52 protein-coding genes (2 of these 52 cut by a window edge) are annotated in these 57,671 nt (G+C 43.9%); 11 read left to right on the top strand and 41 right to left on the bottom strand.

What is annotated here, in order from left to right:
• The 3 genes from NAF01_RS02035 to NAF01_RS02025 all read right to left on the bottom strand — a co-directional run.
• Positions 1 to 1,141: the 5' portion of a M28 family peptidase gene (locus NAF01_RS02035; RefSeq protein WP_250801621.1), read on the bottom strand. It extends 260 nt beyond the left edge of the window; only the first 1,141 of its 1,401 coding nucleotides appear in the window; it begins with the start codon at positions 1,139 to 1,141; the stop codon falls past the left edge of the window.
• Between the two features lie 194 nt (positions 1,142 to 1,335).
• Positions 1,336 to 1,896 carry an FAD-dependent oxidoreductase gene (locus NAF01_RS02030; RefSeq protein ID WP_076258255.1) on the bottom strand — a complete coding sequence of 187 codons (561 nt, stop codon included), beginning with the start codon at positions 1,894 to 1,896 and terminating at the stop codon, positions 1,336 to 1,338.
• 83 nt (positions 1,897 to 1,979) lie between these two features.
• Complete coding sequence (locus NAF01_RS02025; RefSeq protein WP_197212623.1) at positions 1,980 to 2,210, bottom strand: excisionase family DNA-binding protein; 231 nt, start codon at positions 2,208 to 2,210, stop codon at positions 1,980 to 1,982.
• A gap of 205 nt (positions 2,211 to 2,415) precedes the next feature.
• Here NAF01_RS02025 and NAF01_RS02020 point away from each other — a divergent pair, with 205 nt between their 5' ends.
• Positions 2,416 to 4,074, top strand: a complete 1,659-nt coding sequence (locus tag NAF01_RS02020) for a PAS domain-containing sensor histidine kinase (RefSeq protein ID WP_250801620.1) — start codon at positions 2,416 to 2,418, stop codon at positions 4,072 to 4,074.
• Positions 4,075 to 4,126: 52 nt separating this feature from the next.
• On the opposite strand, the gene NAF01_RS02015 is transcribed toward NAF01_RS02020, so the two are convergent.
• The 3 genes from NAF01_RS02015 to NAF01_RS02005 all read right to left on the bottom strand — a co-directional run bounded on the left by NAF01_RS02015 (position 4,127) and on the right by NAF01_RS02005 (position 7,308).
• Complete coding sequence (locus NAF01_RS02015; RefSeq protein WP_250801619.1) at positions 4,127 to 5,293, bottom strand: toxic anion resistance protein; 1,167 nt, start codon at positions 5,291 to 5,293, stop codon at positions 4,127 to 4,129.
• On the bottom strand, positions 5,290 to 5,946 hold the full coding sequence (locus NAF01_RS02010; protein ID WP_226620177.1) for a 5-bromo-4-chloroindolyl phosphate hydrolysis family protein: 657 nt from the start codon (positions 5,944 to 5,946) through the stop codon (positions 5,290 to 5,292). The genes NAF01_RS02015 and NAF01_RS02010 overlap by 4 nt, the downstream gene beginning before the upstream one ends.
• A 258-nt stretch (positions 5,947 to 6,204) precedes the next feature.
• Positions 6,205 to 7,308: an SH3 domain-containing protein gene (locus NAF01_RS02005; protein ID WP_250801618.1), complete on the bottom strand. Its 1,104-nt coding sequence runs from the start codon at positions 7,306 to 7,308 to the stop codon at positions 6,205 to 6,207.
• A 258-nt stretch (positions 7,309 to 7,566) separates the two neighbouring features.
• Between NAF01_RS02005 and NAF01_RS02000 the strand changes: the two genes are divergently transcribed.
• Complete coding sequence (locus tag NAF01_RS02000; protein WP_226620175.1) at positions 7,567 to 9,480, top strand: alkaline phosphatase family protein; 1,914 nt, start codon at positions 7,567 to 7,569, stop codon at positions 9,478 to 9,480.
• Between the two features lie 84 nt (positions 9,481 to 9,564).
• On the opposite strand, the gene NAF01_RS01995 is transcribed toward NAF01_RS02000, so the two are convergent.
• The 6 genes from NAF01_RS01995 to NAF01_RS01970 form a co-directional block, all read right to left on the bottom strand.
• On the bottom strand, positions 9,565 to 11,028 hold the full coding sequence (locus tag NAF01_RS01995; RefSeq protein ID WP_197212636.1) for a PAS domain-containing sensor histidine kinase: 1,464 nt from the start codon (positions 11,026 to 11,028) through the stop codon (positions 9,565 to 9,567).
• A 106-nt stretch (positions 11,029 to 11,134) separates the two neighbouring features.
• Complete coding sequence (rlmD, locus tag NAF01_RS01990) at positions 11,135 to 12,514, bottom strand: 23S rRNA (uracil(1939)-C(5))-methyltransferase RlmD (RefSeq protein WP_048009744.1); 1,380 nt, start codon at positions 12,512 to 12,514, stop codon at positions 11,135 to 11,137.
• Between the two features lie 300 nt (positions 12,515 to 12,814).
• Positions 12,815 to 13,750 carry a diacylglycerol kinase gene (locus NAF01_RS01985; protein ID WP_197212640.1) on the bottom strand — a complete coding sequence of 312 codons (936 nt, stop codon included), beginning with the start codon at positions 13,748 to 13,750 and terminating at the stop codon, positions 12,815 to 12,817.
• 251 nt (positions 13,751 to 14,001) lie between these two features.
• A complete protein-coding gene (locus NAF01_RS01980; protein WP_197212643.1) occupies positions 14,002 to 14,619 on the bottom strand; it encodes a TetR/AcrR family transcriptional regulator in 618 nt (205 codons plus the stop codon).
• 49 nt (positions 14,620 to 14,668) lie between these two features.
• Complete coding sequence (locus NAF01_RS01975) at positions 14,669 to 14,926, bottom strand: hypothetical protein (RefSeq protein WP_048009747.1); 258 nt, start codon at positions 14,924 to 14,926, stop codon at positions 14,669 to 14,671.
• 367 nt (positions 14,927 to 15,293) lie between these two features.
• Positions 15,294 to 15,653: an anti-sigma factor gene (locus NAF01_RS01970; protein ID WP_163144816.1), complete on the bottom strand. Its 360-nt coding sequence runs from the start codon at positions 15,651 to 15,653 to the stop codon at positions 15,294 to 15,296.
• Positions 15,654 to 16,016: 363 nt separating this feature from the next.
• Here NAF01_RS01970 and plsY point away from each other — a divergent pair, with 363 nt between their 5' ends.
• The 3 genes from plsY to NAF01_RS01955 all read left to right on the top strand — a co-directional run bounded on the left by plsY (position 16,017) and on the right by NAF01_RS01955 (position 18,536).
• Complete coding sequence (plsY, locus tag NAF01_RS01965) at positions 16,017 to 16,643, top strand: glycerol-3-phosphate 1-O-acyltransferase PlsY (RefSeq protein ID WP_250801617.1); 627 nt, start codon at positions 16,017 to 16,019, stop codon at positions 16,641 to 16,643.
• 99 nt (positions 16,644 to 16,742) lie between these two features.
• Positions 16,743 to 17,402: a DUF421 domain-containing protein gene (locus NAF01_RS01960; protein WP_226620171.1), complete on the top strand. Its 660-nt coding sequence runs from the start codon at positions 16,743 to 16,745 to the stop codon at positions 17,400 to 17,402.
• Between the two features lie 108 nt (positions 17,403 to 17,510).
• Complete coding sequence (locus tag NAF01_RS01955) at positions 17,511 to 18,536, top strand: STAS domain-containing protein (RefSeq protein WP_226620170.1); 1,026 nt, start codon at positions 17,511 to 17,513, stop codon at positions 18,534 to 18,536.
• A 138-nt stretch (positions 18,537 to 18,674) separates the two neighbouring features.
• Here NAF01_RS01955 and NAF01_RS01950 read toward each other — a convergent pair whose 3' ends face one another.
• Positions 18,675 to 19,439, bottom strand: coding sequence for a metallophosphoesterase family protein (locus NAF01_RS01950; protein ID WP_226620169.1), 765 nt, complete (start codon positions 19,437 to 19,439; stop codon positions 18,675 to 18,677).
• 165 nt (positions 19,440 to 19,604) lie between these two features.
• Here NAF01_RS01950 and NAF01_RS01945 point away from each other — a divergent pair, with 165 nt between their 5' ends.
• A complete protein-coding gene (locus tag NAF01_RS01945) occupies positions 19,605 to 20,537 on the top strand; it encodes a manganese-dependent inorganic pyrophosphatase (protein WP_226620168.1) in 933 nt (310 codons plus the stop codon).
• Positions 20,538 to 20,830: 293 nt separating this feature from the next.
• On the opposite strand, the gene NAF01_RS01940 is transcribed toward NAF01_RS01945, so the two are convergent.
• From NAF01_RS01940 to gatC, 6 genes are all read right to left on the bottom strand, one after another.
• Entirely contained in the window at positions 20,831 to 21,898 is a 1,068-nt protein-coding gene (locus tag NAF01_RS01940; RefSeq protein WP_250801616.1) for an NAD(P)H-dependent flavin oxidoreductase, read from the bottom strand.
• Between the two features lie 19 nt (positions 21,899 to 21,917).
• Positions 21,918 to 22,478, bottom strand: a complete 561-nt coding sequence (locus tag NAF01_RS01935; RefSeq protein WP_197212660.1) for a thioredoxin family protein — start codon at positions 22,476 to 22,478, stop codon at positions 21,918 to 21,920.
• Between the two features lie 33 nt (positions 22,479 to 22,511).
• Positions 22,512 to 22,646, bottom strand: a complete 135-nt coding sequence (locus NAF01_RS24925; RefSeq protein WP_284709494.1) for a hypothetical protein — start codon at positions 22,644 to 22,646, stop codon at positions 22,512 to 22,514.
• Positions 22,647 to 22,798: 152 nt separating this feature from the next.
• Positions 22,799 to 24,226, bottom strand: a complete 1,428-nt coding sequence (gene gatB / locus NAF01_RS01930; RefSeq protein ID WP_250801615.1) for an Asp-tRNA(Asn)/Glu-tRNA(Gln) amidotransferase subunit GatB — start codon at positions 24,224 to 24,226, stop codon at positions 22,799 to 22,801.
• Positions 24,227 to 24,238: 12 nt separating this feature from the next.
• Complete coding sequence (gene gatA, locus NAF01_RS01925; protein ID WP_197212677.1) at positions 24,239 to 25,696, bottom strand: Asp-tRNA(Asn)/Glu-tRNA(Gln) amidotransferase subunit GatA; 1,458 nt, start codon at positions 25,694 to 25,696, stop codon at positions 24,239 to 24,241.
• A gap of 13 nt (positions 25,697 to 25,709) precedes the next feature.
• Positions 25,710 to 26,000 (bottom strand): Asp-tRNA(Asn)/Glu-tRNA(Gln) amidotransferase subunit GatC, encoded by a 291-nt coding sequence (gene gatC, locus NAF01_RS01920; RefSeq protein WP_009335962.1) that lies wholly within the window; start codon positions 25,998 to 26,000, stop codon positions 25,710 to 25,712.
• 223 nt (positions 26,001 to 26,223) lie between these two features.
• On the opposite strand from gatC, the gene NAF01_RS01915 reads away from it, so the two are divergent.
• Entirely contained in the window at positions 26,224 to 26,580 is a 357-nt protein-coding gene (locus tag NAF01_RS01915) for a cupin domain-containing protein (RefSeq protein WP_197249215.1), read from the top strand.
• A 178-nt stretch (positions 26,581 to 26,758) separates the two neighbouring features.
• Here NAF01_RS01915 and NAF01_RS01910 read toward each other — a convergent pair whose 3' ends face one another.
• Both NAF01_RS01910 and aceA read right to left on the bottom strand, forming a co-directional pair.
• Positions 26,759 to 27,193, bottom strand: coding sequence for a YueI family protein (locus NAF01_RS01910; RefSeq protein ID WP_048010911.1), 435 nt, complete (start codon positions 27,191 to 27,193; stop codon positions 26,759 to 26,761).
• Positions 27,194 to 27,399: 206 nt separating this feature from the next.
• Positions 27,400 to 28,689: an isocitrate lyase gene (gene aceA, locus NAF01_RS01905; RefSeq protein ID WP_226620165.1), complete on the bottom strand. Its 1,290-nt coding sequence runs from the start codon at positions 28,687 to 28,689 to the stop codon at positions 27,400 to 27,402.
• A 304-nt stretch (positions 28,690 to 28,993) separates the two neighbouring features.
• Between aceA and NAF01_RS24920 the strand changes: the two genes are divergently transcribed.
• Both NAF01_RS24920 and putP read left to right on the top strand, forming a co-directional pair.
• A complete protein-coding gene (locus tag NAF01_RS24920) occupies positions 28,994 to 29,833 on the top strand; it encodes an STAS domain-containing protein (RefSeq protein WP_197212666.1) in 840 nt (279 codons plus the stop codon).
• 439 nt (positions 29,834 to 30,272) lie between these two features.
• Positions 30,273 to 31,742 (top strand): sodium/proline symporter PutP, encoded by a 1,470-nt coding sequence (putP, locus tag NAF01_RS01895; RefSeq protein ID WP_284709493.1) that lies wholly within the window; start codon positions 30,273 to 30,275, stop codon positions 31,740 to 31,742.
• A gap of 68 nt (positions 31,743 to 31,810) precedes the next feature.
• Here putP and NAF01_RS01890 read toward each other — a convergent pair whose 3' ends face one another.
• From NAF01_RS01890 to NAF01_RS01850, 9 genes are all read right to left on the bottom strand, one after another.
• A complete protein-coding gene (locus NAF01_RS01890; RefSeq protein WP_226620164.1) occupies positions 31,811 to 32,362 on the bottom strand; it encodes a cysteine hydrolase family protein in 552 nt (183 codons plus the stop codon).
• A 116-nt stretch (positions 32,363 to 32,478) separates the two neighbouring features.
• The gene (gene pruA / locus NAF01_RS01885) at positions 32,479 to 34,026 is read right to left on the bottom strand and encodes an L-glutamate gamma-semialdehyde dehydrogenase (protein WP_222499797.1); all 1,548 of its coding nucleotides are present in this window, start codon (positions 34,024 to 34,026) and stop codon (positions 32,479 to 32,481) included.
• Positions 34,027 to 34,530: 504 nt separating this feature from the next.
• Entirely contained in the window at positions 34,531 to 35,700 is a 1,170-nt protein-coding gene (locus tag NAF01_RS01880) for a CamS family sex pheromone protein (protein ID WP_222499795.1), read from the bottom strand.
• Positions 35,701 to 35,715: 15 nt separating this feature from the next.
• Positions 35,716 to 37,722, bottom strand: a complete 2,007-nt coding sequence (gene ligA, locus NAF01_RS01875; RefSeq protein WP_226620163.1) for an NAD-dependent DNA ligase LigA — start codon at positions 37,720 to 37,722, stop codon at positions 35,716 to 35,718.
• A 41-nt stretch (positions 37,723 to 37,763) separates the two neighbouring features.
• Positions 37,764 to 39,995 (bottom strand): DNA helicase PcrA, encoded by a 2,232-nt coding sequence (gene pcrA / locus NAF01_RS01870; RefSeq protein ID WP_226620162.1) that lies wholly within the window; start codon positions 39,993 to 39,995, stop codon positions 37,764 to 37,766.
• Between the two features lie 77 nt (positions 39,996 to 40,072).
• A complete protein-coding gene (locus NAF01_RS01865) occupies positions 40,073 to 40,759 on the bottom strand; it encodes a heptaprenylglyceryl phosphate synthase (protein WP_048010469.1) in 687 nt (228 codons plus the stop codon).
• Between the two features lie 364 nt (positions 40,760 to 41,123).
• Entirely contained in the window at positions 41,124 to 41,432 is a 309-nt protein-coding gene (locus NAF01_RS01860; RefSeq protein ID WP_048010470.1) for a YerC/YecD family TrpR-related protein, read from the bottom strand.
• A gap of 40 nt (positions 41,433 to 41,472) precedes the next feature.
• Positions 41,473 to 42,528, bottom strand: coding sequence for a DUF3048 domain-containing protein (locus NAF01_RS01855; protein WP_226620161.1), 1,056 nt, complete (start codon positions 42,526 to 42,528; stop codon positions 41,473 to 41,475).
• A 93-nt stretch (positions 42,529 to 42,621) separates the two neighbouring features.
• Complete coding sequence (locus NAF01_RS01850) at positions 42,622 to 44,364, bottom strand: adenine deaminase C-terminal domain-containing protein (RefSeq protein ID WP_197212443.1); 1,743 nt, start codon at positions 44,362 to 44,364, stop codon at positions 42,622 to 42,624.
• Positions 44,365 to 44,564: 200 nt separating this feature from the next.
• Between NAF01_RS01850 and NAF01_RS01845 the strand changes: the two genes are divergently transcribed.
• On the top strand, positions 44,565 to 44,849 hold the full coding sequence (locus tag NAF01_RS01845) for a YgaP family membrane protein (protein WP_197212445.1): 285 nt from the start codon (positions 44,565 to 44,567) through the stop codon (positions 44,847 to 44,849).
• A 209-nt stretch (positions 44,850 to 45,058) separates the two neighbouring features.
• A complete protein-coding gene (locus NAF01_RS25030) occupies positions 45,059 to 45,172 on the top strand; it encodes an EYxxD motif small membrane protein (protein ID WP_323805933.1) in 114 nt (37 codons plus the stop codon).
• Here NAF01_RS25030 and purD read toward each other — a convergent pair.
• The 11 genes from purD to purK form a co-directional block, all read right to left on the bottom strand.
• On the bottom strand, positions 45,150 to 46,418 hold the full coding sequence (gene purD / locus NAF01_RS01840; protein WP_250801614.1) for a phosphoribosylamine--glycine ligase: 1,269 nt from the start codon (positions 46,416 to 46,418) through the stop codon (positions 45,150 to 45,152). The genes NAF01_RS25030 and purD overlap by 23 nt on opposite strands.
• A 268-nt stretch (positions 46,419 to 46,686) precedes the next feature.
• Positions 46,687 to 48,222: a bifunctional phosphoribosylaminoimidazolecarboxamide formyltransferase/IMP cyclohydrolase gene (gene purH / locus NAF01_RS01835; RefSeq protein WP_048010475.1), complete on the bottom strand. Its 1,536-nt coding sequence runs from the start codon at positions 48,220 to 48,222 to the stop codon at positions 46,687 to 46,689.
• A 34-nt stretch (positions 48,223 to 48,256) separates the two neighbouring features.
• Positions 48,257 to 48,838, bottom strand: a complete 582-nt coding sequence (gene purN / locus NAF01_RS01830; RefSeq protein ID WP_250801613.1) for a phosphoribosylglycinamide formyltransferase — start codon at positions 48,836 to 48,838, stop codon at positions 48,257 to 48,259.
• 13 nt (positions 48,839 to 48,851) lie between these two features.
• Positions 48,852 to 49,877 carry a phosphoribosylformylglycinamidine cyclo-ligase gene (gene purM / locus NAF01_RS01825; protein WP_250801612.1) on the bottom strand — a complete coding sequence of 342 codons (1,026 nt, stop codon included), beginning with the start codon at positions 49,875 to 49,877 and terminating at the stop codon, positions 48,852 to 48,854.
• Positions 49,878 to 50,026: 149 nt separating this feature from the next.
• Entirely contained in the window at positions 50,027 to 51,424 is a 1,398-nt protein-coding gene (purF, locus tag NAF01_RS01820; RefSeq protein WP_250801611.1) for an amidophosphoribosyltransferase, read from the bottom strand.
• Positions 51,409 to 53,625: a phosphoribosylformylglycinamidine synthase subunit PurL gene (gene purL, locus NAF01_RS01815; RefSeq protein ID WP_250801610.1), complete on the bottom strand. Its 2,217-nt coding sequence runs from the start codon at positions 53,623 to 53,625 to the stop codon at positions 51,409 to 51,411. The genes purF and purL overlap by 16 nt, the downstream gene beginning before the upstream one ends.
• Complete coding sequence (gene purQ / locus NAF01_RS01810; protein ID WP_226620158.1) at positions 53,609 to 54,295, bottom strand: phosphoribosylformylglycinamidine synthase subunit PurQ; 687 nt, start codon at positions 54,293 to 54,295, stop codon at positions 53,609 to 53,611. Before purQ ends, purL begins: the two co-directional genes overlap by 17 nt.
• The gene (purS, locus tag NAF01_RS01805) at positions 54,292 to 54,546 is read right to left on the bottom strand and encodes a phosphoribosylformylglycinamidine synthase subunit PurS (protein WP_250801609.1); all 255 of its coding nucleotides are present in this window, start codon (positions 54,544 to 54,546) and stop codon (positions 54,292 to 54,294) included. The genes purQ and purS overlap by 4 nt, the downstream gene beginning before the upstream one ends.
• Complete coding sequence (gene purC / locus NAF01_RS01800; RefSeq protein ID WP_048010481.1) at positions 54,534 to 55,259, bottom strand: phosphoribosylaminoimidazolesuccinocarboxamide synthase; 726 nt, start codon at positions 55,257 to 55,259, stop codon at positions 54,534 to 54,536. Before purC ends, purS begins: the two co-directional genes overlap by 13 nt.
• Before the next feature lie 102 nt (positions 55,260 to 55,361).
• Complete coding sequence (gene purB, locus NAF01_RS01795) at positions 55,362 to 56,654, bottom strand: adenylosuccinate lyase (protein ID WP_048010482.1); 1,293 nt, start codon at positions 56,652 to 56,654, stop codon at positions 55,362 to 55,364.
• 3 nt (positions 56,655 to 56,657) lie between these two features.
• Positions 56,658 to 57,671, bottom strand: partial view of a 5-(carboxyamino)imidazole ribonucleotide synthase gene (purK, locus tag NAF01_RS01790; RefSeq protein WP_252220634.1) — the 3' portion only. Its footprint extends 141 nt past the window's final position; 1,014 of the gene's 1,155 nt are visible here — the last part of the coding sequence; its start codon lies beyond the right edge, outside the window — the gene reads right to left on this strand; it ends in the stop codon at positions 56,658 to 56,660.

Raw genomic sequence — 57,671 nt, 5'->3', positions numbered from 1 at the left:
CCTGATATACTGGTGTCGGCTCACCGTTCAGCCTTTCACTTGATGCTTGTGATAGCTCTGTTACCAGATTTTCTTTTCCATCCAATGTCATCATCACTAAATCGCCTGCATCCCTGCTTCCAACCATATCAAGATTAAAGTTCGCAATCGTCCTGCTAATTTCATCATCAGAAAGGCTGTCAACATAATGATAGGACCCAATTAATCCCAATTCTTCTGCCCCAAACGTCACAAAGCGGATTTCTGTATCAGTCGGAATGTTCTTGAATACTCGTGCAAGCTCTAATGTCATCGCTGTGCCGGAAGCATCGTCATTCGCCCCAGGTGCACCCGCTACAGAATCATGGTGTGAGCCGACTACAATAATGTCATCGTTCGCTTTCTTTTTGCTGGTCGGTTTCTTTGTGGCAATCACGTTATGTGAAACTTTTTCTCCTGCCTCCGCACCTTCAATGGTCAGGGAAGCTGTTAAGGTTTCACCTCTCTCCAGCAAAGCAAGAATGGCCTCACCTTCTGCTTTTGACAGAGCTAACGCCGGAACATATTCTTCACTATGAGCTCCAAGTGTTCCGCTTAATGGACCCTCTGCATTATTAAAAATAATCACACCGGCAGCACCTTTTTCTGCTGCGTTAAGAACTTTCTCTGCAAAAGAAATGGATCCTCGCTGAATTAGTGCAATTTTTCCAGTGAGATCAACACCTTCCAGTTCTTCCACTGTGCCCAGACCTGCAAATACCAGCTCCCCGCTCACATTCCCGTTGACTGAATAGGTAAAGGATCTTGGCTGCAGTTCTCCTTCATAGCCGTCAATGGTCACTTCCATACTGCTTGGAGGAGTATATCCATAAAACGTGAATGGCTGAATCTCTGTTTCATAGCCAAAGGTTTCGAATTGGCTTTTAATATACTGAACAGCGTTATACTCCGATTCCGTACCGGCTACACGCGGGGTTTGTGAAAGATAATCAATATTATTATAGATATTTTCTGCATTAATTTTATTGACTACCTTTTTATCGAATACATTTACCGGCTGGTTCTGTTTTACGCTGGCTGGCTGTGCAAAAGCTGCTTGTGCTCCCACTGCCCCAAAAACAAGAGTTGAAGCTAATGCCACTTTTAAAATTGGTTTTCTCATCTAGTACCTCCAATAGAATAATAGATTCCGCTCACTAAATTTTATAATGTTTCGAAAACTCTTATAAGGGTACAAGATACTAGAATATAATAGGCACAAAAATCTATATATTGGTTATTTTGTAAATTTTAGGTATTAATTAATAGGAAGATAGATAAAAAAAGAAGGCTGCTCCATGCAAGCCTTCTTCCAATCTATTTCATTAAATCATGGTCCACATAACGCTCGCCGTTCAATTCACTGATTACGTTAATCGCCACTTTCGCACCGTCTCCAGCTGTTATGATTGTATGGACGCTGACTCCTGCAATAGTTCCGGCTGCCCAAATGCCATCAACATTTGTCTTTCCGTCAGCATCAGCATCCAGAACCGTTTTAATGCGTGGCTCAGTCCCTGCTTTAGTCTTCAAACCGGCTTTTTCGGCTAAATCAGTTGAAAGCCCTGCTGCCACAATCACATGCTTCGCTGAATATGATTTTTCTCCCGCTGTTACAGTAAAACCACTTTCAGCTTTTTCAATGTTTTCTACAGTTCCTTCTGTGATCTCTGCCCCAAACTTAACAGCTTGCTTTTTGCCTGTTTCAATTAATTCCGGGCCAGTGATTTCCATAACGCCATAATGATTTTCAACCCATGCCCGTTTAGTCATGCTTTTATCATTATCCACAACCACTACCTTCTTGCCCGCTTTGGCGGCAAATAGCGCAGCACTTGCACCGGCAGGACCTGCACCCACAATTAAAATATCAAACATCCATACTTCCTCCTTTAACACATTATTTACTTATAGTTTATCCAAGCTAATAATAATTGTAAAATAATGTGATTTCAGGAAATTTAATCTTCATCTTTGATATCCCGGTCCTCCGGTATCGGCTCATTTAAAATTTCCTCCACCAGCTCCTTGTATTTTTCCACCTGCTTTAGATGGGCATTAAACTGTTCCTTGTATACTAAATACTGTTCCCCGTCATAAATAGCGCGTATTTTCTTTTGCTGTATCAGGCTTTCTACATATGACTCAGAGTAAGATAAATATTCTGCGGTTTCTTTAATGGTCAAGTACATGCTTGTCCTTCCCTTTCTTATTCCTTATAATATGATTTTACTAATTTCCAGACACTAGAAGACTCTGCTAAAATCATATAGAATAGAAGCTATAAATAATCTGTATAGGCAACCAGTATATTCTATTATTATACGCGAAAAATACTAATTTGACTGAATTCCAGCATATTTTCAGCCAAATAGAGAACAGGAGAAATATAAGCTAATGAATAAAAAAAAGGTATTGGGCTTATATGTGATCATCAGCCTTATTTGGGTATTCGGAACGAATTACCTTTTGCATATGCTTGAGCCTTCTTCTCTTGTCAATTTTCTATTCAGAGCAAAAGAATTTCTGTATATCATTGCTACAGGATGGCTGCTCTATTATTTTATAGGCAAAAGAGATGAGCTCAGTGCCTCAAGAGAAGAAGAAAAGCGCCTTTCCACTTTAATCAATTCCATGGTGGATTTCGTTAATTTCAAAGACGGTCACGGCCGCTGGATTGAGTCTAATGAATTTGGACTTAAGCTATTTAATCTAGAAAATGTCGATTACAAAGGCAAGAAGGACTCAGAACTTGCCGAGCACACTGATTTTTATGCAGACGCACTTCGCTACTGTGAAACATCAGATGAAGAAACCTGGGTAAACGGTAAAATTACCCGCATCGAGGAAGTAATTCCCTTGCCTGACGGAACAGAGAAAACGTTCGATACAATTAAAGTACCGCTCTTCCATACAGACGGCAGCCGAAAGGGACTAGTCATTATCGGCCGGGACATAACAGAAAGAAAGCATGTGGAGAAGCTCCTTGCCGAAAGCCAGCAGCAATATAAATCCCTGTTTGAATATAATACCGAGATCGTCTTTATGACAGACCTTCATGGCACGATTACGAAAGTAAATCCCCAATTTAAAGCCGTGACAGGATACAGCCCTGATGAAACATTGGGTAAAAACATCAATGAAATTATACCGGCTCCTTATAAAACGAAGGCAATCGAAGACTTTACAGGCATCCTTGAGGATAAAAAGCCAAAAACCTGTGAGTTTGATTTTAATCATAAAAATGGCAGCAAACTGACTATTCAATGCACTGCCCTTCCGCTTATAGTGAACGGTCAAATTGCCGGAGTTATCGGATATGGAAAAGATGTTACAAAGCTCCGTCAGGCTGAAGAAAGACTCCGCCGAACCGAAAAGCTTTCTGTGGTAGGAGAGCTTTCTGCAAGTGTTGCACATGAAATCAGAAATCCTCTCACATCTTTAAAAGGCTTTGTGCAGCTGATGCAGCTGGAAGATGAAAAGCATCAGTTCTATTATCAGATCATGCAGGAAGAACTCGACCGGATCAACCATATTGTCGGCGAGCTTCTGCTCCTTGCCAAGCCTCAGGATATTTGTTTCACAAAAGCAGATGTTCAAAAAATCCTGTTTAATGTCATTTCGCTTTTAAAAACTGAAGCCAGCATGCACAATGTCCAGATTGAATTTCTGTTAAAATCGGATGTGTATATGATTGAATGTGAACCGAATCAGCTTAAGCAGCTTTTTATTAATATCATAAAAAATGCCATCGAAGCATCTAATGAAGGCGGCAAAGTAACCGTTACACTGCTGGCAGAAGACCACCAGCTGACTATCCTGGTTAAGGATACCGGCTGCGGCATGTCGGAAGATCGCCTGAATAGGATCGGTGAACCTTTTTATTCGTCAAAGGAGAAGGGAACAGGCCTCGGGCTCACAGTCAGCTTCAAGATTGTTCAATCCCATAATGGTTCCATTCATTTCAATAGCAAGAAAGGGAGAGGTACAGAAGCTGTCATAAAGCTCCCTGTAAAAAAACAAACACCTGCCCCTGAAGCTGGAATAACCGTTTAAACAGCAAAAGAGCGATGTTCAATCAAACGTTTGATTGAATATCGCTCTTCTTTTAATTTCCCTTAATCTCCAGCAGCTTCATCCTTAAGTCATTCTCCATATTGGCCAGGTCATGTTCTGCCTGCCGGCGCTTATTCCTGCCTTCTTCCTGGATCCTCAAGGTTTCTTCAAGAGTAGAGATCAGATTCTCCTGTGTTTTCTTTAGCGTTTCGATATCAACAAGGCCCCGCTCATTTTCACGTGCCGTTTCAATTGTATTCACTTTTAGCATCTCCGCATTTTTCAAAAGAAGATCATTGGTGGTTTTTGATACCTTCTTCTGGGCTTCGACGGCATGGCGCTGGCGAAGCAGTGTCAGGGCAATAGCCACCTGATTTTTCCAAAGCGGGATGGCAGTCATGATAGAAGACTGGATTTTTTCAACTAATGCCTGATTGGTATTCTGTATCAGGCGGATCTGCGGCGCACTTTGAATCGTTATTTCACGGCTCAGCTTCAAGTCATAAAGACGTTTATCCAGGCGGTCGGCAAACTGGATCATATCGTTTACTTCCTGGAACTTCATTTGGTCATTTGACTCTTCTGCCCTCTTTTTCAGCTCGGGAATGGTCTTTTCATGAAGCTCCTCAAGCTTTAGTTCTCCTGCTGCAATATAAACATTTAACGCATGAAAATACTCTTTATTATTATCGTAAAGCTTATCTAACATGACAATGTCGGAAAGAAGCGCGTTTTTGCTTCTTTCCAATTTCACGCTGATGCGGTCGATTTGAGCTCCTGTTTTCTGGTATTTGGACAATACTTCCTGAACAGAACCGGAAATCCTTCCGAACATACGCGCAAAAAAGGATGATTTCTCAGGCTTCAGCTCATCCGGATTCACATCGCTGAATTTTTTCATCAGATCATTAATGATTGTTCCCACTTCACCAACGTCTTTTTTCTGAACATGCTCGAGCATGGTATGGGAGAACGATAACAGCTTTGATTGAGCTGGTGTTCCGTATGAGATCATCGCCTGGTGATTGGCCGGATCAATTTGCTTTGCAAGCTGATAAGCTTTTTCGCGATTTTCTTCCGGAATCACATCTATAAGCCTTGTCCGCTTTTCCGAATGCAGCGGCGAGGAAGCAGGCTGCTGATTTTCCCCAAAAGGATCTGCCAGCAAATCATCTATTAAATCAGTGTTTTTTAACAGGGACGGTTTTTCTTCGGTCATTTTAATCTCCTGCTTTCATCATGAATTCTTGATTCTTTTATCTTCTCAATCGAATTCCTGGCAACATCAATTTCAAGATGAAGCTGATCAATATCTTCTGCGATAACCCTGTGAAGATCTTCCTCTACATGATGGGTAAGTGCATCAAGAGTACGTCTAGTCTCCTGGAGGGACTGATCCAGTTCACGCGATTTTCGCGGCTGGGAAGATAGAAAGACATACTTTTCCGCCAGCTCCACAGCAGAATCCAAATGGGAAAAATAAAACTGCTCCGCCTGATAAAACCGTTTCGGCTCACTTCTGGTCAGTCTGTAAATTCTCCTCGTCACCCTCATGAACTCCATGCGCTGCTTCAGCGTCGGGAAGTGCCGAATTGAGAACATTGCTTTATGCAGACGGGCTATTTTGCGGCGTGCCTCATCAAGATTTCGCTTTATATATTGGTATTCCCTTTTCGTCAATCCATGCTTTTTCAAAAAGCGGCGGCGCTGAATCAACCCTCCGGCCCAATAAGTGAGCAATCCGGCTCCAGCTCCATAAACCCCTGATAAAAAAAATGTTTGCCCGAAAGCAAAGTAACTGGCCAGCCAGACACTGACAGACAATGGAACAGCCGTCAGCAGGCGAAAAGCAAATGCTAAAAAGGAATTCATATTTATCGACTCCTACTCATAGTCCTACTTAGTTATACGTAATTGATAAACCTAAAGTTTCATCCACAGACATCTTTCAGCAAAAAAGGCATATATCCTTAAATCTATTAAAACACTTTTAAAAAACTTCTCAAGTTATACGATACAAAATAACACGATAGCCCGCCATAGACCATAAAAGTAATCCATGCTAAGACCTGAGACGTATATTATGTAAAAAAAAGCACCTGCGGAAATTTTTCCGCAGGTGCTTTATGGCTATTTAACCGCCAATGCACGCTTGCCCATGGCATTGTAAATCTTAATGAACTTTTCTTTTGGCATCTTAACATCTTTTTTAACAGCTTCACTGTCATTAAAATAAACATAATCGGCATCCACACCGGTTACGACAATACAGTGCAGAGGTGTCGGTGCGCTGATCGTTTTGCCGGCAGGCGTTTTCCAGGTTCTTTTATTCGGCATTTCATGGCTGATAGTAAACCACGCCAGAACAGGGTTACCCTCTGAAACAGCCTTTTCTATTTCCGAGAAATCTTTTCCGGTCAGATTTACACCGCCAGGACGATATTGATCAAGCAGCTTTTTCAGCGGCCCCGGATTTATCGTGTGTCCGTTGCCAAAAGGTGTTCCAACGAACCCGACATCAGGGTCGCCCCAGGTTTTAATCGATCCGTCTGCATTTCTTACCAGCTTGGTTGAGTCATATGGCATTTTTTTTGCCAGTGTGGTTTTGCTGACATTCACTCCATAAAACTTCAACGCCATCGCAAGGGAAGTGACTTCACATCCGCTAGGCAGCTCCGGCCGCTGGGCAATGAGCGGCACATTAATTTTGGACAGGCGGGCATCACTGGCTTTCACATAATCACCGCTTACATAACCCGTTCCGCCATTGTAGGATATTTTATACCAGCCATTGCTTTCCTTATGTATAACATTCAATACAGATCCGTTCTTCAAGGACCCTATTTTCCCGTAATTTGTACCCGGACCTTTCCGGACATTTAATGACGTAGCATCCACCCGGTAAAGCTTTTCATTTGTTTTGACATACTGGCCGCTGACATAGCCTGTTTTGCCGTTGTAGTTTATTTTGTACCAGCCGTTTGCAAGTCGTTCAATCGCCTGAATACTGCTTCCTTGAGCCAGGCCCCCAATCCGGCTGTAATTTGTTCCCGGACCGGAACGGACGTTCAGACTGGTTGCATCCACTGTGTAAGTAGCGGAAGCCGCTTCTGCCACTGCCACGTTTGAAAAGCTCGGAATTGACGGCGACAAGACTCCTCCTGCCAAAATAGCTGCAGCAACAGTGCCTTTTAATATAGCTCTGTTTCCATATGAACCTTTTAAAATTGCCATACACTTTCCTCCATATCCCTGATTTTATTTCTGTCGAATTTTGCGGACTACTCTAAAAATAAAGATTAGCAAACTTCAAGTCTACCTCTTTGGGACTGGAAAAATTTTATTGATTCTATTGAATCAGTTTGAATTTGCTTATTTGGCAGAGTCAGTATATTTGGCATCTGTATATCTTCCCTTTTGAAAAAGTTTAATTATAAGGGCTGCAGGGAATAAACTCTTGTACCAATTCACTTACATCTTGGAGGAAACATAATGAACAAGCACTATTTTCATATAGTAATTTTATTAATAGGGTCGATTATATTCCCTTCCTCTGGATATGCAGAGGGTACGATTGGGAAGGAAAACAAGGTTGTGCTGATCTCCTTTGATGGAATGAGGAACGACCTGGCAAAAGAGTTTATACAGGACGGCAAGCTTCCTCATTTTAAATCACTTATGAAGAACGGAGTGGCTGCCAAGGATTCCAAAACCGTAACCCCCTCACTGACCGCACCATCCCATGCGGCCATTGCCTCAGGTGCAGCTCCATCGGAAACCGGTATGGTCAGCAATAAATGGCAGGACCCCAACAAGGAATTGGCCAATGGAGAAAGCGCTTTTCATCAGCCGCTTGATAAAAGCCCGCTTTGGGCAGAAGCCAAAAAGAATGGCAAAACAACGGCAACCGTGCTGTTTCCCGGATCAAACCCTGATGCAGGCGGACAGGCTGATTATGCAGTTTATTATGGTGAAACCTGGGCAGAGAGCTCACTCGATAAGCTTCAGTTCAAAAAAACAGAGAGCTGGAAGCACACCGAAAACACCTTCAGCCCTGCAAAGGAAGCTATAGTTAAGCTTCCTTTGAAAAAAGCACAGAATAAAGAGATCTATATATTAGCTTTAGACACTTCGGATGATGGAAAAACCAGTTATAACCGCTTCATTTTTTCGGAAAACCGTAGTGCAGACTCCGAAGATGTTATCGTCAATGCCAATGAATGGGGATCAATTCCTGTTGAAGCTGACGGTGAATCTGCAGGATTTTGGTTTAAGCTGAAGACTGATACCAGCCTTGAGAAAGCGAGCATTTACCGGACTGCTGTTACATCAGCCCTCATTGAAGGTCCAGAAGGATTTGAAGAGGAGCTGCTATCGGAATTCGGCTTTTTCCCCGTCCAGGATGATACAAAGGCTTTTGAAAAAAAGTGGATTACTCGAGAAGAGTACGAGGAAATTGGTTCGCGTTTTGTCCACTGGGCAACTGATGTGTCTCTTTATATTAAAGAAAAATACCAGCCCGATCTGCTGATGTTTTACACACCTCAGATTGATTATGAATCACATCATTTTCTGCTGACAGATCCGCGGCAGCCCGGGTATTCAGAGGGAAATTCCCAAAGACATTCGAAATACATTGAATGGGCCTACAAGCTTGCAGATGATGTAGTAGGACAGACGATGGACAGCCTTAGCGAAGAAGACCACCTTCTTGTGGTATCTGATCACGGCATGGAGCCAGTCCACACCATTCTGGCTCCAAACACTCTTCTGAAAGAAGCAGGTCTCTTAAAAACAGATAAAAAAGGCAAAGTGGATGAGGAGAACTCCAAAGCAATGGCTGTAGCCAGCGGATCAGCTGCCCAAATATATCTGAATGAAAACCTCACCAAAAGAGAAAAGGAAAAGGCTGCAGACCAAGTGGTGAAGCTCTTTAGCGAATATAAAATCAAACCCGAATTTAAGACAAAAATCCTTAAGGGCTATTTAGGTGAAGCCGGTGATTTTCTCGCCGAAGGAAAGTTCAGCCAATTTAATCAAACGGCAAAGCAATTTTCCAATTACCTTTTCAGGAAACAAGAAAAGCCTTATCAGATTGCCTATGATAACAATAAAGAGAATAAGCACCCTAACCAGGGAGACATATTGCTGCTTGGTGCAAGTGGCTATATGATGGGCAGCAGCTTAACAGACCCCCAAATGCCGGCAATAGAACTTGGCAGCCATGGCGGCAATCCTGACCGGAAAGAACTCAAGGCGGTATTCTTTGCACAGGGTCCTTCTTTTAAAGGTAACAGCGGAATTGGTTCGATTACCACACTGGATATCGCCCCGACAGTTTATAAACTGCTGGAGATACCGGCTCCTGACTTTTTGGAGGGTGAAGTTCTGAAAGATGCATTTTAATTAAAAACACGGACTTGCTAGATGCTGCAAGGCCGTGTTTCATTTTTGAAAAAAACCCACCCCTAAAGAGATGGGCAGAACAAACTATATACAATCCAATTCTACAGTTACTGTAGTTCCTTCACCTATAAAACTATCGATAGTCATCAGCCCTTGGTGTTCCTGTATAATTTTGTTGCTGACCGTGAGCCCCAGACCGATTCCTTTATCTTTTGTTGTATAAAAAGGTGTCCCAAGATGCTTCAGCATTTCATCATCAATGCCTGCTCCTTCATCTGCAAAAGCAATCCTTACACGCCCGCGCTCTATTTGCTGCATGCTGATATATACATTTCCGCCATTCGGCATAGCTTCAATCGCATTTTTTAAAAAGTTCACAAACACTTGCTTCAGCTGAGGAGGTGAACATAATAGCATGATATCATTCTCACTATGTTTGAGATGAATCTGGACATTATGAAGCAGAGCCTGCGGATGAAGCACCTTAATCGTGCTTTCCAGAATGGACATTAAGTTCCCTTTCTCAAACTCGATTGCCTGAGGCTTTGCCAAAGACATGAACTCATTGACAATGATATCAATTCGATCCAGCTCTTCCATAATTATGGATAGATAATTATCCTGCTTTTCCTGATTAATGCTTGATTGGAGCAGTTTTGAAAAACCTTTTAGAGAAGTCAGCGGGTTCCTGATTTCGTGGGCAACCCCTGCTGCAAGCTGTCCGATAATGGAAAGGCGATCCAAATTCCGCAAAACAGCATCATTATTCACTCTGTCTGTTATGTTTCTGCCTACTGCCACAAATAATTCAATTTCGCCCCGGTCGTTGAAAATAGGGGAAATGCTAGTCTCTACGAAAACGACATCACCATTGGCCGTATTCATTTTTGTCTCAAGGAGCTGTGGCTCTCCTGTTTCAAGCAGGTTTTGAGAGACTTTGTTAAACTTTTCTCTCTCTTCCTCTGAATATATGATAGTGGTGCAGGACTTCCCCACAAGATGCACCGGCGAATACCCCAATACTTTTTCATGAGATGGGGATGCATAAATCACCGTTTTTTCCCTTGTGAAGACCTTGATCATATCTGTCGTATTCTTCGTAATCAAGTCATACAGTTCCCTGGTTTTTCTTAATTCCCTTTCCATGCTTTTAAACTCTGTCATATCCCGGAATATAGCCAGAACAGCTATGATTTTCCCCTTAGAGTTTCTGAAAGGTGAATAGGAAACCGATATATCCAGAATCGAACCATCCTGATGATAGCGCTGTGTGATCACATTGCTGTAAACCTTCCCCAGCTTGACCAGTTTTATAATCTTCTTTACTTCTTCCAGATTCTGAAAATCGGTAAACTTCCGGCCGATAACCTGCGCTTCGGTATAACCAAAAATCACCGTATACATATGATTAACCCTTATAAAACGGTTTTCCATATCTATGATGGCTACACCATCTGCGGTACAATTCAGGAACAAATCAAGCAATTCATCAGGATTGGAATAAATCGATTCACCATCATTACCTAGGATCGGGAAATCATTGACCATTAACCTCACCCCATTAAATAACTCTATAAACTATATTTTACAGAATTATATGAAAAAAAGCATGAGGATTCTTTAGAACTCAAAAAAAAAGCAGCTTTCCCTTAGGTCAGCTGCCCTCTTTCCATTCTAATCCCGCGACTGCTTCACAATGCATAGTCTGCGGGAACATGTCCACAGGCTGCACTTCGATGGTTTTATATCCGCCATCTTCTAAAATACGCAGATCCCTTGCCAATGTTCCCGGATTGCAGGATACATAGACGACTTTCTTTGGCTTCATGCTTAAAATGGTTTTCAAAAGAGCCTCATCACAGCCTTTGCGCGGCGGGTCAACGACCAGCACATCTGCCGTGTTCCCTTTTTTATACCATTCAGGAATTACTTCTTCTGCTTTCCCGACTGCGAATGTAGCATTTGTCATCCGGTTCAATTCCGCATTCCTCTTCGCATCCTCAATGGCTTCCGGCACGATTTCAACTCCGAACACTGCTTTTGCTTTCTGTGCCAGGAAAAGAGAAATGGTGCCAATTCCGCAGTACGCATCGATAACCTTTTCTTCTCCGCTTAAATTCGCATATTCCAGTGCCTTATCATATAAAACCTTCGTTTGCTCCGGATTCACCTGATAAAAGGAGCGGGCGGAAATCGCAAATTGGATATCGCCAATAAAATCATAGATCACTTCTTCACCCCAGAGAACTCGTGTAACATCTCCCATGATCACATTTGTCTTCCGCGAATTCACATTCTGGACGATGGATTTAACACCTTCGATACTTGCTGCAATCTCTTCCACAATCTTTTGCTTATTCGGGAGCTCGTTCGTCCTTGTAACAAGGACAATCATCACTTCGCCTGTCACAAGACCATAGCGCGCCATCACGTGGCGGAGCTCACCTTTATGCCTGCCTTCATCATAAGCTCGGACACCATAGCGGCCGCAAATTTCCTTTACCTTTTGAACAACCTCATCATTTTTTTCCTGCTGAATGAGACATTCCTTCATATCGATGATCTGGTGGGTGCGCTGCTGGTAAAATCCGCCGATCAGACCGCCTTCCTGCTCGCCAATCGGAACCTGCGCTTTATTTCTGTAGCGCCACGGATTCTTCATGCCGAGAACCGGATGCACCTTGACGCCCTCTAGTTTCCCGATTCTTTCCAGTACATCTCTGACCTGTTTTTCCTTGGCGATTAGCTGGCCTTCATAGCTCAGGTGCTGCAGCTGACATCCTCCGCACTCCTTATAAATCGGGCAGGGTGCTTCCACCCGGTATGGGCTGCTTTCATAGGTCTCAATCAAGCGCCCAAACCCATATCCCTTATTCACCTTTATTACTTTGACTTTTGCTCTCTCACCCGGAAGTCCATCCGGCACAAATAACGGGTAGCCGTCAACCTTTGCCACTCCTGCCCCTTCATGGGTCAAATCCTCAAATGTCACATCTATATAATCATTTTTTTGCACAGGTAAAGTTCTGCTCATCATTTTCTTCCTTTTCAGCTTAATTCCGTGACCTATTTTGACTAGACAGATTGTATCACAAAATAGGGTTAAATACGAAATGGATATCTTTCAGATCCTTTGGACCTGCATACCCCGCAGCATGTCTATTTGCAGAAACGAATCCTGTATTTGCATTTTTCCCAGTCCATTTGCAGGATTCTCCTGTCTATGTGCTCTTTCACACTTCTATTTGCAGTAATACTTTTCTATTTGCATCGTTCACAACTTCTTGTGTTACTGCAAAATAAAAGCCCGCTCTGTAATAGAGCGGACCTCCTATTATTCATGGGAGCTTTCCCAATCTGTCGGGCGGTCTTCCTCACGAATCTGATCGATAGGAACAAATACTTCCAAATGCCTGTACAGGTTTACGAATTCGGCAGGAAGAAGCCCGCCAAATTCACCGTCAAGATTGAGCTGTACCTTCTCCTTGGATCGCACTTTAATGCGGTTTGCCTGCGTGTAGATGACATTCGGATCCTTTACATGCTCACCCCGGACTGCCATTGTCGCGATCCGGATAAAATCGGCGAGATTGGTTTTCTTTAAGATCAGCAGGGAGAAGAGTCCGTCATTAATACAGGAATCCGGCGCAAGTTTTTCAAAACCGCCGACTGAATTTGTCAGACCGACAAGGAAAAGCATGGCTTCACCCTCAAAGATTTTCCCGTCAAACTCAATGCTGACTTCAGTTGAACGGATAGAAGGCAGCATTTCAATTCCCTTAAGGTAATAGGCAAGCTGGCCAATCATGGTTTTAAGCTTGCTTGGCACCTCGTAAGTCAGCTCTGTCAGCCTTCCTCCGCCAGCGATATTAATAAAATATTTATCATTAATGCGGCCAATATCAACAGGAATGGTATCTCCTTTTACAATAATATCCGCTGCCGCTTCCACATCTCTTGGAATATGGAGTGCACGGGCAAAATCATTAGTTGTGCCCATTGGGATAATGCCGAGGCGCGGACGGTAATCCTGTTCAGCGAGTCCATTTACAACCTCGTTAATCGTGCCGTCACCGCCTGCTGCAACGACCAGGTCGAATCTGCGTTCAACAGCTGTCCGGGCAGCTTTAATGGCATCCCCTTCACCTGTGGTAGCATGGCATGACGTTTCATAGCCAGCTGTCTCCAATTTCTGCAAAACCTCTGCTAAATGTCTTTTAAAAATTTCCCGGCCTGAAGTCGGGTTATAAATAATTCTTGCTCTTTTCATAGCCCATCATCCTATTATTGAAATATCTAAACTTAATACTTTTCATTCCATCTTTTTACATCATAGCGAATAGTCCGCGGCTTAGCAATTTTCACAGCTAACCGTTTCTATTCTATTCACTTCCTGGTGTTTTCACAAGTGGACAGATGCACAAATGAATTATACCCTCATTAAGCAAAAAAGTATCGTAATTAAGTTATATTTCTTGGCCAGGTGCTTCAAATCAGCATTATCCAGGATGAGGTTAAGCATTACTCCTGTTTGAGGTCCTGCAAAACAAGGCTCTTAACGTAGTCAATAATGGTTCTATATGGATATTCTTCATTAATTACTCTATGAAGCATTGCCCCGTCCATAAAAGTCCAAAACAATCCTGCTACATGGTTTGGATCTGCATCGGAACGGAATTCCCCGGTGTTCTGTCCTTCCTCCATAATATCTGTTATCAGCTTTAAAAAGAACTTCTTTCCACGCTCATTCAGGATTCGATTCAGATTCTCATCTCTTGAGGAATGCAGCGTAAATTCCAGCTGCACAGTTATTCTATCTTTCCGTTCCTGGCTGAATGGGCTCATATCCCTGTACAAGTCAAACAGGTATTCAAGTTTCTCTTCTGCGGAGGAGAACATCGATATTTTCTCTGCAAGTCTTGCATTAGCTGATTCTGTCTGCTCATTCAACAGCTCCAGATAGATTTCTTCCTTGCTTTTAAAATAATTATAGATAGCTCCCTTGCTGATTCCTGAATAAGCGACAATATCATCTATGGTCGCTGCCTGAAATCCTTTTTTGGCAAAGCAGGCCAAGGCGCCCGACAGGATCTCTTTCTTTTTTTTCCGTTTATATTCCTCTGATACGATTGGCGGCAATTCTGTCCCTCCAAGGCATTTGATTTATTCTCTTTTAGTTATTAATTTATCAGCAGCACTTCCGGCTGATTTCACTGCTTTTCAGAATTTCTTCTGAATACAGGCTGGCATGTTCACTCGTGATTTCCGTATTTTCCTCAGCCAATCCCGCTTTTATCAAGTCTTCTTTCATTTTAGCGAGAAATAAATCTCTGATAGCTGCTGAACGGCACGGCTGCATTTGCGCTGCCAAATCCCAAATCCATTGCTCAAGATGTACACTCTTGCTCTTTTTTTGCATTTCCTGCGGAACCTGCCTTCTTCCCATATCTCCCACTCCCCAGGTTTGTAATTAAAAATAAACTGATCGGTCTTTTTATTGTAAATATTTTTATATGAATTTTCAAATTTTTTTCATATAGTTCTATTAAATTGGCCTGTTGACTTCCGCTTTAGGCACTCCCTTTCCGCGGGCGGTCCGGGAGCCTCCTCGTCGCTTTGCTCCTGCTGGGTCTCCCTTTGATCCGCACTCCTTCAGGACTTTGAATAAGCTTCCTTGAGTAAACACCGCACGAAGAACATGCGAATGCATTTTCGAGGATCTCGTGCCTTCCGCTCCAATCAACAGGATGCTAAAAAAACTACAATAATCTATAACAGAGCCAATATAAAAAACTCCTAACTTCCGTTAAGAGTTACTCCTGATCTATTTGATTTTTCTCCCGGTACATGGTTACTAATCCCCCAATGAGCATAAAGCCGGCAAAGGCAAGAGGAAACCAGCGCTCAAACAAAGAGCCTTTAGTTGGCAGCCCACTCTGTTCCTTAGAAGCTTCTTCGGGAATTTCGCCTGTAATCTGAGCCATGACAAGAGTTGTAAAGTCCTCTTCCCCCGGCATTGCCGGCAAAGAGTCCTCCTCCTCGTCCATTGCTTCAAGGTATACTTCCAGACATTGATCACATATATATAGATGATCTTCATAGAGTTCACGCTCAGGTTCAGAAAGCTCATTTTTTGCATATTTCCGCCATTCCTCCAATGAAAAATGCTCCATGAAAATCATCTCCTTCCAAAGTTCCTTACAGGTCGTGCTTTGAAACACAAATAATATCCTGCAGGGTATTATTTTTATCAAACATATCCTTATAACTATTCGAATTACATGTTATCTTTTTGAGTGCCGAAACAATCATAATTTAGAGAATGGAATAATTCAATACCTTACTTATAATAATCTCTCACTAAAAAAGTTACAGAATTTTCTATTCTGGATAATGATTAATTCTCCCTCTTCACTAAACCATTATATGGTAAACTGTAAGCGATGACTACATGCAGAGGAGGCTAGTAAAAAATTTTCAAATAATGGACAACTCTAATTAACAATTGAATATATTGATGAAAAAGGATGAATACGATGACTTTTCTTATTTACCTGGCAGCATACTTAATAGGATCAATTCCTACTGCCTTATTATTTGGCAGATTTGCCTTTGGAATTGACATTCGTGATCATGGCAGCAATAATCCTGGTGCCACTAATACATTAAGGGTTCTTGGCAAAAAAGCGGCTATCGTGGTACTGCTGGTGGATGTGGGCAAGGGCGCCGCCGCTGCGGCAATTCCTGTCATTCTGAGTGCTGAAGCTGATCCGCTAATAGTCGGGATGGTCGCAGTTGCCGGCCACTGCTTTCCGATCTTTGCAGGATTCCGCGGAGGAAAAGCCATTGCAACCACAGCTGGCGTATTGATTGCTGCAAATATCTGGATGTTTTTAATCGCCTATATTTCTTTTGTGGCTGTCATTTTCCTGACCAAGTATGTTTTTTTCGGCTCTTTATCGGTGGGTGCATCCTTGCTTGTCTATTCCTTATTTACTGAAGGCACTGAACATGAACTTATCTTTTCTATTTTCTTATTATTTCTGATTTTCCTGCATCGCTCAAACATTAAGAACTTTATTGATAATAATGAGCCTAAAATCAATGATAAGCGCTTAAAAGATGACCGCATCCCTCCAAGAGATGATAAAAAGCGAGCCTGATTGAAACCCGTATCTGCATTCGGGTTTTTTTTATTTTTCACATGAAAGCAGCTCTTTAAGCAAAACCTTTGAATAAAGTGCGTTCAAAGGAGCTTACATATGTTCTTGATCTTAAAAATAGCGAGTCTTTACTTAATCACTATCATGATTATGAGACTGATGGGGAAATCTACGATTATCCAGATGACACCTTATGACCTTGTCGCCATTATTATCGTTGGCACAGTTGCTTCTGAGCCTCTCATTAGCACAGAATACTTGCCGACATTAATAGCATTGGCCATTCTTGTGGGCCTCCACATTCTTTTCTCGTATTTGACTTTAAACCAGATTGGCAACCGTTTTTTTCTTGGTGAGCCGACGATGCTGATTAAAAATGGGGAAATCCTTGAAGACAATCTGGAGAAGTCCCATCTTTCCATGTCTCAGCTGCTGTCCATCTTAAGAAGCAAAGGCTACCCCAAGATTGCGGATGTTGATTACGCTATTCTCGAGCCAATCGGTGAAGTGAGCATCATACCGAAAGTGGCCAATACGCCTGTAACAGTTGAGCATTTAAAGATCCCTATTCAGGATGAGGGGCTCCCGATTGCAGTGATTGTGGATGGCAGGATTCAAGCGCGTAATCTCGAGCTGCTCGGACAGACTAAGGATTGGCTATTAGACCAGCTTCGACAAAACCATTTGAATGAGAAAGAGATTATGTACGCTTATGTGAATGAAAAGTCAAAGAAATTGAATATAAACAGACGAAGATAATTTTTTAAAACAGGTTTATTGATTGAAATATAGGGTATTTAATATGAGTTGCATACCAGAAAATTAAAAGTAAATTAAATATACATATCAATATCAGGGGGTAATGGTATGAAAGAGGCAGGCCTTGTGCTTGAAACAAAAATTGATGGTTTTAATTTTAACTGGGACCTGGAAAAAGGTCTGTTTAATTTTGAAGGTGAAGACTCTGTCCTTTTTTGGATAAGTTCCGCCATGAAAAGCTTTTTTGATACGATTGAGGAGATTTCAGGAAAAGAAACTTCCAGCCTTGTACTTGAGACAGCCGGCTTCAGGCAGGGACTAGTTGTAGGAAAGTTTTTTAAAGACATGAATCTGCCTGTAGCCGAAGTAGCTAACATCATCCCCAGAATATACGCTTCAGCCGGCTGGGGGAAATTCATCATCACTAATGTAGATCCCGCTGCCAAAACTGCCAGGGTCAGAACTGTTGACAGCTGGGAATATAAGATTAACAGGAAACAGGGTAAAAATGAATCCGGAACCTTTCTGCCTGGACATTTTGCGGGAATCTTTTCATCTGTGTTTGGGACAAGCATATGGTATAAAAAAATATCTGACCAGTTAGCCGGCCAGGATTATTCAGAGCTGGATTTCTTCCCTTCAAGCGTTACGGTTGAGGAAAATATCCACGCTTTAGCCAGACGCGAAGAATCCAAAAAAATCAGTGAGCTTGAGAAATTGGTGGAGGTACGCACGTTAGAACTTAAACAGCTTGTTAAAGAAATCTCTTCACCGGTTATTCCTGTCCTTGATGGAATTGTTGTTGTTCCTCTTTTGGGAAGATATGATGAATTCCGCTCTGAAGAACTCGTCGATAAAACTCTTCATAGCCTTCCGAAGCACCAGGCAGATTGCCTAATCCTGGACTTGACCGGGTTAAATCAGTCCATCAGTGCCTATACGGTGGAATTCTTAAGCAAACTGGCTGCTGCAGCTAATCTGATCGGCACCGAAACGATCCTGGTTGGCATTTCTCCGGAACTTGGCACTAAAATTACGGAAACGAATTTTAACCTCTCTAAATTTAACTGCTTCACAAACCTGCAGCACGGCATTTATTACGCTCTTTCCAAAAAAGGCAGGAAAATCTTTTAATCATACAAAAAGCTGACTGCGCATTGGACGTAAGTCAGCTTTTTTGGTTGTTTTTATGGCTGCATTCGTAAATTCAGTGAGGATTTAATTTTTTATGTTCGCTCAGCGTTTTTTATGTGCCTTCAGGACCAGTGGCTCCTATTTCTCTGCCTGCACTTTCTTCGGCGCCCCCCTATATTTCGCTTCGCGCAGCTCCAGCGCGTAGGCCTCAAGATTCGGCATTCCCATATCTTTGGCCATACTGATTTCTTTCTCAATATCATATGGAACCCTGACAATCTCGATGGAAAAAGGTGCAGCCTCTTTTGATAAGTATTCCCCATTCAAAATTGCATAGGTAGCCTGAGGGATATCAAGGGAGTTTCCGACGCTTCCCGCATTGAATAGTGTCTTTTGCGGATGAATCGGTTCAACCAGGGCTGCGTGAATATCCCCATACCCGATAACATCCGGAATCCTGCCATCCTCTCCGGCAGTAATTTTCTCTGTATTCTCGAACATAGCCAGTTTTTCTTCATACGAATCCCTCATCGGCACAACCCGGTGATAGATGCTTTTGGCTGAAGCATGGTAGAGTCTGATGTATTTTCCGCTCATATAAAAATCGTGATGGAACGGAAGTGTGCCTAAGTAGGACAGGGCCTCTTCACCCAGCTGTCTCTGATGCCACTGCCCCTCTTCAAAATCCAGCGGCTTCTGCATAAAGTCATCCCAGTTCCCAAGGAGGACCACTTCACAGGTCTCTTTAATCCATTCAACAGCTTTAAGAGAATTGGGTCCTTTTCCTATTAAGTCACCAAGGCAAAAAATATTCTCTATTCCGCGTTCACGGATATTGTCCAGAACAGCCTCCAGAGCTGTGATATTTCCATGAATATCAGATATTACGGCTACTTTTCCCATGTTTGTCTCCTCCTTACTTTTTTTATATTTCTCCAAAACACCCAAGCTTCCTCCAACAATTGAAAAAAACAAAATTTGATTTTTCCCCGTACCGCCATTACATTAGAAATATGGTAAAATAACAGCATGCAAAAACCAACATTACATATAGAAGGAGTAGGAATTATGTCAAAAGTATTTGTATTCGGACACAAAAACCCTGACACTGACTCAATCTGTTCAGCACTTGCTTATGCAGAATTAAAAAACAAATTAGGCGTTGATGCAGAGCCAATCCGCCTGGGCAAGGTAAATGAGGAAACACAATACGCCCTGGATTATTTTAAGACTGAAGCTCCCGGGCTTGTTGAAGCAGTATCCAAGGAAGCGGGCGAAGTAATTCTTGTAGACCACAACGAGTTCCAGCAAAGCGCTGATGATATCAGAGATGTGAAAATCCTGGAGGTTATTGACCACCACCGCATTGCGAATTTTGAAACAAGCGATCCGCTTTACTACCGTGCAGAGCCTGTTGGCTGTACAGCAACCATTCTGAACAAAATGTACAAAGAAAACGGAGTGGAAATCAGCAAGGAAACTGCTGGCCTTATGCTTTCTGCCATCATTTCCGATTCCCTGCTGTTCAAATCTCCAACATGCACAGACCAGGACGTTGCAGCAGCACGCGAACTTGCTGAAATTGCGGGAGTAAACGCTGAAGAATATGGTCTGGAAATGCTGAAAGCAGGAGCAGACTTAAGCAAGAAGAGTGTGAAAGAGCTAATCTCCCTTGACGCAAAGGAATTCCAAATGGGAAGCTATAAAACAGAAATCGCTCAGGTTAATGCTGTGGACCTGAATGACGTACTAAGCCGCCAGGAAGAATTGGAAGCTGTAATTACTGAAAACATTAACAACAAAGAGCTGGATCTTTTTGTTTTTGTTTTAACTGATATCCTTAACAACGACTCAGTTGCCATTTCTCTTGGCAAAGAAGCTGCAGCAGTTGAAAAAGCTTATGATGTAACACTTGAAAACAACAGTGCCGTATTGAAGGGCGTTGTTTCACGCAAAAAGCAAATTGTACCGCCTCTTACAAACGTATTGGCCGGCAAATAAAGTGAAACTTCAATCAGTGGGGGTTTTCCTTATCCCCCACTGATTGTTAGTCGCGTTCTAGTGTCGCTAAGATCTCCGCTAGCGCTTCGATCAATCGACACTACGAACCCGATTGGTTCAACTAAGCCTCTGCCTGCGCCTCGGCAAGTTTCACTGTATCTCACCAATCGGGCCTTTACGGGCAGTTTGACCCCCACTTATCCTCCGGTGATTCCTCTGAATCTTGAAGTGGGGGTCTTACTGCTCGTTAGACTGCGATAAGATAAAAGCAGTGCCACACTTGGCACTGCTTTTTACTTATCCAATAATAATTCTGTCCCCTTAACAAGCCTGGTCATCAGTTCCTTCACTGTCACCTCTTCAGCCATTCCTACTCCCTGTCCGGCCCATAAGGACATAAACTCCGTCCGCTCCAGCTTTGCTGCATGCTTCCGGATAGGAGCTGTCATATCATTCTGCAATGGATAAGGCAACACCTGCCTGCCTTTCATTTCTTCCATGAACCTGTTGCGAATCCCTCTTGCAGGCTTTCCTGAGAATGCTTTCGTCACAGCTGTCTGGTCATTCCCTGCATTTAATAGAGCTCGCTTATACAACCGGTGAGCCCCGCTTTCCCTGCATGCAAGAAAGGCCGTTCCAAGCTGGACTCCTTCTGCCCCAAGGATCATGGCCGCAGCTATACCCCGGGCATCCATGATTCCCCCTGCTGCAGCCACAGGACAGCTTACTGCATCTGCCGCCTGCGGTATGAGAACCATGGAACCGATCATCCCGCTTTCTTCCTTGTGAAAAGTTCCGCGGTGCCCCCCTGCTTCTGACCCCTGAACAACAATGATATCTGCACCCGCCTCTTCCCATTCCACTGCCTCATTGACATTCGTTGCAGTTCCAAAAATCAGCGTACCCTGTTTCTTCAATTCAAAAAGGATGGCCGAATCGGGTATGCCAAACGTAAAGCTGCAAGCAGGCACACGTTCTTCCATCAAAACATCAAGCTGTTTTTTGTATAAAGCAGCATAATCCTTATCCGGAAGAGCTGGTTTTCCCGCCATGCCAAGCTCACTGCTGTATCGTTCAAGCACATCCCCCATGCTGCTGATGTCCTCTGTATCCGCCGAAGCCTCACTATCCGGAACAAAGAGATTGACGCCAAACGGCCGATCAGTCAATTTCCGAATCTGTTTTATATTCTCTCTTATTTCATCCGGACTCATATAGCCAGCACCCATATTTCCAAGCCCGCCGCAATTTGATACCTCGCTGATTAATTGCGGTGTTGTCATCCCTCCAGCCATGGGAGCCTGGAAAACAGGGTATTTTATATCCAGTTTCGCAGTGATGGAATTTCGGTTCCAGCCCATTTAAAACACCCTTCCCCCTTTATTTTCCCGAAACAAGAACATCTATTATACTATCAGCAACTGTATGCCAAATCTTCGAATCCTCCTGATAGGAAGAGGTTAGTTTCCTGTACATGCTCATTTGTTTTTCCTTAAAGTCCTCAGCTTCCTGTGCAGGAAGCTTGCTTCTTTCACTATCCACCAGTTCCTGAATTTGTTTGGCACGCGGTCCCCAAACAGCAAATTCATCCCCTTCTTTATCAATAAAGATATAAATCGGTATCGCTCTGGATGTTCCGTTAGTCAAATACTGGTCCATAAGCTCAAGGTTCTGATCCCTCAAAACAAAACGGACTTCCATGCCGGTTTCCTCTGAGATTTTTAATAGAATCGGATTATTCAGCATCGCATCACCGCACCAATCCTCAGTGAGGGCAATTACTTTCATGCCAGCATCCTTAAGCTCTGCCAATCTTGTTTTTTCGTCATCGGATAATGAAAAAAGATTATAGATTTTATTCATCTCTTCTTTGTTAACTTGCATCGCTTCTATATAATTCTGCGTACTTAGACCCTTTGCAAACCAATCCATTAATTCCATAAACCCACTCCCTTTTTTCGATATCTTTAGTGTTTATTCTTTATTATCCGCTTTCATTCCTGCATTTGCTGCAGCACTTTGTAAAACCAAATCTTTTCCTGGGAAATAGAGATTATTTTTGTCGAATACAGGAAAAGCGCAAGCGCCTTGCTCACCCCCGACAAGCACAAGACGAGCCTTCCGGAAAGGCGTTCTTTGCCTTTTTGGAAGGCTTGGCTTGTGACCTCGAGGGGGTAGGCGCTGGAGCTAGACAGTTATCGATATTCAAAAATTTATACATTCTTACAAGAAAAGCTGATGGATTCCCATCAGCTCACCTTTTATCTTTTCTGTATTTCCTGCTGCAATAATTTGTTAACAAGCGGCGGGTTGGCCTGTCCTTTTGTGGCTTTCATAATTTGGCCGACTAGGAAGCCGATTGCTTTTTGCTTTCCATTTTTGAAATCCTCGATGGATTGCGGATTCGCATCAAGTGTTTCACCGATAATCTTAAGAAGTGCGCCTTCGTCCGAAATTTGGACAAGGCCCTTTTCTTTTACGATTGTTTTCGGATCTCCGCCATTTTCAACCAGCTCTTTAAAGACTGTTTTGGCAATTTTGGAAGAGATGGTGCCGTTTTCGATCAGCTTAATCATGCCGGCAAGTCCTTCAGGTGTCAAAGCTATATCTGTCAGTTCCTTCTGTTCAGCATTCAAGTGAGCTGACAATTCACCCATTACCCAGTTGGAAGCCTGTTTGGCGTCAGCTCCTTGATTCACAGCCGCTTCAAAGAAATCAGAAGTTTCTTTTGTGACTGTCAGGACAGCTGCATCATAAGCCGGCAGCCCAAGTTCTTCAATATAGCGGTTCTTTCTCTGGTCCGGAAGCTCAGGGATTTCTGCACGAATACGCTCTTTCCACTCTTCATCAATATGGATATCAAGTAAATCAGGCTCAGGGAAATAACGATAATCATCCGAACCTTCTTTTACCCTCATTAGGATCGTTTTATTAGTTGCTTCATCATAACGCAATGTTTCCTGCTGGATTGTTCCCCCAGAACTTAGAATCTCTTCCTGCCGCTTCTCCTCGTACTCTAGCCCTTTGCGGACAAAGTTAAACGAGTTCAGGTTCTTCAGCTCTGTCTTTGTGCCAAATTCCTCCTGGCCGACAGGACGAAGGGAGATATTCGCATCACAGCGAAGTGAACCCTCCTCCATTTTACAGTCAGAAACGCCAGTATACTGGATGATGGACTTTAGCTTTTCCAAATATGCGTATGCTTCATTTGGCGTGCGGATATCCGGCTCAGAAACAATCTCGATCAGAGGAGTACCCTGGCGGTTATAGTCTACAAGAGAATAACCTTTAGCATGAGACAGCTTGCCTGCATCCTCTTCAAGGTGAATACGCGTAATGCCGATTTTTTTCTTATAGCCATCGACTTCGATCTCAATCCAGCCATGTTCTCCAATGGGCTTATCGAATTGCGAAATCTGGTAGGCTTTAGGGTTATCCGGGTAAAAATAATTCTTCCGGTCAAATTTTGTAACTGGTGCGATTTCACAGTTCAGCGCCATCGCAGCTTTCATTCCGAATTCAACTGCTTTTTTATTAATGACAGGCAGCACTCCAGGGTAGCCGAGATCGACTACTGTTGTGTTGGAGTTTGGATCTGCCCCAAAATGGTTAGGGCTTGCCGAGAATATTTTTGAATCTGTTTTAAGCTCAACATGTACTTCTAGTCCGATAACCGTTTCGTATTTCATGAATTTCCCCCCTTACAGTCCCGGTTTTTGCTTATGAAATTCTGTAGCCTGCTCAAATGCATGTGCTACGCGGTAAACAGTGCCTTCATCAAAATGCTTACCGATAATCTGAAGGCCAAGCGGCATTCCATCCGAAAATCCGCAAGGTACACTGATTCCAGGCACCCCGGCAAGGTTAACTGGGATTGTCAGAATATCATTTGCATACATTGTCAGAGGATCAGACATATTTTCACCAATCTTAAAGGCAGGAGTTGGCGCTGTTGGCCCAATAATAACATCATACTTTTCAAAAACATTTTCAAAGTCCTGTTTAATCAGTGTGCGCACCTTTTGTGCCTTTTTGTAGTAAGCATCATAGTAGCCAGAGCTTAAAGCAAATGTTCCAAGCATAATACGGCGTTTTACTTCATCCCCGAAGCCTTCTGCACGGGTCTTTTTGTATAAATCGATTAAACTTTCAGGATCTGCTGTTCTATAGCCATAGCGTACGCCATCAAAGCGAGCCAGGTTTGCCGATGCCTCTGAGGAGGACAGCAGATAATACGTTGCCAGTGCATATTTGGAGTGCGGCAGGGAAACTTCCTCCCATGATGCCCCGAGTTTTTCTAACACCTTCAGGGATTCCAGCACTGACTGGCGTACATCTTCATCTACACCTTCAGCCAAATATTCTTTTGGTACGGCGATTCTCAACCCTTTAACATCGCCAGTTAAGCTTTCAGCATAGCTTGGGACATCTACATTTGCTGAAGTAGAATCCATTGGGTCCACACCTGAAATAGCCTGAAGCAGATAGGCGTTATCTTCAACTGTGCGGGTAATTGGTCCAATCTGGTCCAAAGATGAGGCAAATGCAATCAGTCCGAAACGGGATACTCTTCCATATGTTGGCTTTAACCCAACAACTCCGCAGTATGAAGCTGGCTGTCTGATTGAACCTCCTGTGTCCGATCCAAGAGAAAATAAAACTTCTCCTGCAGCAACAGAAGCAGCAGATCCGCCAGAAGATCCCCCGGGAACTCTTTCAAGATTCCAGGGATTGCGGGTTACCTGAAAGCCTGAGTTTTCATTGGAGGATCCCATTGCAAATTCATCCATATTCAGCTTGCCGATTGTAATGGTCTCAGCATTATGTAATTTGGATGCAGCCGTTGCATCATAAATCGGGTCAAAGTTCTCAAGTATTTTACTCGCACTTGTGGTCCGCAGTCCCTTCGTTACGATGTTATCCTTAACTCCGACCGGCATTCCGAACAAAAGGCCTTTTGCTTCGTCCGTTCCGATTTTGTCATCCATTTTTTTTGCTGCTTCTCGGGCTCTTTCCTCATCAAGCGTCAAGAAAGCCTGTACTTTGTCCTCTACTTCACCGATTCGCTTGTACGATTCACTGACAAGATCAGTAACCGTTATTTCTTTTTTATGTAAAAGCTGATGAAGCTCAGATACCTTATGATCAAATAAACTCACCATTTTCCCCTCCCTACTCAATGATAGACGGCACTTTTATATAGCCATCCTGATGTTCCGGCGCATTTTTCAAAACTTCTTCCTGTGGAAGCCCTTTATTCGCCTTATCTTCCCTCAATACATTTTTCATATCAAGAACATGGGATGTTGGTTCAACATGATCTGTATCAAGCTCATTCAAAAGTTCTGCAAATGAAATCATTTTGTCCAGCTGTTCCGTATAAGCTACAGCTTCCTCTTCAGTCATGGCAAGTCGCGCCAAGTGCGCAACATGCTTAACCTGATCTATTGAAATTCTCGACATTAATGCCACCTCCAAAAATGAATACTGTCTATGCACAATTATTATGATCATACCAAACTTTCACGCGTTAAAGCAACACGCGAGAGCGGGCTGTTTCAGCAATCTTCTGCTTATTTTACCATGAGTTGAGGGAGAAATGTGTGTTTGTGTCTTTCTCTAGAGGATATATGAAAAGTAAAACCGAATTAATGGGGATGCGACTATAAGTACAGGAGGTAAGATTATGGAATTTTTCCGATTTGATTTGGATGTCAGCAGGGAAATTAGTCAATTCAGCAGCCACAATGCCAGCATCAGCCCGATTATCAGAAACAAAACAGCTACAGTTGGGTGTATCCATCTTAAGGATAATAGTGTTTTAGGCATGCATCCGGCAGCATGTCCCCAGCTATTTCTCATCGTTGAAGGCGACGGATGGGTTAAAACAGATGGCGGTGAGCAGGTTGCAGTCCAAAAAGGAACCGCTGTTTACTGGTCTGAAGGCGAGGAACATGAATCAGGTTCTTACCTTGGCATGACTGCAATTGTGATTGAAGGTCCTGATTTGGACCCGCATAAGTATCTGAAGCCTTTGGAATAGAAAGCGGAACAATTGGCATTGGCCGGTAAAAGCAGAAGTTTGGCCGGTATTTTATTATATTTAGCCGGTAAATCCTGTATTTCAGCCGGTATTTTTTAAATTTGGCCCGTAAACTCCACATTTCGGCCGGTATTGTGATGCTTTACCCCCAAAAATAGAGCAGCGCGCCAGACGCTGCTCATTTCCGCTTAAATAGTTTGGCAAATAGGCCGCCTTTTTTCGCCTTTTTCGCTTCTGCTTTGACCGTTTTCCTATCCACAAATATTTCCGGTTTATCAATTGCATAGTCATAGGCTAGAACCAGCCCGATCTCAGAATTATGTTCTTTGTTGGTAACGATTGTATATTCGACCTTATAGCCTGAAGCCAATTTAATATATTTTGATAAATAGGAGTAGCTCATATTTCCATTCAGATAAAGATGAGCTTTGCTGTTGGCTTTAAGGGCCTCTTCCACCTGCGGATAGATTCCATCCTCCCTCATCTGCGGCTGCTTCAAGGCAATGATAACCCTCTCCCGAAGCGAGCCAAGAAATTTGCGGCGCTCATCAGGCTTGGTCTGTTTCTGTCCATGAATCCCCTGTTGAAGATAATCATCTATATTTTCAGCCAATTGTACATCCTCCGTCCTTATTTGACCTCAGTGCTTTCATTGTATTCAGTATTATGCCCTATTTCAAATTTAGCCTATTTAATATGTATGTTTTCGAAAGAGGTACTGTGCTTGCCTGATAAGCAAAAAATACCTCCCTTCCAAGGAAGAGAGGTGTAAATTAGGAGAATATACAAGATAAAAAATCAAGTTACATAGGGTAGAAACTAAGCTTCCTGCTTTTCAGTGAACTGGTCTTCCTCGGTTGATCCCTTTAAAGCGGTTGTCGAGGAAGTCCCGCCAGTGATGACCATGGAAACCTGGTCGAAATAGCCGGTGCCTACTTCTCGCTGATGTCTTGTCGCCGTGTAGCCATGTGTTTCGCTGGCAAATTCGGCCTGCTGCAGTTCAGAATACGCAGCCATGCCACGGTCTTTATAGCCTCGTGCCAATTCAAACATGCTGTGGTTCAGCGCATGGAATCCAGCTAAAGTAACGAACTGGAACTTGTAGCCCATTTTGCCGAGCTCTACCTGGAATTTTGCAATCGTTTCGTCATCGAGCTTTTTCTTCCAGTTAAATGATGGAGAGCAGTTATACGCTAACAGCTTGCCAGGGAATTTTCCATGAATGGCTTCAGCAAAGCGCCTGGCCTCATCAAGATCAGGTTCAGATGTTTCACACCATACCAGATCTGCATAAGGAGCATACGCCAATCCCCGAGCGATCGCTTGGTCGAGTCCTGGTTTTGTCCGGAAGAATCCTTCAGGAGTGCGTTCCCCTGTAATAAAAGGTGCATCATATGGATCTACATCGCTGGTAATCAAGTCAGCTGCGTTAGCATCAGTCCGGGCGACAATAACAGTCGGCACTCCCATAACATCTGCTGCCAGCCTTGCAGAAATTAAATTCTTAACAGCCGTCTGCGTTGGAAGCAATACCTTTCCGCCAAGATGGCCGCATTTCTTCTCAGAAGAAAGCTGGTCCTCGAAGTGTACTCCGCCGGCACCCGATTCAATCATGCCTTTCATAAGTTCAAATACATTAAGCTGGCCGCCGAACCCTGCTTCAGCATCTGCTACAATTGGAGCGAACCAATCAATGGAATGATCCCCTTCCATATGATGAATCTGATCAGCACGCTGAAGGGCCTGATTAATTCTTTTTACAACACTCGGAACACTGTTGGCTGGATACAGGCTTTGGTCCGGGTACATATTTCCGGACAGGTTCGCATCGGCAGCAACCTGCCAGCCGCTTAAGTAAATGGCCTTCAGCCCAGCCTTAACCTGCTGTACAGCCTGGTTTCCCGTTAACGCCCCTAATGCATTGACGAAATCTTCTTCATTCACAAGCTTCCATAGCTTCTCTGCACCACGGCGAGCTAATGTATGTTCGATATCAATTGATCCTCTTAACTTAATGACTTCCTCAGCGGTGTACGGTCTTTCTACTCCATTCCAGCGTTCATCCATTTCCCAGCTTTCCTGCAACTGACGCACTCTTTCATCTGCCATTTGATTAAATCCTCCTTTTAATTTAGAAAAATCATCATTTCAGCAAGATCCCGGCTGCAAAACACTCTGTAACATAACAGCACTAAAAATATAACCCTGTTATATTTTTACTCTATGTTGTTATAAGACAATTAAATATCTATGTTTTGTATTATATAACAGTTAATCCGGAATGGGAACCCCTTAATTAAAAAATTTAAAATTTACTGAATATAACATCCCGCTCCTTTTCACCTTCACCCTCTGTGTTATGATATAGAGATTAGTTGTTTTTTTGATCATTCTGATGGATGAAGGAGAATTTATGGAAGATAAAAATCGATCTTTATATAATTATCTAGTTGAAAAAGCCCCTGATATGACGAAGGATTGGAGAAGTTTTCAGGTCGTAAAGGCTGGTTCCGACTATTCCGCCGATGCCCCGCTGGAAAGGGCAAGGAAAGTTGAGGAGCAAAATACAAAGTATTTCAGGACTGTAGCAAAATCGCTGCTTCAGACAGAAGAAGAAATGAAGGAAACGATAGCCAACTGGACAAAGCAGACGTCCGCTGATCGGGTTAAATCCAGAACCTCCCTTGTCGATGTTCAGAGAAATCTTTCCATATTCCGAAAGGTTTATTGGATGCATATAAAACGTTTTGCTGAAACTGCCGACTTGGATATTAAAGCAGGAGATATATTTCATTGGCAGGAAGTTATTGATTATACGCTGGATTATGTAATGGAAACCTTCACCGAAAACTTTATGGATATATTGCTGAGCCGATTAAGCGCGCAATCTATATTAATAAAAGAACTAAGCACGCCGGTTATCCCGCTATCCTCAGAAGTTGGGCTGCTGCCGCTCATTGGGGATATTGATACAGAACGGGCCAAGTTTATTATGGAATCTACTTTGCAGCAGAGTGTAAAGCTGGGGATTACTCATTTAATCATTGACCTCTCGGGTGTCATCATGGTCGACACAATGGTTGCGCACCAAATTTTCCAGGTTATCAGCTCATTAAAACTTATCGGTGTTCAGTCAACCTTGCTCGGCATCCGTCCTGAAGTCGCACAGACAGCCATCCAGCTCGGAATTGACTTTAAGGATATAACAACGGAAAATTCTTTAGAGAAAGTGTTCAGAAAATTAGATCTGTAATTTTACTGGGGCCTATGACAATTAGGTCTTTTTTTATAAACCCTTCAGGTCACCAACTTAATTTTATTAATTTTGATGTATAGTTATGTTGTTATATGAGATATAACAGCAAATTAATGCGAAATATCGAATTTTTATACATTTGTATCTTTATAGTTTTTTAGATTTTTTGTCCTCCAACCTTTATTATGTTATGATAATAAACGTCTTTTCGAATTGGACCTTTCCCCAAACAATTTTTTTAACAAACACAAAACTGTATGTTACTGTATAAAAGGTGATTTTCCTACGAATTATTTTATGGGGATACTAAGAGAAAAATGGAGGTGAACAAATGGATCTCACTATGGCGACGTGGCTTTGGCTTCTTATTCCAATGCCATTATTAATCGTACTATCAGGCATCTCATATTTTGCTGAAAGGAGAGAATAAGTAAGTATGGATATAAATATACCAACGTTAATTGCGATTATTGTGTATCTGGTCGGCATGCTGCTGATTGGCGTGCTTGCAGCCAGAATGACTAAAGATTTATCTGATTATGTATTAGGCGGCCGAGGGCTGGGACCTGGCGTTGCAGCCTTGAGTGCAGGGGCATCCGATATGAGCGGATGGCTGATGCTCGGCTTACCTGGTGCCGTATATCTCGGAGGTATGGGAGAGATTTGGCTTCCAATCGGCTTGGCTGTCGGCGCATATTTAAATTGGCAGTTTGTGGCCAAACCACTGCGTGTATACACGGAAGTAGCCAACGATTCTATAACGGTACCCGGATATTTTGAAAACCGATTCCATGATACTTCAAAAATATTGCGTGTTGTTTCGGCAATTGTTACATTAATCTTTTTTACTTTCTATACTTCTTCAAGTCTAGTGGGTGGTGCTATTCTTTTAGAGAATTCATTTGGAATGGATTATACACTCGCGCTTTGGGTCGGAGCTGCAGTCATTTTGTCCTACACATTATTTGGCGGGTTCCTGGCAGCCAGCTGGACTGACTTTATCCAAGGTATACTAATGTTCTTAGCTTTAATTATTATTCCAATTGCCGCGATTCAGGAACTTGGCGGATGGAATGAAACATTAAATCAGATCAGTTCAATAGATCCAACTCATTTGGATGTTGCTTCAGGAGCCACGTTTGTGGGCGTTGTTTCCCTGCTGGCATGGGGGCTGGGCTACTTTGGACAGCCACATATTCTTGTCCGCTTTATGGGATTAAAATCAACAAATGATGTTCCTAAAGCCCGGTTGATCGGTATGACCTGGATGGTACTGTCACTGTTCGGAGCTCTGTTTGTAGGTTTTGCCGGAATAGCGTACTTTGCAGATGCACCGCTTGCCAATTCTGAAACAGTGTTCATTATGTTTTCCCAAGTACTCTTTAATCCATGGGTAGCCGGATTCCTATTAGCAGCCATTCTCTCAGCAATCATGAGCACAGTTGACTCACAATTGCTCGTTTCTTCAAGTGCGCTGGCACAGGATTTCTATAAATCCATCTTTAGAAGAAATGCTTCCCAAAAGGAAGAAATGATTGTTGGCAGAATTGCTGTATTGGGCATTGCCATTATCGCTATCTTCTTAGGGTATAACCCCGAAAGCAAGGTATTGGAACTTGTCAGTTATGCATGGGCCGGATTTGGTGCAGCCTTTGGACCTGTCATCATCCTGAGCCTGTTCTGGAAGCGCATGACTCGTAATGGCGCCCTAGCCGGTATTATTGTTGGTGCTGTAACAGTAATTGTTTGGGCACAGCTTACCGGCGGACTATTTGATCTTTATGAGTTAGCGCCTGGCTTCCTATTTGCAGCTCTGGCGATTATCGTTGTCAGTCTTCTGGATAAGGCACCATCAGCAGAAGTTCAGGAACAGTACGATCGATATAAATCAGTCCTTAAAAAATAATTGCAGAAACCCTCTTCCTATGTGGAGAGGGTTTTTTGTATTTTCCCATAATTATAAAGAAAGCATATTTAAATTACTTCCGCTCCAAGGGTCTTTGCAAAATGCCTTAAGGCCCACTCGTGGCCATCCTGGTCAAATGATGCAACAGCATCTTTATGGATCACTATTTTAAACCCTTTATTATAAGCATCGACTGCTGTATGAAGGACGCAAATGTCGGTGCATACACCGACGAGGTGTACTTCCTCTATACTGCGCTCCCTCAGTTTTATCTCCAGGTCGGTTCCTGCAAATGCAGAATACCTGGTTTTGTTCATGAAATAAACATTTTCAGCTTCCTTGTTCGTTTCATAAACCTCCTGCAATGAGCCGTAAAGATTCCTTCCTTCCGTGTTTCTGATATTATGTGGCGGGAATAAATTTGTTTCCGGGTGATGGATGTCTCCTTTATCATGAACATCAATGGCAAAAACAGTGTAATGCCCGCTAGCGATATACTCTTGTGTGAGCTCTGAGATTTTCTTTTCCAATAGCTGTCCAGGCCTGCCGCATGTCAGGGCACCGTCTTCAGCAACAAAATCATTTGTGTAATCAATATTGATCAGGGCTTTAATTGGCATTTTTTCATCACTCCAATCTGCAGTTCTTCTTTCATCATATACCTCAGCGGGCTGAATATCCAACTAAAAAAGGAACAGCAACCAAGTTGCTGTTCCCGCCTCCGAATGGAGATCTATTAGTACATTTCAGAAGTAGTCTTCGCCTGCATGTGCAGAAGAATGTAGTCAGGGCCGCCCGCTTTGGAGTCAGTTCCTGACATGTTGAATCCGCCGAATGGCTGGTATCCAACAATCGCACCTGTACAACCGCGGTTGAAGTATAGGTTTCCAACATGGAAATCTTCACGCGCTTTTTGGATGTGCTCACGGTTCTGTGTGATCACTGCTCCTGTTAAGCCGTACTCCGTGTTGTTGGCAATTTCAAGCGCATGGTCGAAATCTTTTGCCTTTGTGAAACCAACGACAGGCCCAAAAATTTCTTCCTGCATTAAGCGCGCGTCTGGTGCAAGGTCAGCGAATACAGTCGGTTTGATAAAGAAACCCTTAGAATTGTCCCCTTCTCCGCCTGTCATCAGCTTGCCTTCTTCTTTGCCGATTTCAATGTAGCTCATGATCTTGTCAAATGCACCCTGGTCGATGACTGGACCCATGTAATTGCTTTGGTCTTCAGGGTTGCCCTGCGTTAATTCGTTAGTCAGTTCAACCACACGGTCTAGAACCTGATCGTATACATCTTCTACGATAACCGCACGTGAACATGCTGAACACTTCTGGCCGGAGAATCCGAATGCAGAAGCCACGATGGAAGTCGCCGCCAATTCAAGGTCTGCTTCTTTGTCGACAACGATTGTGTCCTTACCGCCCATTTCAGCGATGACACGCTTCAGCCAGATTTGGCCTTCGTTTAATTTAGATGCACGCTCGTTGATGCGAAGACCAACATCACGTGAACCTGTGAAGGAAATAAAGCGGGTGTCTTTATGGTCAACCAGGTAGTCGCCCACTTCTGCACCGCTTCCCGGCACGAAGTTTAGAACGCCCTTTGGAAGGCCTGCTTCTTCCATCACTTCTACGAATTTAGCTGCCACAACCGGTGTTGTAGAAGCTGGTTTTAACAGAACTGTGTTTCCTGCTACGATCGCAGCAACAGTTGTGCCGGCCATGATCGCCAGCGGGAAGTTCCAAGGAGAGATGATGATGCCCACTCCCAATGGAATGTAGTCATAACGGTTATATTCATTCGGACGGCTGTTGACTGGAACTCCGTCTTTGATTTCTAAGATTTGGCGTGCATAGTACTCAAGGAAGTCAATCGCTTCCGCAGTATCAGCATCTGCCTCGTTCCAAGGCTTTCCTGCTTCTTTTGTTAAAAGAGCAGAGAACTCATGCTTGCGGCGGCGGATAATCGCAGCAGCTTTGAATAAAACATCTGCGCGTGTTTCCGGCTTTACTTTTCTCCATGTTTTGAATGCTTCCACAGCAGCCTGCATCGCTTTTTCCGCATGATCGCGGTTTGCCTTTGAAACACGGCCAACGACTTCTTCTTTATTAGAAGGATTGATTGATACAATTTTATCTTCAGTAGAAATGCGCTCTCCGCCAATTAATAGATCATAATCCTGGCCCAAATAGCTTTCTACAGTTTGTAAACCCTTTAAATATGCTTCACGATGTTCTTCTTCTTTAAAGTTCGTGAATGGCTCATGCTTATAAGGTTGTACCATTTTTACCGCCTCCTGAGTGTACAAATATCAAACGTCAGATACTAGCGCCCCGCTCTTTACATGCTGGAACAAGGTCCGCTATTCTCTTAAAACGTTTTCATCCAAAGACTATATTAACACGAAAATAACATTATCTTCAAACATTCTCCGTAGATGTTATATATTAACATCTAAAGGGCAGAGTTGCGGTTTCACTTAGAAGGATAAGGAGTTGAAGCCCTATTGGGCAGGGTTGGATAAAACTGTTATATATAACTTTTTAATGCTGTATTGGGAGTGATTTTTATTTTTCAGGCGGGGAAGACCACTTTCCTTGTACTTTTTCCTTTTTGGGCGGCATGTTGGCTCTACGGCACCATTTTCCTCGAGACTCTTCCTTTTTGGGCGCCATGAAGAATCTTTCGCGACCATCCCCCCTTTCCTTTTTCGCCATCACAACAAGCCATCGCTCTCAAAACAAAAAAACCCAGAAGGTGCTTCTCATGCACTTCTGGGTACCTGGTTCTAATGATAAATATGGACAAAAGGCTCGCTTTGGTCTGCTTTCCGGACTACAATCGCTTCCGGGCCGTTGACTGATGAGATGTTTACCTGGACTGAGATGTATTCAGGGAAGTGTTTGACAACAAGACCTGTTACATATTGGGTAAATCCAATACCTTCTGCTTTCCCATAAAATTGGATTGGGATATCAATGTTGATTTCCTGCAATTGATCTTGGGCATAGAAAGCTTTCCCGATAACTCCATTAAAGTTAGGGAAGTATGTTTCCACATCCTGTTTAAAGTTAAGAAAAGCGGTTAAATCATCACGATGATTTTTTTCAGCTGCGCTTGAAGGGAACAGGACATATTTCTCGCTGATCCCTTCCCATCCGCCCAGCTTATTGCTTCCTTTGTCTGCCTTAGCATATGCAAAAAAGCTTCCCGGCACAACCGAAGTTCTTGCCTGCTGTTCAAACAAAGCAATGGTTACCGGCACATCCTTCAGACCCTTGATTTGCCGTATTCTCTGAAGGACTTCTTCAGCCATCTTTTTGCCTTCCCGTTCAAGAACATCCCGTTTAATATCGGTTTCAAAAGTCGCGCCATATTGTTCTTTCTGATAATAATGAACAGAGTTCATGGCAAGACCTATCACAACTCCGCCAAGACCCACTTTTCCATCATCGTTTTTCAGCAGATAGTTGTGCTCAAGTATATGTGCCAGGTATATCGGGCTTTTTTCATTATTTTTATCAATATCTCCGCCATCTGCAATCATTGGATTTAAGCCAATGTTGTCTTCGGCTTTCAGCTCGCGTTCCTTCAGCTGATCGTCAGTAAATTTGCGGTTAAGCCAGGCCTGGACAGTTCCTCTTTTTAAATACTGGCCTTCCTGGAATAAGTATTTATCCGGATCAAATGAGTTTTGTGCCACACGCATTAATCCGGTCTCAAATTCATTAATGTCATATTTAGTGCTTATATTATTGACCACAAGACCTCTGGACTCACTTGGTTCAAACGGCAGCAGCGTTCGATAATACTTGTCTGAAATTTTATAGTTCGGAATGATTGCCTTATCCTTTTCGTTCTTATCTTCCTGAACGACTTCCTCCTGCTTATTAAAATTAGGCGCACAGCCTGCAAGCAGAAGGGTTAGGGATAAAGCAAGCATTAAGAGTTTTTTCACGGAGCTTACACCCTCTTACTTATTTAATTCTTCAACCAGTCTCTCCTCGTTCCAAACTTCTACACCCAGCTCCTGGGCCTTCGTCAGTTTAGATCCGGCTTCTTCTCCGGCGATTACAACATCCGTTTTCTTGCTGACGCTTCCGGATACTTTGCCGCCAAGCGCCTCTATTTTATCTTTTGCTTCATTTCGGCTCATGATTTCAAGCTTTCCTGTCAGAACGACCGTTTTCCCTGCAAAAAAGCTATCTGAGCTTTCGGCAGAAACTGGCTTTGGCCCATTATAAGCCATGTTGACTCCGGCTGCTTTCAGCTCGGCAATCAGTTCATGGGCTTCCTCCTGTTCAAAGAAGGAAACAATGGAGTCCGCCATTTTTTCACCAATTTCATTTATTGCTGTTAAATCGTCCCGGGATGTTTTTTCAAGTGCCTCCATATGGCTAAACTCCTGGGCAAGCGTTTTGGCTGCCTTCGCTCCCACATGGCGGATTCCCAGGCCAAATAACAACTTTTCAAGAGAATTCCCTTTGGAGTTTTGAATCGCCTGAAGAAGATTGTTTACAGATTTTTCACCCATCCGTTCGAGCTGGATAAGCTGTTCATACGTTAATTTGTAGATATCTGCCACATCTTTAATCAGATTTTCGGCAAATAATTGGCTGATCACCTTTTCACCAAGGCCATCAATGTTCATGGCGTTGCGGGAAACAAAATGAATAAGGCCTTCCCTGATTTGTGCCGGGCACTTTGGATTGATGCAGCGCAAAGCCACTTCACCATCAAGACGGACCAGTTCGCTCTCACATTCCGGACAATGTGTCGGCATATTAAAATCCTGTTCCTCACCCGTTCTCCTGTCTGCCAGTACATTCACAACTTCGGGGATAATATCTCCCGCTTTTTTCACAACCACCTGATCGCCAATCTTAATATCTTTTTCGCGGATCAAATCTTCGTTATGAAGTGAAGCCCTCTGGACAGTCGTCCCGGCAACACGGACAGGCTCCAGAAGCGCAGTTGGCGTAACTACGCCCGTTCGCCCAACGCTCAATTCTATATCCCTAAGTGTAGTAACAACCTCTTCTGCAGGGAATTTATAAGCTATGGCCCAGCGTGGGCTTTTCGCCGTAGCGCCCAGTTGCTCCTGCTCCTCCAGTGAATCGACTTTGATTACAATACCATCAATGTCATAGGACAGATCCGGACGTTTGTGGGTCCATCCCTGTACATATTCAATTACTTCCTCAATGCTTTCACATCTTTTGCGTTCTTTATTTGTTTTAAATCCGAGGCTATCCAGAAAATCCAGACCTTCACTGTGGGATACAATCCCTGTATTCCCCGCATTCGCTATGCCATAGACAAAAATATCGAGATTGCGCTTTGCTGCAAGGCGCGGATCCAGCTGCCTTAAGGAACCTGCTGCGGCATTCCTTGGATTAGCAAACGGCTCCTCCCCATTCTCTTCTTTTGCTTTATTCAATTTCTCAAAAGAGCGTCGGGGCATGAAGGCCTCACCGCGGACTTCCATCGTGACGTTCTCTTTCAGCCGGAGAGGTATCGAACGGATAGTCTTTAGGTTAGCGGTAATATTCTCGCCAATGGAGCCGTCACCGCGTGTGGCACCAAGAATAAATAATCCATCCTCATAGCGGAGGGAAACAGCCAGCCCATCAATTTTCAATTCACATACATAAGAAACATTTTCTCCGGCACCCTGGCGGACACGGCGGTCAAAGTCTCTTAAATCCTGTTCGTTGAAGGCATTTCCCAAACTGAGCATCTGCGACTGATGCTCCACTTTTTCAAACATATCGAGGATTTCCCCTCCAACCCTCTGTGTGGGAGAATCCTCTGTTTTCAGTTCAGGGAATTGTTCTTCAAGCTCAATCAGTTCCCTCATCAGCCTATCGTATTCAGCATCTGGAACAGACGGCTGATCAAGAACATGATACTCATAATTATACTGATTCAAAAGGTTGTGCAGATCTTTCACCTTTTTTTCTGCCAATTGAAGGTCCATACATTCAACCCTTTCTATAATCCATTGAAAATGCAGCGGAATTATGCCTTTGTAATCGGTGCAAATTTGGCCAGCAGACGCTTAATGCCAACTGGTTTTGGGAACGCAATATCCAGCTCTGTTCCCTCGCCGGATCCTTTCACACTAACAACAGTGCCTGTTCCCCATTTTCCGTGCTGGGCTTTGTCGCCGACCTTCCAGGCAATATCGTCTCCTCCTGTGTTCGATGCAGATGGACGAATCACCGCTTTCCGCTGAGGCTGTACTCCTCTTGAAGCAGACGGAGAACCAAATGGTGATGATCCAAATGGAGACGGTTTTTTAGCAGGTTCAAGGCCGTCCAGCAAATCAGCAGGTATTTCTTTAATAAACCTGGATGGCGGATTCATATTCGTGCGTCCGAATAAAGTACGCATTTGAGCATTCGTAATGAAAAGCTCCTCTTCTGCCCTCGTGATTCCCACATAAGCAAGGCGCCGCTCCTCTTCCATTTCAGACTCTTCCATTAAAGAACGGCTGTGCGGGAATACACCTTCCTCAAGACCCAGTAAAAAGACAACAGGGAATTCAAGGCCCTTTGCTGAGTGAAGTGTCATAAGAACAACAGATTCGGCTTTTTCTCCATCATCATCCAATTTATCAATGTCAGCTACAAGAGCCAAATCAGTCAAAAATGCGATAAGCGTTTTGTCTTCGCTTGCTTCTTCAAAGTTTTTGGTAACGGACAGGAATTCATCAATGTTTTCCAGACGGCTCTGTGCTTCAATGGATTTCTCGGCAATCAGCATATCACGGTAGCCTGATTTCTCCAATAGCTCTTCCACAAGTTCTGTTACAGAAAGGTATTCCTGCATTTGTGTATAGTTTTTAACCAGGTCCCTGAATTCAATGGCCCCTTTTGTAATTTTCGGGCTCAAGCCAATCAGTTCAATGGATTCAAGTGCTTCAAACATACTCATTTCATGAAGCTGTGCAAAGTTGGCGATTTTATCAACCGAACCGGAGCCGATTCCTCGCTTTGGCACATTAATTACACGCTGAAGACTGATATCATCATCCGGATTGGCAATCAGGCGCAGATAAGCAAGGATGTCCTTGATTTCTTTGCGGTCGTAGAACTTGATGCCGCCGACAATGGAATATTCTATGTTCGACTTTAACAGCACTTCCTCCATTACACGGGATTGTGCATTGGTGCGGTATAAGATCGCGATATCCGAAGCGCTTCGCTTGCCGGTGCTGATGTATTCCTTGATTTTACCTGCAACAAACTGAGCTTCTCCCTGTTCGCTATCGGCACGATAGTAAAAAATCTTATTGCCTTCTGCGTTTTCGGTCCAGAGATTTTTCGGCTTTCTGTTCAGGTTCTTGCTGATGACTTCATTCGCAGCCAGCAGGATCCTTTTTGTTGAGCGGTAATTTTGTTCAAGCATGATGGTTTGCGCATTAGGATAATCCTTTTCAAAGGAAAGAATGTTGGCAATGTCCGCACCGCGCCATTTATAAATAGACTGGTCCGAGTCACCGACTACACAAAGATTCTTAAATCGGCTTGCCATTAGCTTTACAAGCATATACTGGGCTCTGTTTGTGTCCTGATATTCATCCACATGAATATATTGGAATTTTCTCTGATAATATTCCAGCACTTCCGGAACCCGCTGGAACAGCTGAATCGTGATCATAATAAGATCATCGAAATCGAGCGCCTGATTGCGTCTCAATCTCTTTTGGTATTCTGTATATACATCACTGGCAACCTGCTGAATATAATCTCCAGCTGTTTTCGCATACTCTTCAGGAGTGATCAATTCATTTTTTGCCGAGCTGATTGAACCCAAAATTGCACGTGGGTCAAATTTCTTGGGATCCAGATTTTTATCCTTTAGGATCGATTTAATAACTGATTGCTGGTCCGTTGCATCCAGAATCGTAAAATTGCGGTTATAGCCAATCCGGTCAATATCTCTTCTTAAGATCCGCACACACATCGAGTGGAACGTAGAAATCCAGATATCATCTGCTGCTCCGCCCATCATGTTATGGATACGGTCACGCATTTCACGGGCAGCTTTGTTTGTAAAAGTGATTGCCAGAATATTGTAGGGGTTCACACCCTTTTCTACCATTAAGTAAGCAATTCTGTGCGTAAGAACTCTTGTCTTTCCGCTTCCCGCTCCTGCCATTATAAGAAGTGGTCCGTCAGTTGCCTTTACCGCATTTTGCTGCTGCGGGTTTAGTCCGTTCAATAATTTATCTGTTAAAAATTGCATTCCTTCTCTTCACCACCATAGAAACGTATGTTCTTATATTCTATCTTATCTTGTTTTCTAGCCATCAGCAACCTGAATTAAGCACGAGCAGCTTCGACTGTGGCCAATGCAGCCTGCAGATCATCATAAATAACATTTCCGACCACAATGACGTCCGCATGCTCAGCCATTTCTTTTGCCTGATCTGCACTCAGGATGCCGCCTCCGTAAAATAATACGGTATCTTCAAGCGTATTTTTCACCTCTGCAACCACTTCTGGATCTCCGTACTTTCCGCTGTATTCGAGATAGAAGATTGGCAGGCGGAACATTTTCTCGGCCATCATTGCATATGCCCTAACCTCATCAAGAGATAGATCTGTGCGTGAATTGGTGACTTGCGCGGCTTTACATTCTTCATTCAAAATGCAATAGCCCTGAACAAGGATTTCTTCCCAATTCATAATATCCCCATATTCCTTTACAGCTTCCTGATGAAGGCCTGTAACCCACTTTACATCCCGGCTGTTAAGGACTGTCGGGATAAAATACAGGTCAAAGCCCGGTGTAACTGAGTCAATGGACGAAACCTCCAGCACACAGGGAACCGTGTATCTGCGGATGCGGGCCATTAAATCCAGCACTTTCTCCAATGTGACCCCGTCTGTTCCGCCCACAATAATCGCATCGGTCCCTGACTCGCAAATTTTCTCCAGGTCTTCATCTGATATATTTTTATCCGGATCGAGCTTGAATACATGGCTCCATTCGCGAACATCATACATGCAAAATTGCCTCCATTCTATCATTCCATTTCATCATTATATCATTTAAGATTGGGAATAAAAAATAAAAGCTGAAGCGCCTTTTGAAGGGATGAACGTCAACTAAAAGCCGTCACGTCCTGTGGCGAACGTTGACGCCAGCACGTCCTGTGCAAGTCCGACAAACGCTGGCCGACTAAAAACGCCACGTCCTGTGGCAACGTCGGCACTAGTACATACTGTACGTCGAAAGGCCAGTGAATGGAGTCGTTTTTTGACTTAATCCACTGGCCTGAAAGGATGTTGCATTGGGTGGTAAAAATTAATAGAAGACAAAGAAAAAAACCGCGGGATCCTGCCCCATCGGTTTAAGCAAAACGAATATTTACGCTTTTTCAGCTTCTTCTTCTTTGATTCTTTCCAATGCCATTTCATAGGCATCATTTCCATAGTTGAGGCAGCGTTTTACACGTGAAATGGTTGCCGTGCTGGCGCCTGTATCTGTTTCGATTTTATGATAGGTTTTTCCTTCACGAAGCATGCGTGCCACTTCCAGGCGCTGTGCCAGGGATTGTATTTCATTCACTGTACATAAGTCGTCAAAGAATCGGTAGCACTCTTCCAGGTCATTTAAAGATAAAACAGACTTAAATAACTGATCCAGTTCTTTGCCTCTTAGCTTATCAATTTGCATATATTTGCATACCCCTTTGTTTAAATAGTATTTTCAATCATTATTGTTTAGCTTCAAAGGAAACCGTTTGCTCCAGGCCCGGGTTTGATGGAACGATGTTGATCCATGTTTTCCCCGGAACCAGGCCAGCCTGCTGGCCATTCAAGACAGGAAGAATTCGCCCGTCAATATTTTCCCACTGCAACTCTGTCACTTTTCCTTTTTGAAGGAGATATCCTTTTCCTCCAGTAGTTAAGTTAATATCACGGCGGCCTGCGCTGTCAACCACTTGATGGTCTGCTTCTGCAATGAAAATGTTATCGAGTAATACAGGTTCCCCGGATTTGTAGTCAGCTGTAAGCTCGCCATTGGAATATCTTTTGTATTTCTCAAGTCCTGCATCATATTCATAGATGACATTGAATAATTCATTGTCCAGGTAGGAGATCATGGCAGAGTCTGCTTTCTCTCCCTGAATTGCCTTTACCTCTTCTTTCGAAAGGAATTCAAGAGATTTCGGCTCATCCTCCATCGCATAATTTTTTTCTTTTGCCCCTTTCAGCACATTGTCAAAAGAAATATAGGAATTATGCGGAGCCTGTCTGAAGCTTTCCCTTTTAAACAATGTACCGTCATACTGCATTCCGTTCAGGTTATCAACATACCCCTGATCCAGCAATTCTTTGGCCTCCGGACTGTAGCCGTGAGCAATGTAGAGGCTGTCATAGCCTTTGGCCAGCTCAATATAATAATCCCTGGAACTTCTGACAGGCCCTATCATTTCGGGCCGCTCACTTTGAAAAATAGCAAGAAAACGAGTCACGTCCCCTTCTGCCAGCATTTCATAGACGACATCAGCCTGGTTAAGCCCTGATTGCGGACGGGCTTTCGGATGATTATTGATCATCACCGCTACAGCTCTTCCATTTACTTCGGTTTCCGATCCGGAGCCTGTGAGCGGATATTGAAATGGAAGTTCTTTTTCAGAGCTGACACCTTTTGTGGCTTCTTCCGCTTTTTCCGTCTCCTGCTTTGCCGGCTCCTCTGCTTTTTCTTTACTGCATCCAGAAACGAGAAGCATTGCCGCTGCTGATACAGCTATCCATCTTTTTAACATTTTCCACCCCGTGTGATTTTTGCTTTTGATGCGGATTCTATGTTAGCTCCCTTGAGCAGTTTTAATCTCTATCTATTATACCTCTTTCATATTTTAACGCATTATCGTTGGAAAGAGTACCGTTTTATTCATGACATCATACATTCCCTGCTGGGTAATCCTGATATAAGGCAGATGGGTTGAAGAGAAAAAGAGCAGCGTGTACATTGGATCTTCATGTCTGTATCCCTGATCACGCAAATAATGCACAAGCTGTTTCTCTTCCTGCATTAATTCCTCCACATTTTTATGGGACATTACACCTTTTAAGCGGAGCTCCATCTGTTGGACAATCCTTCCCCCCTCAGATATGACAATGCCTCCGCCAATTTCTTTCAGCCGGTTAAAAGCATTCAGCATTTCCTGTTTGCTTTTGCCGATTAAGATGATGTCACCGGTATTGGAAAATGAACTTGCCATTCCATCCAGGCTTTGCGAGAAGCCTTTAAGAATGGTATTTATTCGCCATTTTCCATTCCGGTCAACAAGCATGAAGAAACATTCATCATGATCTTTCTCCAGCTCTTCGGATGATACGTCAATCGTGATGGAGTATGGCTTGGTAATAACAGCATTCTCGAGCTTTATCCCGAAAGGCATGGAGAATTGCATATCATCTGCCGTCAGCTCCCAATCAATCTCCAGCGGTTCAAAGCCGTAATCTTCCCATGCTACAGGCTTATAGGCATGCTGGTTTTCACCATCTCTCTTCACCCATTCCCCTTTGGCAATAACGGATATAGGAGTTGGTTCGTTTTCATCTGAGAGGAAATTGATATTGGCAACCCTTCCTGTCGCAATGGAGCCATGTAAATAATCGATTCCATAATGACGGGCCGCATTAATGGTTGCCATATTATACGCATCTATTACCGGCACTCCTTTATCTATGGCAATGCGGATCATATGGTCAATAATTCCATGCTCATAAAAGGAAGAAAAGGAACCGTCTGTTGTGAAGACCATCCGATCATATTGATCAATGCCCATTTCATGCATTTCCTCCAATAAAACTGGCAGATCCGGACGTATGGAAGAATATCTGAGAGATACAGTATATCCCTGTAAAAGGCGATTATAGACATCTTTTCCTGTCATTGACTCATGGTCACAATCAGCACCAAGCAGCATAAGCTTTGCCAGCGTTTTTTCGGATGCACCCGGAAAATGGCCTTCAATCTTTTTCCTCATCCGCTTTGTTTCCTGAATCCAATGAAGCATCATATCATCGCCATCCAATAGCTTCGGCCAGCCTGTCAGCTCACCTCCCTGAAGCACCGCATCATGTTCCAGCCACGATTTAACGTTTCCATGGGAAAAAACAGATTCTTCGTGCTGGATCTCTGTTTGAGCATCAAATCGGCACCACCAATAGGTTGTTGCAGGCATGTTTCTCATTTCCTTCAAAAAAGAAAACGCTTTCTTTTTATCCTGCTGTAAAGCAAGCACCATATTGTCATTAATCAGAGTTGTTGTCCCAAACTGCGATGCATAGCTCGCCAGGGAATGGGGATTATATAATTGAAATGGATGGGCATGCGGCTCAATATATCCGGGTACGAGCGTAAGTCCTGTACAATCAATGACCTCACACTGATCTGTTTTTTCCGGCAGCTTTTCGCCCACATAAACAATACGGTCGCCATAAATCCATATATTTGCTGTTATCCATTTGCGAAGCGCCTGATTCAGATAACGCGCGTTCTTAAGTAATATCGTCGGTGAAAGTTTCCCGTCCAATACGGAAACATGTTCACGCAAGTGCCTGTTTTTCCAACGGTAACGCTGTTCCAGCACTATACTCCCTCCCTTGTTGATATCTATATCTATATATAAAGACTCTGTTTTTAGTATGAATACAATGAGTTAAATGGCTTTATATCAATAAAGAAAGCCCTTTCATTATCTCTTGTTTTACTATAGTAACATATTTCACTGTTTAACGCATTAAAGAATCAGTAAAAGATTGTAAAAATTTCGTGAAAGTGGTGGGACCTATGCATGTAAAATCAAATATCGGCATTGTAAATGCCTTAATACGCATAACAGTCGGATTAACTGTACTGGCCTGGAGCACTTCAAAGCTTGTAAAGAGACCTTGGCGGGACTCATATCTTGTGATGGCCATGCTTGGAGGCATGAAAGTGGCTGAGGGGATTGTCCGCTTTTGCCCATTGACAGCTCTTTTTGAAAGAGGCCAGGACATGGTTCAGGAAAAGAGAGACAATCACAGTAATAATGATGAGGCTGTTGAGGAGATTCTGCCTTATAACCCGTCTTAAGAAAAGCGGAAGCGCCTTGCCCACCCCCGACAAGCACAAGACGATCCTCCCGGAAAGGCGTCCTTTGCCTTTTTGGGAGGAGTGGCTTGTGACCTCGAGGGGGTAGGCGCTGGAGCTAGACAGTTCTCGAAGTGCAAAGATATAAATTCAATGTTATAAAAAATACAGCCCCCTATTTGGGGGCTGTACTATAGAAAGGAGCTGACAATATGTTCTGGGAATACGTAATGGATATGACATTTGTGCTGACAGCCATAATCGGAAGCATTGTAGCACTTCTGTTTGTGTATATCCGGAAGACTAAGAAAGGACGTGCGCGATAGCTTTATCGCCAATATCCTTGCGGTAGAAGACACCTTCGCATTGAAGGTTTTCCAGTTCGGAATATACTTTTTGCTGCGCTTCTTTCAGTGTAGACGCTCTGGCGCCTGCCAGCAGCACGCGGCCTCCATTTGTCACATACTCACCTGAGCTGTTTCGATCAGTGCCGGCATGGAAGACAAGAACATCTTTAAGCGAATGCAGTCCATGCAGAACAGCTCCTTTTTCGTATGCCTCAGGGTAGCCCTTGGAAGCAGCAACCACTCCGACGATTGCTTCCTCACTCCACTTGATTTCAGGCTGCTCCCCATTTAGGACTGCCAGCATTACCTCCGCCAGATCCGAATTCATCCGCGGTAAAATCACCTGTGTTTCAGGATCTCCAAAGCGGGCATTAAATTCGATTACCTTCGGGCCTGCTGCTGTTTTAATCAGACCTGCATATAAAATTCCGGTAAAACTTCGGCCTTCCTGAACCATTGCTTTCGCTGCCGGCTTCAAAACTTGTTCAACAGCCTTTGCAATTGTTTCATCACCAATATGCGGTACGGGTGAATAAGCACCCATTCCGCCTGTATTCGGGCCCTGATCTCCATCAAAAGCGCGCTTGTGATCCTGGGCAATTTCCAGCGGAACAACCGTTTCTCCGTTCACAAAGGCCATTAAAGAGAATTCTTCCCCTTCAAGGAATTCTTCAATTACAACTGTAGAAGAAGCCTGGCCAAACTTTTCATTTAATAATAGTTCCTCAATCCCGGACAATGCTTCCTGCATAGTCATGGCCACTATTACGCCTTTTCCGGCTGCTAGCCCATCTGCTTTCAGAACAATGGGAGCGCCCTTTGCTTCTATATAGGCTTTCGCTTCTTCATAGTTGCTGAATACTCCATATTCGGCAGTAGGGATAGCATATTTCTTCATAAGCTCTTTGGCAAAAGACTTACTGCCTTCAATTTCAGCTGCAGCTTTTTTTGGTCCAAATGCCTTTAACCCGGCTTTTTCAAATCGGTCTGCCAGCCCCTCTAGCAGCGGCACTTCCGGACCGATTACAGTCAAGTCAATTTCATTTTCCTGAGCAAATTGCACAAGCTTTTCCTGATCGTTTTCCTGGATGGCAGCCAGCTGTGCTGAATCTTCCATTCCCGGATTTCCCGGAGCCGCAAAAACCTGTTCAACTGAAGGGCTTTGATTCATCTTCCAGCAAATTGCATGTTCACGTCCGCCTCTTCCAATAACCAATACCTTCATTACGCCCACCTCCGTAAAATGTCGGCTTCCACTTTTCGTATTATTTAGCTCAGCGCCTTCCTGATCGAGGCGCTTCCGCTTTTCGTTTGTCCAGCTACAGCGCCTAGGGGCTCGAGGTCATAAGCCAATCTGTCAAAAGGTAAAGAGCCACCTTTCCGACAGCTCGTCTTATGCTTGAGGCTCCCAGGATGGGAGTCATGCAGACGTTGCCACAGGACGTGGCGCTCTTAGTCTGCGTTCCTCCTATCGAGGCGCTTCCGCTTTTCGTTTAATGTTTAAAATGCCGTACGCCTGTAAAGACCATGGCAATTCCGTACTCGTCGGCCTTTTTGATGGAGTCTTCATCACGGATGGAGCCCCCCGGCTGAATGATGGCTGTAATGCCTGCTTTGGCTGCGACTTCAACGGTATCGTTCATTGGGAAAAAGGCATCCGATGCCATTACAGCTCCGTTCGCTTTTTCTCCTGCCTGTTCAAGCGCAATTTCGGCAGAGCCTACACGGTTCATCTGCCCGGCACCAACTCCAAGTGTCATGTTTGAATCATTGACGACTATCGCATTGGATTTCACATGCTTGACGACTTTCCAGCCCAGCTTTAGTGCTTTCCACTCTTCTTCTGTCGGCTCCCTCTTTGTTGCTACTTTTACTTCGGCATCTTTAAGAGTGAATAGATCATACTCCTGCGTCAGTAAGCCGCCTTCAATAGCGGACAATCTCATCTCCGCTTTCTTTTTGCCTTCAAAAGGAATGGTCAGCAGGCGCAGATTCTTTTTCCCTTTTAAAATTTCAAGCGCTTCCTCTGAGAAGGATGGCGCAATAATGATCTCAAGGAAGATCTCATAAAGCTTTTTAGCTGTTTCTGCATCCACTTCTCTGTTTAAGGCAATGATTCCGCCGAAAATGGAAACAGGGTCAGCTGCGAAAGCTTTTGAAAAAGCATCAAAAACATTTTCTCCGGTTCCCACTCCACAAGGATTCATATGCTTAACAGCAACTGCTGCCGGCTCTGAGAATTCCTTTACGATTTGGAGAGCTGCATCTGCATCGTTGATATTGTTGTAAGACAACTCCTTGCCGTGAAGCTGTTCAGCGTTCGCAATCGAAAATTCAGAACCAAGCGGTTTACGGTAAAAAGCAGCCTTTTGATGCGGATTCTCCCCATATCTCAAGGTTTGCTTTAGTTCATACGTAACCGTTAATTTTTCAGGCGTTTCTTCATTTGCCAAATCTGTCATATATTCAGCGATCATCGCATCATAGGCAGCTGTGTGGCGGAATACCTTTGCAGCAAGTCTGCGGCGGATTTCCTTTTGAACCTCTCCGGTTTCTTTCAGCTGTGAAAGAACTGTTTCATAATCGACTGGATCCACCACAACCGTTACATATTCATGATTCTTGGCGGAAGCACGCAGCATGGCCGGGCCGCCGATATCAATATTCTCTATCGCATCCTCCACTGTCACATCCGGTTTAGCGATGGTTTGCTGGAACGGATACAAATTCACGCACACAACCTGGATAGGCTGGATCCCATGTTCCTCAAGCTGCTGCTTGTGGCCTGTTTCGCCATGCTTAGCCAGCAGCCCGCCATGAATCATTGGATTTAATGTTTTTACACGCCCTTCCAAAATTTCCGGAAAGCCTGTCACATCACTTACGCCGATAACAGGGACTCCACTCTCTTCAAGTGCTTTTTTTGTACCGCCAGTTGAGATAATTTCAAAACCCAGTTCACTTAACTGCTGAGCAAATTCTGTTATGCCATTTTTGTCGGAAACACTGATTAATGCACGTTTCTTCATGTTCGCTCCCCCTGACTCTGTTGAGTGATATACTTTAACTCTCTACCATTTTAGCATAGAAAAGATTTTGCAAAACCTGCGGATATAGTTTGTGCTCGACTTCATGTATCTTCTTTTGAAGGCTTTCCAGCGATTCACCCGCATTTATTTCAACTGGCGCCTGAGCAATAATCGGCCCAGTATCCATCCCTTCATCGACAAAATGAACCGTCACACCGCTTACCTTCACATTGGCAGATAACGCCTGGCCAATTGCATCCTTACCTGGAAAAGCGGGAAGAAGAGAAGGATGGATATTAATAATCCTGCCTTCAAACTGTTTCAAAAGCGTCGGGCCAATCAGCCTCATATAACCTGCGAGAATAATATACTCGGCACCGCTCTCCTGCAGCCTTTGCAAAATCGCTCTTTCGTACTCTGCTTTGCCAGCATAGTCTTTTGCTGAAAAAACAAACTGCGGAACTTGCTCGTTTTTTGCACGCTGGATGCTGTATGCACCTGGCCGATCACAGACAAACAAGACGATCTCAGCCTGCAAATCACCTTTGTTTACAGCATCGGCAATGGCCTGAAAGTTCGTTCCGCTTCCGGAAGCAAACACTGCGATTTTTTTCATGACTTCCTCCAAGTTACAGAATTTCAATTCCTTCCTGATCCGTTACTGTCCCCATCAGATAGGCTGTTTCACCAATTTCATTAAAATAGGCGATCAGTTCATCAGCATTATCTTTGTCCGCTGCAATCACCATGCCTGTTCCCATATTAAAAATGTTGTACATTTCCTTGCGCTCAAGTCCACCGATCTTCTCCATCACCGTAAATACCGGCGGCACTTCCCAATTGCTTTCAGTAAGCTGGGCGCCAAGACCTTCAGGCAGCATGCGCGGGATATTTTCAATAAATCCGCCGCCTGTAATATGTGCCATGCCTTTCAGCTTGAATTGCTTCATAGCTGATAAAAGCGGCTTTACATAAATTTTTGTAGGTCGAAGCAGTTCTTCCCCCAAAGTGCAGCCTAATTCTTCTACATGATCTGTTAAGGACAAATTCGCTTTCTCGAAAAACAGCTTTCGGACAAGTGAGTAGCCATTGCTGTGGATTCCGCTGGATGCAAGACCGATCAGCACATCTCCTGCCTTGATGTCCGCACCATTAATCAGATTGGATTTTTCACAGGCACCGACCGCAAATCCGGCAAGATCATATTCTTCTTCACTGTACATGCCAGGCATTTCGGCTGTTTCACCGCCTACGAGTGCACATCCAGCCTGTTCGCATCCATCCGCAATACCTTTAACAATCGCCTCAATCCGTTCTGGCGCCGCTTTTCCGCAGGCGATATAATCCAAGAAATAAAGAGGTTCCGCTCCCTGTACGACAATATCATTAACACACATTGCGACCGCATCAATCCCAATCGTGTCATGCTTATCCATCATAAAAGCGAGCATCAGCTTCGTGCCGACACCATCTGTACCTGATACTAAAACCGGTTCCTTCAGGTTCAGTTCAGATAGATCGAACATGCCGCCAAATCCGCCCAAACCTCCAAGCACACCAGGACGAATCGTCTTCTGTACGTGCTTTTTCATGCGGGAAACTGCTTCATAGCCAGCTTCAATATCTACTCCGGCCTGTTTATATGCATTTGCCATTCCTTTTCACCTCTTGGTTGGAAAAATAAAGGCCGATTTTGTATTTTATCGGCCAACATTGTGCTTTTACCGGTCAAAAATGATGATTTACCGGCCAATTCTTTATATTTACCGGCCAAAAAGAGCAAAATACCGGCCAAGTTTCATATTTATACCTTTTCGTAAGGGTGCAGTGTACTCGGATAAATCTCCGTCGGATACTGTCCTGTAAAGCATGCCAGGCATTGTCCGTCTTTTCGTCCAATTGCTTTGACCATTCCCTCTGTACTTAAGAAGGTAAGGGTATCTGCACCAATGATTTCTCTAATTTCCTCAATAGAATGATTGCCGGCGATCAATTCTTCCTTTGTCGATGTATCGATCCCATAGAAGCATGGATTCTTAATCGGCGGTGAGCTGATCAGCACATGCACCTCAGTCGCACCAGCTTCCTTCAGCATGGTAACGATCCGTCTGCTTGTTGTTCCGCGGACGATCGAGTCATCCACCATGATGACTCTCTTTCCTTCTACCACTCCGCGTACCGGAGACAGCTTCATTTTCACACCCTGCTCACGCAGCGACTGGGATGGCTGGATAAATGTGCGCCCCACATAGCGGTTTTTAATCAGACCCATCTCGTATGGAATGCCAGACGCTTCAGCATATCCAATCGCAACTGAAATGCTGGAATCCGGCACACCAGTAACAACATCACCTTCAATCGGCACTTCAAGAGCCAGCTGCTTCCCAAGATTTTTCCGGGCTGTATGCACATTGATCCCGTTGATATTGCTGTCCGGACGGGAGAAATAAACATATTCCATCGTGCACATGGCAATATTAGAAGCCATGGCAAACATCTCGGATCGGAATCCATTATCATCAATAATCAGCAGCTCTCCCGGCAGAATGTCGCGGATAAACTCTGCCCCGACCACATCAAAAGCACAGGTTTCAGATGCAACCGCATAAGCATCGCCGATCTTGCCAAGTGAGAGCGGCCTCATGCCGTTCGGGTCAAGCGCAACCATCAGTTCTGTCTCGGTCATAATCAGAAAAGCATAAGCTCCTTTAATCATGGATAACGCATTTTTGACACGGTCCTTTAGGGATGAAAACCCTGCACGCTTAATCAAGTGAGCCAGCACCTCTGTGTCCGAGCTCGTTTGAAAAATGCTGCCCTGCCCTTCAAGCTGATGCTTCAATGCAGTCGCATTCACCAGGTTTCCGTTATGGCAAAGAGCAAGACTGCCGCTTTGTGAGTTGAACAAGAGAGGCTGGACATTTTCATATCCGCCCCCTCCGGCAGTCGCATAGCGTACATGTCCGATTGCCGCCTTCCCGTCCATCTCCTTCATGGCATCTGATGTGAAAATTTCCGTAACAAGGCCTTCACCTTTCATGCCTTTCAGCTTCTTTCCATCCGTAACAACCATCCCGGTGCCTTCCTGGCCGCGGTGCTGCAGACTGTGAAGCCCGTAATACGTGATCTGGGAGGCATCCTGATGCCCCCAGATTCCAAAAACACCGCACTCTTCGTTCAGTCCTCTTATTTCAGCAAGCATGGAATAGCTCCTTTCCAGGCCTGCTTCAGAACATCAACCTGTTCGGCAAGCAATAGGCCCTCTTCGTTGGAGAGATATAGTACAGGTGCATCTGTTACTTCACCAATTAGTGTCGCATCTACTAAACTTTCAAAAGCTTCCTGATTTTCTTTCTTAACAGATAGCAAGAAACGGGATTGTGATTCACTGAATAAAGCTGAAGTCGCATTTCCTGATACCTTGATATCCGCTCCCAGACCTGTTGAACCGATCAGGCTTTCCGCAGCAGCTACAGCCAGCCCGCCTTCTGCCACATCATGGGCAGATGCTACAAGTCCCGAACGAATGGCTTTTAAAATTTGCTCCTGTGCCTTTTCTTCTTTTTCGAGATCCAGTTCAGGCGCTTTTCCGAAAATCCTGCCGTATGTCATCTTCTGCAGCTCACTGCCGCCGAATTCATCCTTTGTTTCGCCAACCAGATAAATTAAGTCCCCAGCTGCTTTAAAAGATTGTGTTGTCACATGGTCAATGTCTTCTACAAGCCCGACCATTCCAATGACAGGCGTTGGGTAAATAGCTGTTCCATTTGTTTCGTTATATAGCGAGACGTTTCCGCCGATAACTGGCGTATTCAATGTGCGGCATGCTTCACTGATTCCGTCTGCTGCTTTTTCGATCTGCCAGAAGATTTCAGGCTTCTCCGGGTTTCCGAAGTTCAGATTATCTGTTATCGCCAATGGCTGGCCGCCGGAGCAAATGATATTTCTTGCCGCTTCAGCCACAGCAATTTTTCCGCCTGTTTCAGGATCAAGATACATATAACGTGAATTACAGTCTGTCGTCATGGCCAACCCTTTGCGGGTGCCGCGGATGCGGATGACTGCGGCATCTGATCCAGGTGCCACTACTGTATTCGTGCGGACCATATAGTCGTACTGGTCGTAAACCCATTCCTTGCTTGCAATCGTCGGCTGCTGAAGAAGCTTTACCAATGTTTCTTTATATTCCTCAACCGCAGGAATTTCATTTTCCATTGCCTGAAATTCACGGTAATACTGCGGCTCGCTTGATGGCTTATGATAAACCGGCGCATCCTCTGCAAGTGCATCTACCGGCAGCTCTGCCACCACTTCTCCCTGATGAGTCAGGCGGAGCATTTTATCATCCGTTACCTTGCCAATCGAAACGGCCTCCAGATCATATTTGGAAAATAAATCAACGATCTCCTGCTCACGTCCTTTTTTCACGACTATCAGCATTCTCTCCTGAGACTCGGAAAGCATCATTTCATATGCAGTCATGCCTGTTTCCCTTTGAGGAACAAGGTCCAGATTCATTTCAATTCCCGATCCCGCTTTGCTTGCCATTTCAGCAGAAGAGCTTGTCAGACCGGCAGCTCCCATATCCTGAATGCCGACAAGTGCGTCAGACTGGACCAGTTCAAGACATGCTTCAAGCAGAAGCTTTTCCATGAATGGATCGCCAACCTGGACAGCCGGGCGTTTTGATTCTGATTGGTCTGTTAATTCTTCAGATGCAAAAGTAGCACCATGGATACCGTCACGGCCCGTTTTTGCACCAACATACATGACTGTGTTGCCTACTCCGTGGGCCTGGCCTTTTTTGATATCCTTATGGTCGATTAAGCCGACGCACATCGCGTTTACAAGCGGATTTCCTTCATAGGAAGGATCAAACTGCACTTCTCCCCCAACTGTTGGAATGCCGATGCAGTTTCCGTAGCCCGCAATGCCTGCGACTACTTCTTTAAAAAGGTACCGTACACGAGGAGAATCCAATTCTCCAAAGCGTAAAGAGTTGAGGAGCGCGACCGGTCTTGCGCCCATTGAAAATACATCGCGGATAATCCCGCCGACACCTGTTGCTGCCCCCTGGTAAGGCTCGATTGCAGACGGATGGTTATGGCTTTCGATTTTAAAAACAACTGCTTGCCCATCGCCAATATCAACAATTCCAGCTCCTTCCCCTGGTCCTTGAAGTACTTTCTCTCCTGTTGTCGGGAACTTGCTTAAAACGGGCTTTGAGTTTTTGTAGCTGCAATGCTCTGACCACATAACCGAAAACAAACCGATTTCTGTGTAATTTGGCAAACGCCCGATAATCTTTTCAATCATCGCAAATTCGTCATCAGACAATCCCATCTCTTTGTATACCTTCTGTGCCTTTAACTGTTCCGGACTTGGCTCAAGCATTAACGACATGTGCTTCCCTCCATTGTTTTACGATTGATTGAAAAAGTTTCAGGCCATCTGCTCCCCCTAAAAGCTCATCAACTGCTCTTTCAGGGTGCGGCATCATGCCGAGTACATTTCCCTTTTCATTGACAATGCCTGCGATGTTTTCCAGGCTGCCATTTGGGTTTGTTTCGTTATAAGTAAAGACAATCTGATTATTTGCCTTTAAAGCCTCTAAAGTTGCTTCGTCACAATAATAGTTACCTTCGCCATGGGCGATTGGGATATTGATTACCTCGCCTTTTTCGTATGAGGATGAAAACATCGTTTCATTGTTTTCAACCTTCAATTCGACCGTGCGGCAAATGAATTTCAGGCTGTCGTTTCTTCTCATTGCCCCAGGCAAAAGGCCAGCTTCAAGCAGGATTTGAAATCCATTGCAGACGCCCAATACCGGCTTGCCTGCTTCTGCGGCCTTCACTACTTCTCTCATGACATTGCTGAAGCGTGCAACAGCACCCGAACGGAGATAATCTCCGTAAGAGAAACCGCCGGGAAGAAGAATTCCGTCATATTCGTCTAAGCTCTCCGCGTCGTGCCAGACATATTCGGCTTCCGCTCCAAGCTCATCCTTTACTGCATGATACATATCAATGTCACAATTCGACCCTGGAAATACGATCACAGCAAACTTCACTGAGCAACAGCCTCCTCAATTTCAAAGCGATAATCTTCAATCACAACATTAGCCAATAAGCGCTCACACATTTCCTTCACAGCTTCTTCAACAGGACGGTCGCTTTTTTCCACTGTCAGCTCCATGTATTTTCCAATGCGCACATCAGACACTTCGCTGTAGTTCAAGGAATGCAGAGAGTTTTTTACAACTGTTCCCTGAGGATCTAGAACACTTTCTCTTAATGTGACGAAAACTTTTACTTTGTACATACTGTTTGGCCTCCCAGTCTCGCTAAAATATTTTCATATGCATCTGTTAAATTTCCAAGGTCCCTGCGGAAAACATCTTTATCCAGTTTTTCATTTGTTTCAATATCCCAAAGCCTGCAGGTATCTGGCGAAATCTCATCAGCCAGCAAAATTTTGCCAGATTCATCTTTACCAAACTCCAGCTTGAAATCTACTAGTTTAATGCCCAGGTCTTTGAAAAAGTCTTTTAAAACGGCATTAACTTGTAGTGCTTTTTCTTGTAAAAGGGTAACTTCCTGCTTATCAGCCAGTTGAAGAACTTCAATATGATCTTCTGTCAGCAGCGGATCACCAAGCTCATCATCTTTGTAGTAGAACTCAACAATCGGTCTTGATAATTCTTTCCCTTCTTCAACTCCCAATCTCTTAGAAAAGCTCCCCGCCGCAACATTACGGACCACTGTTTCAAGCGGAATGATATCCACTTTTTTCACAAGCTGTTCTGTCTCCGAAAGCTTTTTAATAAAATGAGAATCAATCCCCAGCTCCTGAAGCTTTGAAAATAGCAAACTGGTAATCTCATTATTCAGCCGGCCCTTGCCGCTGATGCTCGCTTTTTTCTCCCCATTAAAGGCTGTTGCAGAATCTTTATATTCAATCCAGACAATATTTTCATCGTTTGTCTGATATACCTTTTTGGCTTTGCCTTCGTATAACAATGCTCCTTTTTCCATTGCGGAGAGCCTCCCTTATTTAGATACCGGACTTAATTTAAGAAGATTGGGAATTTTCCCGTTAATAAAGAGGTAAAGACTGCTCTTTACCTCTTTATTTTTTTATAAACCCAGACGGTCAAAAATGGTATCCACATGCTTGATGTGGTAGTTATAGTCGAAGCAGTCATCTATTTCTGCTTCGGATAGCTTTGATGTAATGGTCTCGTCCTGCTCGATCAGGCTGCGGAACTGTACCTGCTTTTCCCATGCCTCCATGGCCCGCGGCTGAACAGTGTCATATGCCTCTTCACGTGTCATACCCTTGTCAATCAAGGCAAGAAGAACACGCTGAGAGTAAATCAGCCCCAGTGTACGGTCCATATTGCGTTTCATGTTTTCAGGGAAAACGGTTAAGTTCTTAACAATATTCCCAAAACGATTCAGCATATAGTTCAGCGCAATCGTTGCATCAGGCAGGATGATTCTTTCAGCTGATGAGTGAGAAATATCGCGCTCATGCCATAATGCTACATTTTCATACGCAGTCATCATGTAGCCGCGGATCACTCTTGCCATACCCGTCATATTTTCTGAACCAATTGGATTGCGTTTATGTGGCATTGCTGAAGATCCCTTTTGGCCTTTGGCGAAAAACTCTTCCACTTCACGCGTTTCGCTTTTTTGCAGGCCGCGGATCTCCGTCGCAAATTTTTCAATTGAAGTGGCCACAAGCGCAAGCGCACCCATATAATGTGCATGACGGTCACGCTGAAGTGTTTGGGTAGAAATTGGCGCTGGCTGGATGCCCAGCTTTTCACACACATATTTTTCAACGAACGGATCGATGTTTGCATATGTTCCGACGGCACCAGAGATTTTACCGAATTCCACACCAGCGGCTGCTTCTTTAAAGCGGTCAAGATTACGCTTCATTTCTTCATACCATAGTGCAAGCTTTAAACCGAATGTAGTCGGTTCTGCATGAACACCATGCGTACGGCCCATCATCACTGTATGCTTGTGTTCCTGTGCTTTGTTTTTCAGGATTTCCACAAAGCGTTCAATATCTTTTAGCAGAATATCATTCGCCTGCTTGATTAAGTAGGAAAGCGCCGTATCAACCACATCTGTGGAAGTAAGCCCGTAATGAACCCATTTGCGCTCCTCGCCAAGGGATTCAGATACCGCGCGAGTAAAAGCGACAACATCATGTCGTGTTTCCTCTTCGATTTCTTTAATGCGGTCAATATTAAAAGAAGCATTCTCACGGATTTTCTGAACATCTTCTTTTGGAATATCTCCTAATTCCGCCCAAGCTTCACAGGCAAGAATTTCCACCTCAAGCCAAGCCTGAAAGCGGTTCTCTTCTGTCCAGATGGCTCCCATTTCCGGTCTCGTATAACGTTCAATCATGTTTTATCCTCCGATCTTTTCCTTCACAGGGGTCCAAATGCCGCTTTTTTCTGCTTCTTCAATTGCCTCTTCGGCTGAGTTCCGCAAAAGCGTGACATGGCCCATCTTGCGTTTATATTTGGCATCCTTTTTTCCGTACAAGTGTATCTTCCAGTCATCCAATTCAGGAATTTTCTTAATTAAAGGCTCCTGGTGCTCTCCTAGTATGTTTACCATAACAGCCGGTTTTAATAGCTCCGTACTGCCAAGCGGCCAATTGCAAACCGCACGGATGTGCTGTTCAAACTGGGAGGTTTCGCAAGCTTCAATGGAATAATGGCCTGAGTTATGCGGACGAGGCGCAAGCTCGTTAATGTAAATCTGACCGTCTTTTGTCAGAAACATTTCGACTGCCAATGTACCGACAAGGCTTAAAGCTTCTGCCAGCCGGTTTGCTGCCTTTACTGCCCGTTCCTCAGCATCAGCTGTGATCATGGCCGGCACAATGGTCTGGTGCAGAATGTTTTCTTTATGGACATTTTCCCCGACAGGGAATACCGCTTTTTCTCCCGAAATATTCCGGCAGATAATAACCGATATTTCCTTTTCGAAAGCGATCCATTTTTCAAGAACACACACGCCATTATCAAGAAGCTCTGCAGCTTTCTTAATATCCTGCCCGCTCTTTATCACAACTTGCCCTTTTCCGTCATATCCGCCTCTGGATGTCTTTAAGACTGCTGGATAGCCAAGCTTTTCTATATTATCATAAATGTCTTTTTCAGTCGTAATGACCGCATATGGCGCTACCACGCAGCCAGCTTTTTGGATGGCTGCTTTTTCTTTTGTCCGGTCCTGGGTGATCTCCAGCACCTCGCTCCCCTGCGGGACATGCGCATTTGCACATAGCCACTCAAGAGCTTCCGCACTGATATTTTCAAACTCATATGTCACCACATCACTGACGTCAGCTAACTTTTTTATAGAATCTAAATGACCGTATTCGCCAATGATTTTAATATCGGCAACCTGGCCGCA

It is taken from the genome of Cytobacillus firmus (genome assembly GCF_023657595.1).
Lineage (GTDB): Bacteria > Bacillota > Bacilli > Bacillales > Cytobacillaceae > Cytobacillus > Cytobacillus firmus_B.
This window is presented reverse-complemented; position numbering and strand designations above follow the sequence as displayed.

What these genes read in the sequence shown, in the direction of transcription:
- NAF01_RS01940 (WP_250801616.1), bottom strand. Translation starts at nt 21,898, where the DNA reads ATGGGCTGGAACCGAAATTCCATCACTGCGAAACTGGATATAAAATAC.
- NAF01_RS02030 (WP_076258255.1), bottom strand. Translation starts at nt 1,896, where the DNA reads ATGTTTGATATTTTAATTGTGGGTGCAGGTCCTGCCGGTGCAAGTGCT.
- gatB (WP_250801615.1), bottom strand. Translation starts at nt 24,226, where the DNA reads ATGAAATACGAAACGGTTATCGGACTAGAAGTACATGTTGAGCTTAAA.
- purM (WP_250801612.1), bottom strand. Translation starts at nt 49,877, where the DNA reads ATGGCAAATGCATATAAACAGGCCGGAGTAGATATTGAAGCTGGCTAT.
- NAF01_RS01955 (WP_226620170.1), top strand. Translation starts at nt 17,511, where the DNA reads ATGAAAGAGGCAGGCCTTGTGCTTGAAACAAAAATTGATGGTTTTAAT.
- aceA (WP_226620165.1), bottom strand. Translation starts at nt 28,689, where the DNA reads ATGGCAGATGAAAGAGTGCGTCAGTTGCAGGAAAGCTGGGAAATGGAT.
- NAF01_RS02010 (WP_226620177.1), bottom strand. Translation starts at nt 5,946, where the DNA reads ATGAATTCCTTTTTAGCATTTGCTTTTCGCCTGCTGACGGCTGTTCCA.
- NAF01_RS02015 (WP_250801619.1), bottom strand. Translation starts at nt 5,293, where the DNA reads ATGACCGAAGAAAAACCGTCCCTGTTAAAAAACACTGATTTAATAGAT.
- NAF01_RS01970 (WP_163144816.1), bottom strand. Translation starts at nt 15,653, where the DNA reads ATGGAGCATTTTTCATTGGAGGAATGGCGGAAATATGCAAAAAATGAG.
- NAF01_RS01860 (WP_048010470.1), bottom strand. Translation starts at nt 41,432, where the DNA reads ATGCAAATTGATAAGCTAAGAGGCAAAGAACTGGATCAGTTATTTAAG.
- NAF01_RS01975 (WP_048009747.1), bottom strand. Translation starts at nt 14,926, where the DNA reads ATGGGAAGAAGGCAGGTTCCGCAGGAAATGCAAAAAAAGAGCAAGAGT.
- NAF01_RS01995 (WP_197212636.1), bottom strand. Translation starts at nt 11,028, where the DNA reads ATGGTCAATGATTTCCCGATCCTAGGTAATGATGGTGAATCGATTTAT.
- purD (WP_250801614.1), bottom strand. Translation starts at nt 46,418, where the DNA reads ATGAAGGTATTGGTTATTGGAAGAGGCGGACGTGAACATGCAATTTGC.
- NAF01_RS02020 (WP_250801620.1), top strand. Translation starts at nt 2,416, where the DNA reads ATGAATAAAAAAAAGGTATTGGGCTTATATGTGATCATCAGCCTTATT.
- NAF01_RS02025 (WP_197212623.1), bottom strand. Translation starts at nt 2,210, where the DNA reads ATGTACTTGACCATTAAAGAAACCGCAGAATATTTATCTTACTCTGAG.
- purS (WP_250801609.1), bottom strand. Translation starts at nt 54,546, where the DNA reads ATGTACAAAGTAAAAGTTTTCGTCACATTAAGAGAAAGTGTTCTAGAT.
- gatC (WP_009335962.1), bottom strand. Translation starts at nt 26,000, where the DNA reads ATGTCGAGAATTTCAATAGATCAGGTTAAGCATGTTGCGCACTTGGCG.
- NAF01_RS01945 (WP_226620168.1), top strand. Translation starts at nt 19,605, where the DNA reads ATGTCAAAAGTATTTGTATTCGGACACAAAAACCCTGACACTGACTCA.
- purB (WP_048010482.1), bottom strand. Translation starts at nt 56,654, where the DNA reads ATGATTGAACGTTATACGAGACCGGAAATGGGAGCCATCTGGACAGAA.
- putP (WP_284709493.1), top strand. Translation starts at nt 30,273, where the DNA reads ATGGATATAAATATACCAACGTTAATTGCGATTATTGTGTATCTGGTC.
- NAF01_RS01865 (WP_048010469.1), bottom strand. Translation starts at nt 40,759, where the DNA reads ATGTATGATGTTCGCGAATGGAGCCATGTATTCAAGCTCGATCCGGAT.
- NAF01_RS02005 (WP_250801618.1), bottom strand. Translation starts at nt 7,308, where the DNA reads ATGGCAATTTTAAAAGGTTCATATGGAAACAGAGCTATATTAAAAGGC.
- purC (WP_048010481.1), bottom strand. Translation starts at nt 55,259, where the DNA reads ATGGAAAAAGGAGCATTGTTATACGAAGGCAAAGCCAAAAAGGTATAT.
- NAF01_RS25030 (WP_323805933.1), top strand. Translation starts at nt 45,059, where the DNA reads ATGTTCTGGGAATACGTAATGGATATGACATTTGTGCTGACAGCCATA.
- NAF01_RS01855 (WP_226620161.1), bottom strand. Translation starts at nt 42,528, where the DNA reads ATGTTAAAAAGATGGATAGCTGTATCAGCAGCGGCAATGCTTCTCGTT.
- rlmD (WP_048009744.1), bottom strand. Translation starts at nt 12,514, where the DNA reads ATGAGCAGAACTTTACCTGTGCAAAAAAATGATTATATAGATGTGACA.
- NAF01_RS01985 (WP_197212640.1), bottom strand. Translation starts at nt 13,750, where the DNA reads ATGAAAAGAGCAAGAATTATTTATAACCCGACTTCAGGCCGGGAAATT.
- pcrA (WP_226620162.1), bottom strand. Translation starts at nt 39,995, where the DNA reads ATGCAATTTTTAACAGATAAATTATTGAACGGACTAAACCCGCAGCAG.
- NAF01_RS01950 (WP_226620169.1), bottom strand. Translation starts at nt 19,439, where the DNA reads ATGGGAAAAGTAGCCGTAATATCTGATATTCATGGAAATATCACAGCT.
- NAF01_RS01915 (WP_197249215.1), top strand. Translation starts at nt 26,224, where the DNA reads ATGGAATTTTTCCGATTTGATTTGGATGTCAGCAGGGAAATTAGTCAA.
- pruA (WP_222499797.1), bottom strand. Translation starts at nt 34,026, where the DNA reads ATGGTACAACCTTATAAGCATGAGCCATTCACGAACTTTAAAGAAGAA.
- NAF01_RS01845 (WP_197212445.1), top strand. Translation starts at nt 44,565, where the DNA reads ATGCATGTAAAATCAAATATCGGCATTGTAAATGCCTTAATACGCATA.
- purL (WP_250801610.1), bottom strand. Translation starts at nt 53,625, where the DNA reads ATGTCGTTAATGCTTGAGCCAAGTCCGGAACAGTTAAAGGCACAGAAG.
- NAF01_RS01935 (WP_197212660.1), bottom strand. Translation starts at nt 22,478, where the DNA reads ATGGAATTAATGGATTGGTTTGCAAAGGGTCTAAGTACGCAGAATTAT.
- NAF01_RS24920 (WP_197212666.1), top strand. Translation starts at nt 28,994, where the DNA reads ATGGAAGATAAAAATCGATCTTTATATAATTATCTAGTTGAAAAAGCC.
- NAF01_RS01890 (WP_226620164.1), bottom strand. Translation starts at nt 32,362, where the DNA reads ATGCCAATTAAAGCCCTGATCAATATTGATTACACAAATGATTTTGTT.
- purH (WP_048010475.1), bottom strand. Translation starts at nt 48,222, where the DNA reads ATGAAGAAACGTGCATTAATCAGTGTTTCCGACAAAAATGGCATAACA.
- ligA (WP_226620163.1), bottom strand. Translation starts at nt 37,722, where the DNA reads ATGGACCTTCAATTGGCAGAAAAAAAGGTGAAAGATCTGCACAACCTT.
- NAF01_RS01960 (WP_226620171.1), top strand. Translation starts at nt 16,743, where the DNA reads ATGTTCTTGATCTTAAAAATAGCGAGTCTTTACTTAATCACTATCATG.
- NAF01_RS02000 (WP_226620175.1), top strand. Translation starts at nt 7,567, where the DNA reads ATGAACAAGCACTATTTTCATATAGTAATTTTATTAATAGGGTCGATT.
- purN (WP_250801613.1), bottom strand. Translation starts at nt 48,838, where the DNA reads ATGAAAAAAATCGCAGTGTTTGCTTCCGGAAGCGGAACGAACTTTCAG.
- plsY (WP_250801617.1), top strand. Translation starts at nt 16,017, where the DNA reads ATGACTTTTCTTATTTACCTGGCAGCATACTTAATAGGATCAATTCCT.
- purF (WP_250801611.1), bottom strand. Translation starts at nt 51,424, where the DNA reads ATGCTTGCTGAAATAAGAGGACTGAACGAAGAGTGCGGTGTTTTTGGA.